Here is a 56,258-nt window from a genome sequence, read left to right as displayed (position 1 = left end):
CCCGCCGAGCCCCGTCGCCATGAGCAGCGCACCCGGTACGCACTCCGCGCGCTCCCGCAGCTCCTCCCCGCGCTCCGTCGCCGCGATGAGCACCGACCGCTCGTCTCGCGCCGACCGCTCACGCCGGACCAGGCCCGCCGCCTCCAGCCGTTTCAGCAGCGGCGAGACGGTGCCGTAGTCGAGCCGCAGGGCGGTCGCCAGCTCCTTGACCGGTGTCTCGCCGCGCTCCCACAGGACCAGCAGGACGAGGTACTGGGGGTAGGTCAGGCCGAGTTCGTCGAGCAGCGGGCGGTACGCGGCCGTCACCGCGCGATGGGCGGCGTACAGCGCGAAGCACAGCTGGTCGTCCAGCAGCAGCGAGCCGTCGCGCGTGCCTGTGGTCTCGTTGTTCGTCACGGCCCCATTGTCACTGTGATCCTCCACGCCCGACGTGCCGAGTCCCTCACCACTACGATGAAGTGCGGGAATTGACCGAGGGGGAGGCCGGTGACTGCGCTGAGCGAGGGGGCGGACGGTGGGACCACCGGCGCGCGCGTGCCGTTGGACGCGGACCGGATCAAGCATCTGGAATTCATCCAGGCGACGATCACGCGCATGGGGACCAACTCGTTCCTGGTGAAGGGCTGGTCCCTGACCCTGGCCGTGGGTCTGCTCGCGCTGGCCGGCAGCCGGTCGAGCTGGCAGATCGCGGCGGTCGGCGTGGTGCCGCTGTTCTGCTTCTGGTACTTGGACTGCTTCTTCCTGCGACAGGAGAGGGCCTTCCGGCGGCTCTACGACGATGTCCGGCGCCCAAACAGCACGGTCGAGGTGCTGTCCATGAACGTCGGGCCGTATCTCTCGAGCATGCCCTGGCCGGAGGTCTGGCTGACACCGACGCTGGCATTGTTCTACGCGCCGTTGCTGATCGCCGACCTCGCTGTCGTCGCCATCGCGCTGTGAAATCACCGTCTCAGGCGGCCGATGAAGTCACCGTCGCAGGCGGTCGGTGAACTCACCGTCTCTGGCGGTCGATCGCCTCGCGGAGGCGGGCCGCGAGCGCGTCCGACTCGGCTCCGTCCTCATCGCGCTCCCCCTGGTAACCCTCGCCTTCCGCCGGCCAGTTCAGCCCCATGGCGTCACCGGGTCGGCGTGGCACAAGGTGCACATGGGTGTGGAACACGGTCTGCGAGGCCGCGGTGCCCGCCGAGTTGATGACGTTCATGCCGTCGGGTTCGAGGGCCGTACGCAACGCCCGGCCCACCAACAGGACGGTGCGGAACAGGCGTTGGGCCGCAGTCTCGTCCATCGCCCACAGGTCGGTGCTGTGCGCCTTGGGTACGACGAGGGTGTGCCCCTGCGTCGCGGGCGTCAGCGGGAAGAAGGCCAGGGTGTGCGCGTCCGCGTAGAGCACGCGCGCCTTGCGGGGGTCGTCGACGATGTCACAGAAGGGGCAGAACTCGTCTCTCGCGTCCATGGTCCCGTCCTGTCGATCTAGGGTGTGCCGCGTGGGCGGCGTCTTCATCAACTACCGCAGAGGCGATCACGCGGACCTCGTGCGGGAACTGTACGGTCGGCTCGAACGCCACTTCGGTGAGGACCAGGTGTTCCGGGATGTCGCGTCGATCGTGCCGGGGCAGCGATATCCGGACGCGCTGCGGGACCGGGTCGCGGACTGCGAGGTCCTGCTCGTCGTCGTCCATGAGGGTTGGACCGAGGCGCGGGACGAGGCCGGCACCCGGCGGCTGGACCGAGAGGACGACTGGGTGCGCCTGGAGATCGAGCAGGCCCTGCGCGGCGGCAAGACCGTCATCCCCCTCCTGCTGGACGACGCCGCCCCACCCCTGTCGTCAGAACTCCCTGACGGTATACGGGACTTGGCCCACCGGCAGGCCCACCGTCTGCGCAGGGAGGAGATCCATGCCCAGCTGACGGAACTGATCGCCGTACTCGAGTCCCATGTGGCCCCGACGTGGCAGCCGATCCCGGCGCCACCGCCACACAGACCCCGTTCCGGGTGGTGGCTCGGAGCCGGTACGGCGGTACTCGCGGCCGTCATCCTGCTCGGGGTGCCCGCGATCCCCTGGGGCGACGACTGGGTGCGGACGGACGAACCTCCCTTCACGCTGTACGTCGTCGGGTGGTGCTGCCTGCTGATGTGCGCGCCGCTGGTGTCGATCGGCCTGGTCAGCGGCCCGTTCGGCCGCTCGGTCGACTCCTTGGAACGCGAGACGCACAGGGTCAAACAGCGCGCGTACGTCAGCAAGACGTGGCCGGTGGCACTGGCGCTGCTCCTCACCGTGCTGATCAGCGCCTTCTCCACGCAGGGCGACGCGGGTGTCCAGGGGTCCTTGTTCGTGGTGCTGTGCGCGTTCATCGGCGTCGGCCGCGCGGCTGCCACGTCCATCCGTATCGAGCGGCGGGAGAAGGACCTGTGGGCCAGGTGGCCGCAGGGCCTGCCCAGCCCCGTGCACCGGCGCGAGCTGCGCAGGGCGGTCACCCGGCTCGAACTCCGGATGAACGAATGGCTGCGGCCACTCTCGCGGGAGCAGCGGGAGAAGGCCGAGTGGGAACTCGCTGAGATCGGCCGCGCGTTGACCCGGGTGACCCAAGAGGCGAGGCGGTCCCGAGCGGCCTGGCTGGTCCAGGACCACCCCTGGCTTCTCAGCTTCTACGCGCTGTGGCTGACGCTCGTCGCGGCGTCGGCCCTGGAGACCGGCTTCGCCTACCGGGCGGCGGGTCTGGCCACGACGCGGATCCATGTCGCCCTCGCCGTCACGGTGCTGATCGCCGTGGCCCTCTCGCTGGCCACCATGGAGGTTTCCTACCGTGGCGGGCGGCGGGCGCGTACCGAGTTGGTGCATGAAGTTGCCGGGAATGCGGGCGCGTTGGCCGAGCGGGTGGCGTCCCTGAGCATGCCTGTTCGCACCAGGCCGTCGGCTCCCGCCCCTCGCCCAGAGGAACACGCCGAGCCCGACTAGGCGCCGGCGGCAGACCTGAGGAGCGTCACGCGCCCGTTGTCACGGAGGCCGGATCGAAGCCGAACGGCAGCTCCAGGCGATGCTCCCGCATGAGCTCCTCGTCCGAGAGCAGTTCGCCCGTCTTGCCGTCCGCGGCGATCACGCCCTCGCTGAGGATCAGGGAGCGGGGGCACAGTTCGAGGGCGTACGGCAGGTCGTGGGTGACCATGAGCACGGTGACGTCCAACGACCGCAGGATGTCGGCGAGTTCGCGCCGCGAGGCGGGGTCGAGGTTGGACGACGGCTCGTCGAGTACGAGGATCTCCGGTTCCATCGCGAGTACGGTCGCGACCGCCACCCTGCGCCGCTGCCCGAAGGAGAGATGGTGCGGGGGACGATCCGCGAAGGCCTCCATGCCGACCCGCTCCAGTGCCGTGCGCACCCGCGCCTCCAGTTCCGGCCCCTTCAGACCGGCCGCCGCGGGCCCGAAGGCCACGTCCTCGCGCACCGTCGGCATGAACAACTGGTCGTCCGGGTCCTGGAAGACGATGCCGACCTTCCGCCGGATCTCCGCCATGTGCTGCTTGCCGACGGGCAGCCCGGCGACCGTCACGGTGCCGGTACCGCCGCTGAGGATGCCGTTGAGGTGCAGTACGAGCGTGGTCTTCCCGGCGCCGTTCGGCCCGAGCAGCGCCACGCGTTCACCGCGCGCGACGGTGAAGTCGACGCCGAACAGCGCCTGGTGGCCGTCGGGGTACGCGAAGGCGAGGCCCGAGACCTCGAGAGAAGCAGTCACAAGGTCCATCCCAACACGCAGACGACGAGGGCGGCGACGGGCAGGGCCAGGGCGTACGACCACTGCGCCCGGGACGCGGTCACCTCGTCGATGACCGGCATGGAACCGGCGTAACCCCGGCTCACCATGGCGAGATGCACCCGCTCCCCGCGCTCGTACGACCGGATGAACAGCGCGCCCGCCGACTTGGCGAGGACGCCCCAGGACCGTACGCCACGGGCCTCGAAGCCGCGCGACTCGCGGGCGATCTTCATCCGCCGCATCTCGTCCGCGATGACGTCGCCGTACCGGATCATGAAGGAGGCGATCTGCACGAGAAGCGGCGGAAGCTTCAACCGCTGTAGTCCCAGGAGGAGTTCGCGCAGTTCGGTGGTCGAGGCGAGCAGTACGGAGGCGGCGACGCCGAGGGTGCCCTTGGCCAGTACGTTCCAGGCGCCCCACAGGCCGTTCACGCTCAGGGACATGCCGAGTACGTCCACACGCTCGCCCTGCGCCACGAACGGCATCAGTACCGCGAAGGCCACGAACGGCACCTCGATCAGCAGCCGCTTCAGCAGGAATCCGGCCGGTACGCGGGCCGCGTACGCCACGCTCGCCAGCAGCAGTGCGTACAGCGCGAAGGCCCACATCGCCTCGCGCGGGGTCGAGACGACGACGATGACGAAGGCGAAGACGGCCGCGAGTTTGGTGTGCGGCGGCAGGGCGTGCACGGGCGAGTGCCCGTGCCGGTAGAGCTTGTGCGCGTGGCCCGCACCCATGTCAGACGTTCTCGGGGACTGACGAGGGCGAGGTCTCGGTCGTACGGCGCTTGCGGACGGCCCAGAAGACGCCCGTGCCCGCGACCGCCGTGACTCCCACGCCGATCACGCCCGCGAGGCCGCCGGAGAGACGGGAGCTCATGATGCCCTCGATGCCGTAGTCGGCCAGCGGTGAGTCGGCGGCGGCGTGGTCCTCGACCTTGGCGTCGAAGCCCTTGTCGGCGGCGACCTTCTCCAGGCCGTCGGGGCTGGCGGAGGCGTAGAAGCTGACGAAACCGGCGAGGACGAGGGAGGCGGCGAGCCCTGCGAGCAGGACCTTGCGGGGGGAGCGGGCGGCGACGGGGACGGGGACGGGTTCGGCGGCCGGGGCGTCGACCAGCTCGCCGTTCACGCGGAGCTTGAGCGGGGCGGTCAGTCCGCGCGCGCCGTACACAAGGTCCGGTCGTACGGCGATGACGGCGCCGACCGTGAGCGCGGTGATCGCGGCCTCGCCGATGCCGATGAGGACGTGGACGCCGACCATCGCGGTCAGGACCTGCCCGATGGGTACGTCCGTGGTGCCGCCGATCGCGTAGACGAACGTGAAGGCCGCGGCGGCGGCCGGCACGGAGAGCACGGCGGCGATGAACGCGGAGACGGTAATGGAGCGGCGCTTCTTGGGCAGGAGCTTTACAAGGCCGCGGAAAACGGCGTACGCCACGACCGTCGTGACCACCGCCATGATCGTGATGTTCACGCCGAGCGCGGTGAGGCCGCCGTCCGCGAAGAGGATGCCCTGCATGAGGAGGACGACCGAGACGCAGAGGACCCCCGTGTAGGGGCCTACGAGTATCGCGGCCAGGGCGCCGCCCAGGAGGTGGCCGCTGGTGCCTGCGGCGACGGGGAAGTTCAGCATCTGCACGGCGAAGATGAACGCGGCGACCAGGCCCGCGAGCGGCGCGGTGCGCTCGTCGAGTTCGCGCCGGGCGCCGCGCAGGCTGATTGCTACGGCTCCCGCGGCGACGACTCCGGTGGCCAGGGAGACGGGGGCGTTGATGAATCCGTCGGGCACGTGCATGGAGGGGCTCCGCTTCCGGGGTCCGGCCGGCTGGCTAACCGTTTGATGATAGTGCCTTGTTGCGAACGGCTTGCAAGAGCGAGGTTTCCATCAATAGCTCCGCCGACATCTTGGGAGCGCAATCCAGAAAATATGCGACATTGGATAGAAATCACTACAAAGGGTTCTCACAGGGTTCCTCTGGGCCCCCGGCGAAGGAGCGACCGATGTCCGCCGTCGAGCAGTACGCGCGCGCCCACATCGTCACGGACTCGGCACAGGAAGCGCCCGCCGTACCGGTAGCCCTCCGCTACGACCCCGAGGCCGAGCCGGCCGAGGTGCGCGTCACGCTTCCCGGCCGGCACGAGTGGGTTGTCGCGCGCGACCTTCTCGAACGCGGGTTGCGCACGCCGGCCGCGTCCGGCGACGTACGCATATGGCCGTGCGGCCGGGTCCAGACGGTGATGGAGTTCCACTCGCCGGAGGGGGTGGCGGTGGTCCAGTTCGACGAGAAGGCGCTGATCCGCTTCTTGAGGCGGACGTATATGGCGGGGGCGCCGGTGGCTCACTGAGCCAGGCCCGGCGCCCCTAAAAGGAGGCCGCAGGCCTTCCTTTTAGGGGCGCGGGGAACTGCGCGACCAGCCACAACGGACCCGCAGTGGTGACCGTGCTTCCCAGCGGAGCGCCTAGCTCCCCGCTTTAAGCATCGCCGCCACAAGCGGCCCAGCGGCTTCGCCGCCATGCCCGCCCTGCTGCACCACGCCGGCGGCAGCCAAGTCGCCCTTCCACGCAGTGAACCAACCGTTCGGCTTCTTCTGGCCGTCGACCTCCGCGGAGCCGGTCTTCGCGCCGGAGTCGGAGCCGAGGCCGGCCATCGCCTCGGCGGCGGTTCCCGCCGCGGCCGTGTACTGCAGCATCTCCTGCAGCTGCGCCCGCGTGGACGAGGACAGCGAACGGGGCGCCTTGGCCAACTTGCGGTCGTCGACGTCCGGAGACACCAGGTAGGGCTGATGGAAGGTGCCCGTCTTCGCCGTCGCGACGACCGACGCCATGTTCAGCGGGTTCATCCGCACCGCGCCCTGACCGATCAGCGAGGCCGCCATCTGGGCGTCCGACTGCACCGGCACCGCGCCGTCGAAGCTGGACACCCCGATCGACCAGTCGTTCTTGCCGAGCCCGAAGACCTCCTGGGCCTGCTTCGTCAGATCGTCGTCGCTCAGCTTCTTGGCCTGGCTGATGAAGGCCGTGTTGCAGGAGCGCGCGAAGCTCGCCTTGAAGGTGCCGCCCTTGATCTCGAACTTGTCGTCGTTCTGGAACTTCCAGCCGCCGTACGTGGAGAACTTGGGGCACGGGTGCTGCTTGTCCATCGACGCGAGCCCCTTGTCGAGGAGCAGCGACGCCGAGATGATCTTCATCGTGGAACCGGGCGCCAGGGAGCCCTGGAAGGCGGTGTTGAAGCCGCGGCCGGAGTTCGCGACGGCGAGGATCTCGCCTGTCGACGCCTTGGTCATGACCAGTGAGGCCTTGGGCTTCTTGGAAACCTGCTCCTCGGCGGTCGCCTGGAGGCTCGGGTTGAGGGTCGTACGGAGCGTGCCGGGCGTTCCCTTGCTCAGTTCCAGCAGCGTCTTGTCGGGGGTTGCCTCGTCGCCCTCGGTCGCCTTGGCGGAGTCGGCCGTGGAGCCCTTGCGGACCACCCGCAGCTCGATGCCCGCCTTGCCGCCGGCCTTCTTGCCGTACTTCTCGCGCAGGCCGTCGAGGACCGTCCCCAGGGACGGGTACTTGGCCGCGGTCAGCTCCCCGCCGTCCCGGTCGAGCGCCTTGACCGGCGGTGTCCCGGCCTCCCCGGTGACCAGCCGGTCGCCGTCCTGAAGGTCCGGGTGGACGACGGCGGACTGCCAGTCGATCACCGGCTCTCCGTCCTCGGCCCCGCGGACGACGGTGAGCTGGGAGTCGTACGCGAGGGCCTTGGTCTGGCCCTTGTAGGAGACGGTGCCCTTCACGGAGAACGGCATCTTCGTGCCGGTTCTGGTGCCGGGGGTGAGCGTCACATCCTTGATGTGCGCCTCTTTGCCGAAGCCCGTCAGGAGCGTACGGGCCGCCGCCTTGCCGTTCGTGGCGGCGGCGGCCTCGGTGACGTTTCCGCTCTGCCAGGCCGTGAGGAACGTCGTGGCCGCCGACTTGACCTCGGCCGCCGACAGCGGGCCCTTCTTCACGGCCGCCGCCTTGCGCTCGGCGGCCGTCGACGCGCTGTCGTCGGCCGCCGCCCCACCGTCGTACACGGTGTAGACGCCGAACCCCGCCCCACCGACGACCACGGCGATCATCCCCCCGATGACGGCGGGCTTCGTCCTGCCGCGCTCTCCGGCGCGTCCCCTGTTCCCCACGGCTCCCGTTCCTCCGCTGTTGCCTCAGTACTCCCACGTTCCACTTAGAGAACGAGAGCCAACAGCCTAGGGTCCCCGTGTGACAGACGGGACCTCAGGCGGACGCTCGTAGCACGGCTGCGACAATCGGGCCCGCCACGTCGCCGCCCCGGCCGCCCTCCTGCGCCATGGCCGCCGCCGCGATGTCGTCGCGGTAGCCGGTGAACCAGCTGTCGGACGTCTTCCGCCCGTCGACCTCGGCTGAACCGGTCTTCGCGCCGATGTTTCCGCCGCCGAGGCCCTTCATCGCCTCGGCCGCGGTGCCGCTGACCGCGGTGCGGTTCATCATCTGGCGCAGCTGCGCGACCGTACCCGCGTCCAGGCCCTTCGCGATGGCCAGTTCACGATCGTCCAGACTCTGCGGCACGATCACCGGCTGCCGGAAGGTGCCCGTCATGGCGGTCGCGGTGACCGAGGCCATGTTGAGCGGGTTCATCTGGACCTCGCCCTGGCCGAGCATGTTGGCCGCCGTGTTGGGGCCCCCGGAGGCAGGGACGGAGCCGTCGAACGACGCGATGCCGGTCTTCCAGTCGTCCCGGCCGAGACCGAAGCGCTCCTGCGCCTCCTTCGTGAGCGAGTCGACCTGCACCGAGTCCGCGTACTTCACGAACGCCGTGTTGCAGGAGCGCGCGAAGCTCTCCGAGAGGGTCGCGTTCTCGTTGGGCTCCATGCCCTCGATGTTCTTGAACGTCTGGCTCTGCCAGGGCGCCGTGTCCGGGCAGGGCGCGGGTCCGGTCGCGTTGGTGATGCCGTTGTCGATCAGCGTCGCCGCGGAGACGATCTTCATCGTGGAGCCCGGCGCCAGCTGCCCCTGGAACGCCGCGTTGAACTCGCCGAACCCGTGGTTGGCGACCGCCAGCACCTCCCCGGTGCTCGGCTTCACGGCGACCACCGACGACTTGGAGTACTCCTTGACCGCCTTCTCCGCGGCGGCCTGCACGCCCGCGCTGAGCGTCGTACGCAGCTTGCCCGGCTCGCCCTTCGCGAGCGTGAGAAGCGTCTTGTCGGCCACCTCCTCGTCCGAGCTCCGGATCGCCAGCTCGACACCAGGGGTGCCGCCCGCGCTGTCGCCGTACTTCTTCCGCAGCTGGTCCAGGATCGGCCCCAGCGAGGGGTACTTCTCCTTGCTCAGCACGGTGCCGTTCCGGTCCACCGCCTCGATCGGCGGGCTCGCCGCCTCACCCGTGACCAGGGAGTCGCCCTCCGCCAGATCCGGGTGCAGCACGGTCGGCTGCCAATCGACGAGCGCCCGGCCCGTCGTGTCCCCGCGTACGACCGTCAGCTCGCTCTTGTACGACAAGGGCTTGCTCTTCCCCTCGTACGACACCGTCGCCGCGACCGAGAACGGGACCTTCCCGCCCGACGGCGTACCCGGCGTGATCTTCACGTCGGTCAGATGCGCCTCGGTGCGATAGCCGGCGAACAGGGGCTGGGCCACGCCCGCGTTGTTCGTGTACTCGGCGGCCTTGGCCGCCTTCCCCTGCTCCCAGGCCGCGAAGAACGTCGCGCTGGTCTCCTTGACCTCGTCACTCGACGGCGGACCGGTCTTCACCCTCTCGCCCGTGGCGTCCGAGCCCCCCGCGATCGCCGACACGATGTTGAAAGCGCCGTATCCGGCACCCCCGACCATCACCGCGAACACCCCGCCCACAATGGCGGTCTTAGCCCCCTTGCGCATAGCGCGATCCCCTCCCCATGGCCTTTCTGAACATGTTCAGAAAGGTGGTCATCTACCGCACTGTATGCGGGAGGAGGGGCCGGTGTGGCCGGTGTTCCCCGATTGTTAAGCCGAGGCCTCCTGTCCCGGGACCGCCCCCGGACCGCCTCAGATCGCCCTTCAAACCCAGGTGTCCAGCCACATTCGTGATCGCCAGGTGTCTATCGGGATGGCCTGGCCGGTGTAGATCGGCCAGAAATAGATGAAGTCACGGCTACTGCCCCTCCACTGACACTGACCAGGCGGTTTGTTCCTGCTCGTGAGCCGCGGGAGCTGTCCGGGCCGTCATGGGGCCGTCGCTGAGCCTGATCGCCTAGAACTGCAGCGCTTGCACAGCCGCACTAACAAAGGCAGCCCATGCCTCGGCGAAGGCCTCACTCGCGGCTTCGAAGTCTTGGGCACGATTTGAGACGTCGCCTGTCCGGTCCTCGCGGAGTGCGTCAGACCACCCGGCAAGCGCGACGTTCACATCTCCTGCCGCCCCGCGCAGTGCCTGCGCTTGGGCCTGCACGTCCCCAGGCCCCCATAGGTCGACGCGCGCGGTAGTCTCAACGAGGTCGAGCCAGTGTTCCCTAAAACGTTGGTGATCCTCACTGGGCTGCGGTCGGCCCTCGCGAAGCTCGATTACCCGATTGACCGTTGTCGCCAGGAACTTGGCATGCGATGCCATGACGTCGCCGTATACCTGCCTGCGATGCTCGCGTATCCAGTGAGTGTGTTCGGCCGTCGATTGACGCTCAACCTGTAGGTGCGTGGCCTCAATGGTCTTCTGCGCGCCGACGCGCGCCCCGTAGGCGGTAGCAAGGCCTCCAACACCGGCGCCGACGAGTCCAGCGATACCGGCGATTATTCCAGCGACTTCCTGATCCATTGCAGCATTCTCCCTACCCAATGTCCTATGGGCAGAGTGTTTGACGACGGGCTGGCTGCCGTTGCGGAGCGACAGCCAGCCACAACCGGAGTGGACTCACGCTGCCTCGTGCTCTTCCGGGCCATGCGTATTGGGTGTGGACGCCAGGTACAACCTGTCCATGGCCTTCCGCGTCCGCCCCTCACTGCTCGGCATCAGGTGCGTGTACGTCCGGAGCGTGAACCCCGGGTCGCCGTGACCCAGGTACTGACTCAGCGCCCGGATGTTCTCGCCCGCGTCCAGCAGCACGGACGCGTAGAAGTGCCTGAGAGCGTGCATGCCGTGTTCGCGCGCCGACGCATACCGCTGGCCTGCCTCCGCCTCGGGGATGATCCTTGCGGCGGCCAGAGCGGGCTTCCAATGGTGGGAGTTGAAATTGCTCACACGCACGTGCCTGCCCTCGGCTCCGCTGAACAGGAGCCGCTTCGTTACGAGGGGACCGTCCGGCGTACGCCAGGGAAGCGTCACGTCGACCGCCGGGAACTTCCTGGAGTGGTCCCGCAGCACGGTGGCCACGGCTTTAGGAAGGGGCACCTCCCTGACCTTGCCGCCCTTCGGCAGCGCGAACACGTACTTGCCGCGAATGCGCTTGAGTTGGTGCCCTACAGTCAGCCAACCGCCCTCGTAGTCGAGTTCGTCCACCGACAGGCCGAAGATCTCACCTTGCCTCAGGCCGCATCCGGCCCCGACGTCCACGGCGGCCCGGAAGCGGTGTTCGAGCGCGGCCCGGACATCAAAGACCTGTGCTGCCGTCCACGGGGTGACGCGCGGCTTGCCCGGCTTCGGCATCTGTACCGTCCGCGCGCGGCAGGGGTTCTTGCTCAGCAGACCGTCGTCGACCGCTGCGCTCAGTGCTGCCGAGACGGTCCCGACAATGATGCGGCGGTGCGATTCCGCCGGCACTGTGTCCTCCAGGGCCGCGATCCAGGCACGGATGTGCTCCGGCTTGAACGAGCCGAGCGGGCGTGAGCCGATGTGAGGGTAGGCGTGCAGCCGGAGCCGACGCTCCGCAGCTTCGCGGCTGTTGATCTCGCCGGTGTGTGTCTTCACCCAGCGTTCCGCGTACTGCCGGAACGTCGTCCGTGTGGCGCGCGGATCGACGTACTGACCGCGCGACATGTCGGCCTCGATGTGGGCGAGCCACTGCTCAGCGAGACGCTTCTGACGGTCGGGGAAGCTCTTGCTCTTCTCGGTGCCGTCCGGGCCGACGTAGCGGGCGCGGTAGCGCATGCCGGTGCCGTGGCGGTCGGTCTTGACGCGGACGGTCTTGCCGTCGGCGGTCGTCTCGGTCTTGAACCAGCGGTCTTGGATGTGGCCTGCCATGCGGCGGCGGTCCTCTCTCGAGACACAGCAGGGAGAGCCGCCGGGGCGGCTCTCCCTGCTGTGTCTGGTGGGTGTTCGGCTAGGCGGCGGCGTTGTCGGCCTTGCACTGGGCGACGTAGGCGCGCACGTCGGCGGGGTCGTAACGCAGGTGCTTGCCGATGCGGAAGCCGGGCGGGCCGGTCCGCTTCTTGCGCCACTGGTAGACGGTCTCGACAGGCACGCCGAAGACCTCGGCGATGTCGTCAGGGGTGAGGTACCGGTCAGGAAGACCGCCCCGCAGGGTGGCGCGGGAGTCGGTCTCCTCCAGGACAGCGGACCGTGGCACTGCGTCCTCCACGTGTTGGAGTCACATTGCTTTGAGTCGTGACTCATCGCGACTCAAAGCGGGTTGGCGAGGGTTTGAGCCGCGATGAGTCACGACTCAGGCAGATGTGGTTCGGACACGTTCAGCGCGATCCCGCTGTACGTCGCCACCTGTCGGCCGTAGGCGTCGCGTGGCCTGGTCCGGTTGAGTTGGGGAATGACGGAGAGCAGGTTGCGGCCGAAGACCTGCTTGGTGCCGGGGCGGACGCCGTTGTCCTCGGCCCACTCCCGCCAGACCGTCCACAGCGTGTCCACGGGCACGCTGCACGTGGGTCCGGTGGTGCAGCGTTCGCGGACGAATGCGCTGGTGGGTGAGGCGGTGTCGCGCATGGTGGTGACCGCGTCGCGGCTGGAGGCCGGTTCTGTGATCCGGCCCGTTTGCTGGAGTCGGGCGAGTCCGTCCAGTGCCCAGTTGAGGATGCCGGGCATCTCGGCGATGAGGCGGTCGGTGAGGGTGGGGTCTTCTCTGCCCAGCCACGACACCCGCATGCTGAGCAGGATGAACCGGTTGGCGATGACGCCTGAGGAGTCGCCGAAGTGTGGCAGTTCGTTGGACAGGATCATCAGCCGGGAGGGCAGCTTGCCGGTCCACTGCTCGCGGTACTTGCGGTCGACGTCGATGGTGTCGTCACCGGAGATGGTCAGCAGTCGCTCCACCACCTGGCTGTTGTCGCTGCCGGACAGCCGGGCGTCGGAGATGATGGCCAGCGACTTGCCGACCAGGGTCGACAGCCCGAAGTTGGTGCCCAGTCCGGCCAGCGTCGGGCCGGCGAGGTTCTTCTTGCCGACCAGCGCTTTCAGTACCCGCGCGATGGTGCCCTTGCCCGATCGGGAGGGACCCACCATGAGCAGGATCTTCTGGAGGTCGGTGCGGCCGGACAGGATGTAGCCGAACCACTCCTGTAGGGCGGTGATCGCGTCGGGGTCGTCGGGCCAGACCTCGGATAGGAAGTGCTCCCATTCTGGCGCCGTGGCGGCGGGGTTGTAGGGGAACGGGACGGACACGAGGTTGAAGAATTCGGGGGTGTGCGGCAGCAGTGCGCGGTCGCGGATTCTGAGCAGGCCGTTCTCGCACGCCACGATCGGACCGCCGTCCGGCTCGCTCGCGGCGGTGCTGTCGAGCCACGCGGGCGCGTCGGTGTCGGTGGGCAGGAGTGTGATGGAGCCGAGCGCGTCGAGAAGGTTGCTGATCTTCGGTTTTGTGGGTGCCCAGTCGCGTTCTTCGGTCTGGCCGTCTTTGGTGGGGGCCCGGTAGACGGCGTGCTCAAGCCGCTCGTACATGGCTTTGCGTACTTGGGCTTCGTCGATCTCGCGCCAGCAGGTGCCGTTCCAGCGCATCCAGGACGCGCGCCAGCGCCGGTAGATGAGCTGTCCGTCCTCGGTCTGCCAGTCGGGCAGCAGGCGGCGGGCCACGGCCATGGGGTTGGACGGCGCGGGCAGTTCCTCGGGGGTGGGGTGGTCGGTCATGCGGCGTCCCTCCCTTCCTGGGGAGTGCGGAGCGGGCATGCGTCGCGGTGGGCGGTGTGGTCGTCGATCAGGGCCAGCACCCGCTTGCGGCCAACCGCGGTTCGGTTTCTGCCACACAGGCACTTCGAAGTGGCCGTAGGCACGACACCGCGCGGCGCCACGATGTGCAGCCACGCCACGGGGTAGCGTCCGTCGCCGGTCTGCGGGTCAGGGCGAAGGGCACTTCGGACGCCTTCGGCGACGCCCTTCGGGGCGCCCAACGCCGCCTCGTGGCAAGCCTGTTGGGCGGCTTGCGGCCGGTTCGCGGGACTGTGGCCTTCCAAGGGGGGATGGGGTCGGGTGCTCATGCCGCATCCCGAGGGCGGGCTTTGCGGATGGAGCCGTCCAGAGCGCTGCGGATCGTGGCGCGGCACTCCGCAGCGGTGAGTCCCCGCGCCTCTCCAGCCGCTTGGAAGGCCTCCTCGACCACGTGCCGGGGGATGTCGCCCCATGCAACGAACCGCCCCACCTTGAAGGCGCACCGATTCAGCGTGATGTTGCGCTGCTTGTCCGGCGCCGCCGAGACCACGGCGCACTCCCGTTCCAGTGCGGCCACGGCCGCGCGGTCGCCGCTGACCGCCGGGAGCCTGAGCGGCCCGACAGGACGTGCGGGAGCCGGTTCCAGCAGCCGCAGCAGCCACGCGGGCAGCGGAGCCGCCACGGAGCCGCTGACGGGCTCGTAGGGTCCGGCGGGGGTGATGCTGCCTGCCGCGACGACGTAGCCGCCCCAGGCGCGGGTGTCGACCAACGGGGCGATGGTGCCTGCCGTGTTGGTCAGTCGCACCCCCGACTGCACCGTGAAGTACAGGTGTTGGCCGCTGCTCGCGGTCCGGGTCCGGTAGGTGTCGGGGACGGCGTGGCCGGTGCGCTCGCAGAGCGCTCGAAAGGTCGTCGCGCCGTCAGGCGCGTCCGAACTGCCCTTGTTGTTTGTGCTCTTGGGCTTGTCGAGGTCGACGACGAGCAGCCCGGAGGGGCCGGTGGCGATGCCGACGTTGAACGGGGCCCGCGACCAGGTGGTGCGGATGCGGTCCGGGTCGGTGGTGGTCCGCTGTTCCCACTTCTGGTGTCCGGCCGCGCAGGGGCCGGTGCCGGGGCAGGTGGCTTCGCCGTGCAGGGCGGGGCGCTTGGTGTCGGGGCGGAGGGGGAAGACGTGCCAGCCGCGTTCGGCGGCGTTCAGGGCGGCGGCCAGTAGGGCCTCTCGCCTGTTGTCGGTGGGTTGGGTCATGCTGGATGCCTCCAACAGGTCTGTTGCGGACTGGTTGGCAAGGGCGGCCCCGTTTCTTTGGCGAGAGGGGGGCCGCCCTTGGCGTAGCTATCGGTCGGTGTTGCGGTGCCAGGGCTCGCGCTGGCGCGAGCAGGCGGTGAGGCCTGCGGCGTGGAGGTCCTCGTAGTCGAGGCCGGTGCAGGGTCGCCGCTGCTCACTGCCGTCAGGCAGCAGCCACAGAGCCATGCCGTCTTCGAGGCAGGCGGTGCATTCGTCGTGGCTGCCGCGCTGCTCGGCGGTGATGTACAGCCGCGTCTTGGCGCGGTCGCGAGTGGGGAAGCGGCGTACGGAGGTGGCGTCGACTGCGCCGAGGATGGCTTGGGCGACGTGAGGCACGTCCGGGTGGTCGCAGATTATGCGGATCTCGAACATGGCGGTCCTCTCGGGGTTCAGAAGGGCGGTTCGTTGCTGTAGCCGCCGGGCGGGGTACGCCGCAGCCACCAGGGCAGGGGCAGCAGGGGCAGGCTCCACCCGGTCCAGCAGGAACACAGGTCCCAGTCGCTGCCCGCGTACTCGCCGGTGTCGTAGTCGCCATAGAAGGACTCGGTGCCGCCCGCTCCCTGGCAGTTGGGGCAGTCGGGGGCAGGGGTGTCGGTCAGGGCGAGCGCCCGGCGGGGGCAGCCGATGACCTTGATGCGGAGTCGGAGCACGGGTGTTGGCCTCCTGTCAGCCGTGGAAGTGGTTGCGTTTGAAGATCGCTTTGCGGATGTTGACCGTGGTCCCGCTCTTGTGGCCGCTCGCGCTGAAGACCTGCACGGCGATCCAGCCGCCGAAGATGACGGCGGCCAGGATGACCAGTTGGGTGATCAGCGCGGTCAGTGCGGCGATGAACGTGGTCAGCAGGAACAGCCCGCCGCACACGGCCCCGAAGCCGATCCCTCCGAGGGCGATGTTCACCGCCGTGCGGGAGACGGCCGGTTTGGCGGCGGGCGGTTCGGGCTTGGCGGGCTCGATGGCGTAGCCGGTGACGACGCGGCCGTCGGGCAGGACGACGCTCGCCACGGACGGGACGCTGCTCGGCTGCACGGGCACCATCGGCGCCGCCTGCACGGGCGTGATCGGGGTGGGCTGGTGGACTTCCACAGCCCGCTCAGCGGGCGCGTGGCGGGCGTGCTCGGGGTACATGCGGAATCCCTTCGAAGGGCCGGTCAGGGAGGCAGGGACACCCCTTTGCGGGAGGCGCGTGGAGGGGGTTTCAGGGGTGCTGACCTGCGGGCCTCCCTGCCTCCCTGATGGATCATTGATGCTGGTCAGGGCCAGGGAGGCGGGGCAGGGAGGCGTTCAGGGAGTTCTCCCTGCCTCCCTGCCCCGACGGGGCGCGCCTCCCTGTCACTCGGCGGCGGAAGCGGAATCCGTATCCGGCCGGTTGGCGAGAGCGCGCGCGATGCGGTCACGGCCGACGACCATGACGCCGTCGGACTTGTAGGGCTCGGCTCCGGTGCCGTCCAGGACGCGCTTGAGGTCGATGAACGACCACTTGCCGTAGGCGTCCTCGTTGAGCATCGCGAGCCGCTTGAGAACGTCCTGGGTGCGCAGGCGGGAGGCGTCCCCGAGCACGCTCGCGATGTCGGCGAGCGGGTCACGGTCGGCCCCGCGGTCGATGACGTGCAGGGTGGTGACGCCGTCGCGCATCGCCTTGGCGCGGGTGGCGATCACCTTCGCGTCATCGGTGCTGATGTAGTGCGTGCGTACCGTGATGGACGACTGCCCCTTGGGGATCTCGATGCCGTCCGAGGCGATGACGAGGGTTCCCTTGTCCAGTCCGGGACGCAGCAGGTTCGGGGCGGCGCCGCCGTCGACGGCCTTGTCCCCCAGCGCCATACGGGCCTGCGACTCGGTGCCCAGCGCGAGGGAGGCCCGCGTGTGCGCACCCTCCCGCACCAGCTTGGGAAGGTTCTGGTCGGTGGGGTCCTGAGTGCCCTGCCACAGCAGCACGTTCACCGCACGGCCCTGGTTGTGAATCTTCCGGGCGGCCATGAAGTACCGGGAGTTGGAGCTGGACCCGCCATAGGGCCGCTTGTCCTCGTCCTTGACCGGGCACATGAACGCGACCTGCGCCTCGTCCACGATGACGATCAGCGGCGGAAACATCGTGCCGGGCGGCGCTTGGAGACGGCGGTTCATCTCCTCCACCGCGTCCTCGGCCATCTCGGTGACCTGGATGACGTGGTCGTCTGTCGGGCCCTGGATGAGCCGGGTGGCGAGCCCATCGAACATGTTCCAGTCGCCGGCGCCCTTGAGGTCACCCATCCAGAACTCGACCGACCGATCCAAAGCGAGCCACAGAGCCAGCGAGCGCAGCGCGGCGGTCTTGCCCTGGTTGGACAGGCCGGTGATGAGCAGGTGGCGCTGATACAGGCTCAGGGCCGCCGCGTCGCCGCGCAGGTCCTGACCCCACGGGGCCGTGCCCTTGGCGTAGTCGGCGGTCAGCGTCTCGTCGGTGACCAGCGGAGACGGCCCGATCGGCTCATCCAGCGCGCCGGAGTCGGCGATCCACAGCCGCACGGTGCGGGCGGCCTCGGGGATCGTGATGAACACCTCGTGCTCGTGCCGGGTCAGGTTCTCCGCGAGCTTGCGGCGCCGGTTTTGCACCTCGTTCGTCGACACCCCGGACGGCAGCGTGACGTCCAGCTCGACACCACACCCGGCAATCTTGATCGGGGACAGCATCGAGGCGCCCGCGTCGCCCATCTCCTTGATGGCGTTGCGCATCGCCGGGATGCCCAGATCCCGCAGGGCCTTGACGACGATCGACGGGGTGATGGGCTCCCCCTCGCCGGAGCGGACGTTCGCGGGCAGCGCCCACTGCGGTGCGGCCTGCTGCTTGCTGCCGACCGCCCACAGCGCGAGCAGGGCCAGGAACGGGCCGATCGTGATGGCCGGACCCCACACCACCTGCACGATCCGAATCAGCGCGGCGATGAAGTCAACGGTCGCCTTCAACGGCGTGATGACATCACCGACTTCCTTGGAGTTCAGGGCCATCACGATGCCGAGCGCGACCAGGACCCCGATGCCCATCCCGGTGCCCACGGCCACGCCTTTGGCGGCGTCTGCCGGGGAGTGCAGTAGGTCCATGCGGCGGCGGTGGCGCGCCTCACGGAAGCGCTGAAGACGCTCTTCCCACTCCTCGGCGACCTCGTAGTTCCCGGCGGCCTCGGCGGCGCGGAGCATGCGTTCGTAGCGGGCGCCGGTGCGGCCGTCCCAGGTGCGGCGGGCCACGATCCGGCCCCCGTTGAGCGTGTAGAGGCCGTGGCGGGCCACCGCGCGCACGGTGGTGGTGGTCCGCTCGTGGGTGGCGATGCGCTTGACGGCGCGCCCGGAGCGCACCCACAACGGCACCCTCGGCATCGGCGCGGTGGGCGGGTCGGACACCACGGTCAGGGTGGTGACGGGCACCTCCGCAGCAGGGGGTTCGGGGCCCTTGTGGAGTCGTACGACGTTGTCGGACATGCTGGGAGTTCTCCTGACTGCCCCGAACGGGGTGGGAGTTGAAGGGGAAGGTGTCGGGGTGGCCGGGTCCGTGGCAGGGGCGGCCACCCCGACGGGTAGACGGTGCGGGTCAGCGGCCCTGACGGGCCTGGTTCTCGATGTCGCTGAGCTGCGACGGCTCGATGCGCGCGCCGTCGACCCAGCAGAACGGACGGAGCCCGGCGGCGGCCGTGAAGACCCGCACGGCAACGCCGGGCGGGGCGTCGGGGAGGGCGTAGACGCGTCCGCCGTCGAGGGAGGCCAGCAGCCGCGCGCCGTGGTGCTCGCACCCGTCGGCGCCGGCGTTGCCCGCGTCCAGCACGGTCACCACGACCGGGCCGACGCAGGGGGTGGGGTCTTGCGGCTGGGCAGCGGGGCAACGGCGGTCCACGCTCACCACCAGCTCGACTTCTTCTTGGGCACCAGGTAGGGGTGGCCGTTGATCATGTGGTCCACGCACTGCGGGCAGTCCTCGCGCGGGCCGAGGTGGCGGTGTGCGCGCCGGTCGTGGGCGTGCTGCCAGCACTGCGGGCACTCGCCTGGAGGCGTCTCCCGTGCGGGCATGGTCACCACCACCCCGAGGACTTCTTCGCGGCCTTGGCGCGGGCGGCCTCGGTGATCAGCCTCTGACGCTCGCCCTGAAGCGCGGCCAGTTCCGCAATCAGCCGGGTTTCGGCGGCGGTTGCCACCTGCTCCTCCTGGCGTTCGGCGCGGGCGGTGCTCTTGCCGCGCAGGACGCGGTACGAGCCGCCCGCCAGAGCCGTCAGCACCCGGCGCCGCTCGGCGCCGGTGAGCGGCCACATCTCGCCCTTGCGGACCGCTTCCAGCTTGCGGGTGGTGAGTTCGATTTCGCGGTCCAGGCGGCGGGTGTTGGGCTTGGCCATGGTCAGGCACTCCTCGGGGAGGCGGGGGTGGGGGTGGGGGTGTCGGGGTAGGCGCACAGCACGCACATGCCGAGCGAGGTCGGAATGCATTTGCTGTAGACCACCTGGCAGTTGGGGCAGGTGCGGCGGGCGAGCATGGCCAGCGCGAGGGCGCCCCACTTGCGCGACGTCATCGGCCGTACCGGCTTGGCCAGGTCGATGCGGTAGAGGTAGCCGACCAGCGGCGGGCGCCGGTAGCGCGGCAGCATGATCTGTGCTGCCACTGGCTGTCCTCCCGGACGCAGGCCGATTTTGCGCAGGTCACGGCGGGTGGCGTAGCCGTCCGGGGCGTACTTCCACGGGTAGGTGGGAATGCCGTAGCGGGTGCCGGTGGGGTCGAAGTACTTGGCGTACGCCCTGCCCATCACGGGGCCTGGACGGCGCGCTCAGCCTTCAGCGTGTCGCGCAGCATGCGCGCGTTGGCAGGCGAGGTGTGCACCTCACGGCGGATGCCCTCGGCGGTCACCTTCGCGTCCGGCCAACCGGCCGTCACGCGCCGCGCCTCATCGAGCAGTTGAGCCGCCGTACGCTTCGGCCGGGGCGAGCGGGCCGCATCCGGAACCCGACCGGTCGCCCGACGCGATCGGGGCGCCTCAGCGGGCACCGTGCGCCGCTCGATCGCCTTGACCGGAGTCGGGGCGATGGCAGGTACCGGCTTGAGCGGCAGTGCCGACTTCCCGAAGTCGACCGCCACCGGATCGGGCACCCGCAGCACCGTCGCCACGGCAGGCGCCGGGGCCGATACCGGGAGGTCAGCCGTAGACCGATTGCTTGTGGTCTCGGTGGATTCCTCCGGATTCGTGACCGGGGCGGGAATCGGGTCGGTGCCGCCGAACATCGACAGGAGCGCAGCGTTCGCACCGGCGGTGACGCGGTCGCGCTGGACTTCCAGCAGCCTCGATCCGAGCGCCGTGTCCCCGACGCCGACCTTGCGGGCCAGACGCCACGACTTGCGCTCCGACCATTTCTTGATCCGGTCACTGGGGTGGTGGGCGGCACGGGCCTGGTGGTAGGCGAGGGCCTGCACGATGTCGGCGGTGCGCCGCTCGTTCTCCGCGTCGCGGCCATCGGTGTGGACCACGATGCGGCGGGCGAGGAACGCCATGCCCTCCGCCGACACGGACATGCCCATCGGGGTCAGTGCGTAGATGACGGTGCGGCCCAGGTCAGGCGCGGCCATGGCGCCCATGACCGACGCGGCGGCCGGCAGCGCCCACAGCCCGACCCGTACGACGCGCGGGGAGGACTGGCCCAGCATGGTCAACCCCAGCAACACCAGGGCGAGCACAGCCGTGGCACCCTCACCGGCGGCAAGGGCCCCAAGCGCGGTGCCCTTGCCGTAGGCGTGCCCGATGTTGCTGTACGTGCCGATACCGCCAATCACGCCCGTGGCGAGCATCGGCACGAACACAGCTGTCAGCACACCGACCTGAACCTTCGTCAGAGGCTTGCGGGTTTCGCTCACGCCGCACCTCCCAGGGCGAACACGACGGACAGGATGAGCAGCGCGCCGCCCGCGCAGGTCAGGTCGACCGCGCGGCGCAGGCAGGTGAACTTGGCCACCGTCAGCCGGGACAGACCAGCGATGTCGGCGGCCAGATCGCGGGACACGGCGTCGCTGATCTCGTCCGCCGTGAGGGTGGCCCACAGCGGGAAGCCGTGCCGGCCACGCAGGTTGGGGCGCGTCGACCGCAGCAGCAGACCCGCAGCCGCGACCAGCACAGCCATGCCGAGCCCGCCCACCACACAAGCGGGCAGGTTCATCGGCAGGTCACGGGCGATCGTCCACGCACCGGCCAGCACCGCGCCGACGAACGCCAGCAGCAGGCCCGTCTTGGTGTCCGTCCGCGCGATCTCCGCCTTCACCTCAGCGTGCGCGGCCGTCAGGTTCTGGTCGGTGGCGCTCACGCTCCCACCTCCGGGAGGCCGACGCCGACGGTGCGGTTGGCCAGGTCCCGGCCCTCGGCCAGTACCCGGCGGCGGGCCCGGCGGATGCGGCGGGTGTCCAGCTCGGTCGGTGTGCGGTCGAGGGTGATGATCTGCGCATCGAGCAGGTCGACGGCCGCCAGGATCAGCGGCATCTCCTGCTCGATCGCGTCTAGCTCCGCATCCGTCGGCTCCATGAAGTCGGCGAACGCGGTAACAGCGTCCTGAACAGTGACGATGTGGTTCATTGGGTCGTGGTTCCTCTCAGGGTGGTACGGCCCGAAAGCGGCCCCGGAGTTGCACCTCCGGGGCCGCGCCGTTGATGGGGGAAATTGGTCAGCGCTGGCGGCGCTTGTGCTCCTGCGCCATCACCGCAGCGCGTGCGCTGCTGAGGGTGGATCGGCCCATGGCGCCGCATGAACACCTGAAGTGGTGCGCTGCGTTGCCGAGACTCCTGTAACTGACCCACGTGGTGTGGTTCTTCGCCATGGAGGTGTCCTCTCGGATGTGAGCTCGGGTCTTTCCCGGCTCCCCTCTGCCCCGCCCGTACGGCGCCGCGAGATGCGGCCCGGACGGGCGAAGGAGGCAACCGGCCGCAGCGATAGCCGCTGCGATGGTGGTAGAGAGTCGACCGGCTTGGCCGCGAGCACACGCTCCGCTCACGGACCGGAGGTGATGCACAGGCGCCGCCGGCCGGTCGACCACGACGACGCCCATTGCTGTCGTTGACTCACCGAAACCCCTCTCCGAATTGCGTACATGGACTTGCTGCAAGGGGGACCGCGTCCCCACCCTCCGGCCGTTGCTCGCGGTCACCGGGCCACCTCGCCAGTCGGGCCGAAGCCCTGTCCCCTGGCCTTTAGCGGGATTGCAGCGTCCCCGCCCTCTGCTTGCGCACCGCGAATCGGAAGCAACCCGTAATCTGGTGCGCACCAGAAGGATGCATCTGGTGCGCACCAGAGTCAAGAGGCTTCGCCGGTTCGAGTGGTGGTTGCCCGCCTCGGTGCATCTCCAGAAGACCGCTCCAGGTGGGGGGTCGGTAGCCAACAGGACTTAACTCCCGTCCTGTTAACCCCTGTTGACCTGCGGCGATGTGAGGCATGCTGAGAAGGTCAGTGAGTGGACCTATCGCCGGACGGTGGCCTGTGAGCACGGGACTTCGGAGTGCGCGAGCGGCGCGTGGCTGGTCTCAAGAGCGGTTAGTCCGCGAGATCGAGCAGTACGCCCGACAGCACCTCACCGACGTTGCGTCGACCGCGAGTTTGCGTGTGTACGTGTCCGAGTGGGAGAACGGCAAGCGCACCATCTCGGACCACTACGCGGCGATCCTGCGGCAGCTTCTCGGCGTCACGGACGCAGAGCTGAGGGGCGGCCCGCTCACGGTTGCTCCGTCGATGGCCGATGGGTACGACGAACTGCTGAGCCGGATCGATTCGGCCAGCAGCGTCAGCGAATCCATGGTGAAGGCGTTCAACGACCAGACTGAGCTACTGCGAACCATGGATCGCCAGAGGGGCGCGTCCGCTCTCGTAGACCAGATGACAGGGCACCTTGCAGCCCTGGAAGACGCGCTGAACTTCGCGGTACTCCCGAGTGCGCGCCAACCCGTGGCGCTTGCGCTCGCGGGGGCGTCAACCCTTGCCGCATGGCAGGCGATCGACTCGGGGGCGGTCGAACGAGCTTGGCGGCACTACGAACTTGCGAAGAGGGCAGCGCGCGACGCTGAGGAGCCGATGTACCTCGCGCACGCGATGGCAGAGCAGGCGTACGTGCTGTGCGAGGCTGGCCGGCCGTCTCTCGGTGTCGACCTGGTACGCGATGCGCAACGCACCCTCGGCCGCGCCGGATCTCCTCGTCTCCGAGCATGGCTGTACGCGGCCGAAGCCGAGATGTGCGCCCATGTCGACGGCATGTCGGACGACAGCCGGCGCGCGCTCGATGCGGCCATGGCGAGCATCCCGTCCGGCTCTGAGGCCCGAGACCCGGACATGCTGAGCATCTTCCTCAACGGCGCCCATCTGACCCGATGGCAGGGCAATGTCCTTGCCTTGCTGGGCGACGACGACGCGGTGACGAGCCTGTACGACGCCTTAGACGTGATGGACCCAACCTTTGTCCGAGCGCAAGCCGGACTACACGCTGACCTCGTACAGGCTCACATCACGCGAGCCGAGTATGACGACGCGAACACCCACCTCAGGCAGGCGCGGCTGTTGGCGAGCCGCACAGGTTCGGTGCGGCAGCGCCGCCGTGTCGACCAGCTCAGTGCGCGGCTGTAAGCCCCTGCTTGCCGCGGCTCGCCAGGATGTGGAGCAGGGCCACGAGGGTGCCGGAGCCCATCAGCTCACCGCGAGCCATCAGCCCAGGAATGTCGGCCAGGGGCACCCACTCGATGTGTCCTGCCTCTTCCAGGTCCGTCGGCGAACCAACCTGCTTGGCCCCGTGGCCCACGAAGATCTCGTGAGGCGAGTCGACCATGCCGACCATGGGCTGATACGTGACGACGTGCTCCACGGACTTCGGCCGCCAACCCGTCTCTTCCACGACTTCCCGTAGCGCCGTGTCCGCGGGGTCCTCCCCCTCGTCCACGATGCCGCCCGGGAGTTCCCAACCCCACTGCCGTGGGACGAAGCGGTACCGCCACATCATCAGGACGCGGTCCTGGTCGTCTAGAACTGCGGTGACGGCGACGTGGTGAAGCTTCACCACGTGATGCTCGAACCGCTCCACGCCGGGCGGTTCCACGTCCCACAGCTGGAGCTTGACCCAACGGTTGTCATAGACGTCCCGCTCACCGTGGATGCGCCAAGGCTCAAGTCCCTCGGGTGTCTTGACGCTCACCGCGCCAGGGACCCGGTACGAACTCCGGCCTCGAACTTCCAGGGCGCCTTCCGCCACGAGTCGCGTGAGCACTTGCCGCAGCGCAGTCCGGCCGATGCCGAGTTCTTCCACGAGGGTTCGTTCTGACGGCATCTTGTCGCCGGGGGCGTACTCGCCCGACGCGAGCCGTGCACGAATCGTCTCGTAGACCTTCGCTGTCTTCGGTCCCATTCGTGGGGCACTCTCCATCCTGAGGTGGTGCGTACCAGCGTAGCGGGGTAGAGAGACAAAGCGCCCGGTCACATCTCGGACTTGCAACGGGACGTTGGTGGCACGTCGGCTGCTAAGGCTCGCGCTCGTTCTTAGCCCTCGTGCTGACAGCCCTGGCGTCAGCCAGGGCAGGGCGCTCGCGTTGCGCGACGCACCGAGTGCGTGAAGAGTGGGTCTTGTAGCGCCTCGCACCGTCGAGCCATCGGCCTCCGGTGACGTAGGCCCTCGTGACTGGCAAGAGCTGAGTCCACAACGGCAACCCATCGCACTGCCAAGCGCACCTGGAAACATCGTGGCCAGAATCGCTCGACGACAAGCGTCCCGCCTTGTTGGCGCATCTTGCTTGGCTGCGGCGCTCGCGCTGCCAACTGGCGTGACCAGTGCTGTGGCAGCACCCCAAGCCGTCTCCGAAGCTGCAGCCGCAGCGCCGGATCAAACCCCGCCGCCCCCGCCGCCTCCTCCGGAGCCGCCTTCCCCGCCGCCCCCGCCGCCTCCTCCGGAGCCGCCTTCCCCTCCGGAGCCGCCTTCCCCGCCGCCCCCGCCGCCTCCTCCGGAGCCGTCTTCGCCGCCCCCGCCTCCGGAGCCGCCTTCCCCGCCGGAGCCGCCCCCGCCTCCTTCTCCGGAGCCGCCGACGTCGGATGAACCGAAGAAGGACGAGGAAAAGAAGGAAGAGGGCAAGGAAGAGAAGAAGGAAGAGAAGAAGGAAGAGAAGAAGGCCGAGGAACTGAAGAAGGAGGATGAGAAGAAGGTTGAGGCCTTGATAGAGGACAAGGATGTCCCAAAGGAGGTCAAGGAGGAGTTGAAGAAGGAACTGGACGAGTTGAAGCATCCCCAGGTGCCCGACGAGCTGAACGAACCTGTGAAAGAGTTGCAGGAACTTGCGGGCGGTAAATCCCATTTGCCGAAGGCGCTAAAGGGTGAATTGCGAGAGGTGATCAAGGGGCTGAAATATCTGAAGACGATTGAGGGATTGACCGAGATTGCGGAGAAGTTGGACCGTCTGCTGAAGGACCCGAAGGTGCCGCAGGAGGTGAAAGATGAAATAGAGGGAATTCTACACAAGCTTGAACGCCTAACGGAGAAATTGAAGAAGCAGCACAAGGAGGAATCCGTAAAGCAGAACAAAAAGTTGGTTGAACTGAAAGAAAGTTTCGAGCACCTTACGGTCAAGCTGGAAAAGCTGGCGACGGGCCCGCAGACACCGGAAAGTCTGAAGGAGACGCTGACGGAGCTGGCGAAGGACGGGAATGTGCCGAAGCCGTTGCGGCAGCAACTGGAGAAGTTGGCGAAAGATCCGAGTCCGCCGGGACATGTCCAGGAGAAGCTGAAGAAGCTGACGAAGGGCGGACTAGCCTTGGCCGCGATCAGTGCTCTGGCGCCAAAGCATAAAAATGAAGATTGGGCCCCACTTCCCCATGAAAAAGATTGCTCGAAAGGCTCGTATCTGATCGCTGCCCGTGGTTCCGGAGAGAAGAACGATCCGGGGGCTAACAACCTTGGAGGCACGAAAGAGCAGCCTTCGGCGATGACCAATATGTACAACAGCTTGAATGCCGCATCAAATGGTGACACGGGGGTGTACGGAATCCCCTATCCTGCTGATGACGCAACACGCTTCTGGCTCGACACCGACCCTAAGCTAGGGCGCAGTAATAAGCTGCCTATCAGTACGCAATTGGCTGCGTTGCAACTTGCTTCCGTGATCCGCGCTCAAGCTGAATGTCCTAACCAGAAGATTGTCCTGGCTGGATACTCGCAGGGGGCCGCTGTGGTCCGAGCGGCGCTTGCTTTGTTGCCGCCCGAGCTGCTAGATCGAATCAGCGGTATCGCCCTCTTCGGCGACCCCACATGGGTGCCCCCAGGCTGGGACGATCCAGCCTTGAAAAAGGCCCATAAGCTTCGGGAACGGACCCTCTCGCTGTGTGCGAAAAACGATCCTGTCTGTGACCAGAATCTCGACCCGGCCCGTCGGGTCGCCGAGCTGGCAAGCTGTCACAGCGTCGTGGCAAGCAAGGACCCGAGCGACGACTACCTATGCCCTCACTTCAACTATTCAGGAGGGTCGGCTGATCTCGCTACAGCGTTCTTGAGGAATAGGACGAAGTAAGGACCCCGGGCATCTGAACGGGCAGCGATGTGGACTGGGAATCTGTGCTGCTCTGGCGGCGCTCGTTCCGAGAACAGCTGAGGCGCTGTCGCGTAGTCCACTCTCTGGACGAGGAGTGGACGGCAAACGGGTTTTGCCTCCTCCGCTTGTCTATCTCTGCTGCTCAGGCAAGCGATGAGCAGGTGCCTCCCAGCAGACTGTAAATCTGCTGAATCGTGACGCCTATCAGAGGGCCGGGGAAGGCACCGCCGGGATTCGGAGGTGCCTTCGATAGAAGCCGGAACGAGGACCGACCCGTTACGGACGCTCCTTCGAGCGCAACGTCAACGCGTCGCGCTCCTCCTCCAGCTCGCGGATGCGCTGTGTCAGCTGGCGCATCTCTGACTGTTGCTCTTGTAGCAACTCCGTAAGCGCCTGTAGTCGGTACTCCGATCTGACAGCCCGCTGTTGGGCTTCCTCGATTGCGGCGACCAGACGATGGAGTTCCGTCACTGCCTCACCGACGTTCTCGGTGGCGCCAGCTGGCTGGTGAGCCTCGACCCACAACTGTCGGATGGCGCGAAGCCGTGAGTCGCGCTGTTGGGGAGTGACCTGCGTCAACATTGCTGCACTGAGGGCCTCAAGCCGCTCCCAACTTGTTGATGTTGGAGAGGTGAGTGCTCGCTGCAGGGTGCTTCGAGCCTGGCCCGTTTGGTTCGCCAACTCTCTGAGGCTGGGGCGTCCAGCTTGGTTGTAGAGCTCTGAGATGGCCGCGAGGAGTGACTCGGCCTGGTCTGTGGACGGGCTTTCCCGGTCGCTGCGCTCCTTCGCGGCCGTCCGCCACAAGTGGTCAAAGTGCTCCGTGTCACCTTGGCATGCCTCGACGATTCGTCTCACCAGGGCCGGACCGGGTAGAGCCTGCCCGCTGAACGCGCGAGACAGGGATGCGGGGCTGTAGCGGGTTGCTTCAGAGAGTTCGCGAAGCGACAGCGCGGCGTTCGAGCGCAACTCTCGCAGCTCGCTTGCGAGCTTGGCGAGAGCTGGTGGGCTGTCCGCCGCTACCGGCCTCATGCGCCGTGCCATCAGTTCGCGTTCCCTTCGTTCCATGTTTTTCGGTATTGTTCAGGACGCCTCGGGTCGGACCTCGGCTGGGGCTTCACTGCCATGCCTGCGTTCGCCCGCTAGGCAACTGTGCCTCAGGGAGTGCCTGTGAGCGATACATCATCGGCTATGCCTGCGCTCATCTGCGCGGTGACCTTCATTTCGTTGCTGGTAGGACTTGTCGCTTTCATGGTTGCTCGTGTGGATGGGCTGGCCCCCGCGCTTGCGTTGTTTCCGGCTGGTGGCGGCATCGTCGCCAGCGTTGTTACCTGCGGGAGCGTGATTGACGCGCTTGGTCTCCCTGCTGCGCCCGATACGGGTGCGGTACTCAACATCGTCGCCGCCATGGCCTTCTCCCTATTGGTGGCGGCTGGGGCGTACTCCGCTGCGCGGGCAGGGGGCCTGACGTGGCCAAGGTGCACGTTCGCGAGCGGCGGCGGGTTTGCTGGCTGCATGGTCATAGTCGCTGTGTTGTTCCACTTCACAGGGCTGTCTTGACTTGCAGCTACGGCCCTTTGTTGTGTGTGGTCGGGCCGTCTCCGGGCCGTCCGAGGGCGGCCCGCAACGGCCACTAGCGACCAACAATGACCACGATGGTCCGGCAAGGTGCCGGACCATCGTGGTGCGTCTGTCCAGCTAGACCCAGGTGTCCAGCCACATTCGTGATCGCCAGGTGTCTATCGGGATGGCCTGGCCGGTGTAGATCGGCCAGAAATAGATGAAGTTCCAGGCGATCAGCAGGACCAGGACGCCTGCCGTCGCCGCGCCCGCCACGCGGCGGCGTTCGCTCGAACCGGGCGGGCCCAGGATCGCGCCGATCATCATCGCCAGGGCCAGGCACAGGAACGGCAGGAAAACGATCGCGTAGAAGAAGAAGATCGTGCGCTCCTGGTACATGAACCAGGGCAGATAGCCGGCCGCGATACCGCAGGCGATCGCCCCCGCGCGCCAGTCGCGGCGGAAGAACCAGCGCCACAGTACGTAGAGAACCGCGAGGCCCGCGGCCCACCACAGCAGGGGCGTGCCGAGGGCGAGGACCTCGCGGGCGCACTTCTCGCCCGCGTCGACGGGGCAGCCGTCCTTGCCCGGCTGCGGGGACTCGTAGAAGTACGAGACCGGGCGGCCGGTGACGATCCAGCTCCACGGGTTCGACTGGTACGTGTGCGCCGAGGTGAGGCCGACATGGAACTCGTACACCTGATGCTCGTAGTGCCACAGGCTGCGCAGCCAGTCGGGCAGGAAGGTCCAGTTGCCACCCTTGCCCTCGGTGGCCGCCCAGTTGCGGAAGTACGCGCCGGTGCCGTCGGAGGGGGACAGGATCCAGCCGGTCCAGGAGGCCAGATACGTGACGATCGCCACCGGCACGGTCGCCACGAACGCCAGGCCCGTGTCGCGCTTGAGGACGGCCTTGTACGGGTGCCGGGCGCCCGCGACCCTGCGTGAGCCGACGTCCCACAGGACCGTCAGCAGGCAGAACGCGACCAGGACGTACAGGCCGTTCCACTTGGTGCCGATGGCGAGGCCCAGCATCAGGCCGGCCGCCCAGCGCCAGGGACGCAGGCCGAGCCGGGTGTGTTCCGCCGTGTACGCGTCCGGGCGTACGACTCCGTCCTCGTCCGGTGGCAGAGCGGCGGCGAGGCGTGCGCGCGTCCTGTCCCGGTCGATGAGCAGGCAGCCGAAGGCCGCGAGCACGAAGAACATCAGCACCTGGTCGAGCAGCGCCGTGCGGCTCATCACGAAGTGCAGCCCGTCGACGGCCATCAGGCCGCCCGCGAGGCAGCCGAGGAACGTCGAGCGGAACAGACGGCGGCCGATCCGGCACAGCATCAGCACGGACAGCGTGCCGAGCAGGGCCGTCATGAACCGCCAGCCGAAGGGCGTGAACCCGAACAGCCACTCGCCGAGCCCGATCATGTACTTGCCGACCGGCGGATGGACGACGTACGCGGCCTCCGAGGGGATCGAGACGTCGCCGTTCCTCTGCAGGATCAGCTCGTTGGCGTCCTTGGCCCAGTTGACCTCGTATCCGCGGTGGATCAGCGCCCACGCGTCCTTGGCGTAGTACGTCTCGTCGAATATCACCGCTTTCGGGCTGCCCAGGTTCCAGAACCGCGTCAGGCCCGCAAGGAGTGTGATCAGCAGCGGGCCCGCCCAGGCCGACCAGCGCACCACGAGCGCGGCGGTCGGCTTCGACAGCCCGAACGCCGCCCACACGCGCGGGCTGGGCTGCGCGTACGCGGGCACCAGACGGTCGCGGACGTCGCTTCTCGCCGGGCTCGTGTAGCCGAACCGGCGAAGCCGCAGCTGCCACGACGGCCGCTGCTCTTCGACGCCCTGTTCCTTCCGGATGTCCGTGTGGGACGCGGTACTGGTCACCGCGCCATCGTAGGGAACCCTTCTGTGCGAGGCCTCTTTATCGGCCCTGCGAGGATGGAACCGTGACAGGAACCCTTGTACTCGCAGGCACTCCCATCGGGGACGTCGCGGACGCGCCGCCCCGGCTGGCCCAGGAACTGACGGCCGCCGATGTGATCGCCGCCGAGGACACGCGGCGGCTGCGCCGGCTGACGCAGGCGCTGGGCGTGCAGCCGGGCGGGCGGGTCGTGTCGTACTTCGAGGGGAACGAGTCGGCTCGTACGCCCGAGCTGGTCGATGCCTTGGCCGGTGGGGCGCGTGTGTTGCTTGTCACGGACGCGGGGATGCCGTCGGTTTCCGACCCCGGCTATCGGCTGGTCGCGGCGGCCGTCGAGCGCGACATCCGGGTGACCGCTGTGCCCGGGCCGTCCGCCGTGCTCACCGCGCTCGCGTTGTCCGGGTTGCCGGTCGACCGGTTCTGCTTTGAGGGGTTTCTGCCTCGGAAGGCGGGGGAGCGGTTGTCGCGGCTGCGGGAGGTGGCGGGGGAGCGGCGGACGCTTGTGTACTTCGAGTCGCCGCATCGGGTGGACGACACGCTGGCCGCGATGGCTGAGGTATTTGGGGGTGACCGGCGGGCCGCCGTGTGCCGGGAGCTGACCAAGACGTACGAGGAGGTCAAGCGGGGGGCGTTGCGGGAGCTGGCCGCTTGGGCCGCGGAGGGGGTTCGGGGGGAGATCACGGTTGTTGTGGAGGGAGCGCCGGAGAAGGGGGCCGAGGAAGTGGACGCGGCGGAGCTTGTGCGGCGGGTGCGGGTGCGGGAGGAGGCGGGGGAGCGGCGTAAGGAGGCCATTGCCTCCGTTGCGGCCGAGGTTGGGCGGCCTAAGCGGGAGGTTTTTGATGCGGTGGTGGCCGCGAAGACCTCCGGTTAGCGCCGTTGTTTGTTGCTGATTGACCCGGGCTGCGGGTCCGTCGTGGTTGCTCGCGCAGTTCCCCGCGCCCCTTCGGGGGCGCGGTAAATGGTGGCCCCCGCGCAGGCAAAGCTCAGCCCTGCTATTCGTGCCCCCGGACAAAGAAGTGCCAAGGCGTCTCCAATAGTCGGCAGGTTCCGTGCACTTGACCCGCCCGGAGAGTCCACTGGGTGACGGGACGTACCCGTTCCCCGCCTCCGCTCCCCCGGAGGCGTCAGACCAGCGGACCCTAGGAGCTGGCATGAGTGAGATGGCTGTTGTGCACGAGTCGTATTCGTTCGCCTGTATGCGGTGCGGGCATGGCTGGGAGCAGTCGTACGAGATCGAGCACCACTTCGACGCCGAGGGCCACGAGTTCGTGACGTACGTGGCCGATGGAGACGTCGTGCCGTCGCCGCTCAGTCGGCCCACCTGCCAGAACTGCGACAACCATGTCGTACGCATCATGCGGGCCGGCCAGGTGTCCTCGGCGATGAACTCCCTGCACCCGCGCCGCTCCCGCTCGGTGCCGCGCCAGGCGGAGCGGCCCGAGGCCGAGTCCACGGAGGCGTCGGGGGCCGCGGAGCCCGAGGAGCGCCATCACTGGCACCTGTCCGATCTGCTCCACCCGTTCCACCACCGCAAGGCGGGGTGAGGGCCGCCGCGGCCCCTTCGTAGGATCGGGGCATGCCCTCCAACGCCGAAGCCCCGCCCCTCCCCGACCCCCTCCGCGTGCCCGTCGCCGACTCGCACACCCACCTCGACATGCAGTCGGGCACGGTCGCGGAGGGACTCGCGAAGGCCGCGGCGGTCGGTGTGACGACGGTCGTACAGGTCGGCTGCGACCTGAAGGGTTCGCGGTGGGCGGCGGAGACGGCCGCGGAGTACGAGGCCGTGCACGCGACCGTCGCCCTGCACCCCAACGAGGCGCCGCGCATCGTGCACGGCGACCCCGACGGATGGTCCCGGCAGGGCGCCCGCGAGCCCGGCGGCGACAGCGCGCTGGACGAGGCGCTCGCCGAGATCGACCGGCTCGCGGGACTTCCGCAGGTCAAGGGGGTCGGCGAGACCGGGCTCGACTACTTCCGTACGGGACCCGAGGGCAAGGCCGCGCAGGAGCGGTCGTTCCGGGCCCATATCGAGATCGCCAAGCGACACGGCAAGACGCTGGTCATCCACGATCGTGACGCCCACGCCGACGTGCTACGCGTTCTGAAGGAGGAGGGCGCCCCCGAACGCACCGTCTTCCACTGCTACTCCGGCGACGCGGAGATGGCCGAACTGTGCGCGGAGAACGGCTACTTCATGTCCTTCGCCGGGAACATGACCTTCAAGAACGCCCAGCCGTTGCGCGACGCCCTCGCCGTGGCGCCCCTCGAACTCGTCCTCGTCGAGACGGACGCACCGTTCCTGACACCCGCGCCGTACCGCGGACGGCCTAACGCCCCATATCTCATTCCGGTCACGGTCCGCGCGATGGCCGCCGTACGCGGTCTGGACGAGGACGCGCTGGCGACGGCCCTCGCGGCGAACACGAAGCGTGCCTTCGATTACTGACGCATAACGCCCAAGGGGGCGCATTCCCGGGTCGCGCGGCGACACAACGTAGTCGTGGCGCCTTGGAGAGTGACGGTCCCTCCGCTAGGTTCTCCGCGCCCGATCCGGAGGACCCCCTGGAGCGTGTCGTCGTGAGCACTTCGCAGTACGAGACGTATGGCCCGGCGTACGAGAACGATCAGCCGGACGATGAGCTGAACGATGAGCCGTACGCCGCTGATGATCCGCAGGGTTACGTGGATACGTATCGGCCTGCGTACGAGACCCAGTACGAGGTCAGCCATGAGGCCGACCATGACGTTGACCACGAGGCCGGTCACGAGCCCGACCCCGAGATCGACCACGAGGGCGGCTACGAGGCCGATCCCGAAGCGGCCACCGAGCCGCAGCTGCACTGCCCGTTGCCGCCCACGCTCGAGTTGCCCGGTGCCTTCGGTGGGCGGGCCGAGGCGCGGCGGGCGGCTCGGCGGCAGAAGGCCGCCGAGCGGCCGCAGGCGGTGCGGCGGTTGGTGCCGCGGGCGTTGGTCGTCGCCTTTCTGGCGGGCGGTACCTCGGCGTTCGTCGCCGATGACAAGGCGGTCGAGCTGACCGTCGACGGAAAGCCGCGCATGCTGCACACCTTCGCGGACGATGTGCACGAGCTGCTCGCCGAGGAGGGCGTCGAGGTGGGCGCCCATGACGTCGTGGCGCCCGCTCCCGGTACGCCGCTGACCAGCGGGGACGACGTCGCCATCCGCTACGGGCGCCCGCTGCACCTCACCCTCGACGGGCGGCGGAGCACCGTGTGGACTACGGCGCGCACCGTGGACGGGGCGCTGCGGGAGCTCGGGGTGCGGGCGGAGGGCGCGTACGTTTCGGCTCCGCGTTCCCGGCGGATCGGGTTGGAGGGGCTGACGCTCGACGTTCGTACCGAGCGGACCGTGACGGTCATGGCGGACGGGCGGGCGCGGACGGTCCGTACGAACGCCGCGACCGTTCGTGAGGCCGTGGAGGGGGCCGGGATCACGCTGCGGGGGCAGGACACCACGTCCGTTCCGCCGGGCAGTTTTCCGCGGGACGGGCAGACGGTGACGGTGTTGCGGATCACGCGGACGAAGGAGGTTCGGGAGGAGGCCATCGCGTTTGGGGTGCGGCGGACGTTGGATGCCTCGCTGTTTCGGGGCACCGAGGTTGTCGAGCGGGCGGGCCAGCCCGGGATGCGGCGGGTCACTTACGCCCACCGCACGGTCAACGGTGTCCGTTCCAAGCCGCGGCGGCTGGACTCCGAGGTGGTTCACGAACCTCGCACCCAGTTGGTGAAGATCGGCACCAAGCCTTTGCCGGGGGCTCCGGGGGATGTCGACGGGCTCAACTGGAGTGCGCTCGCGGCGTGCGAGTCCGGGGGCCGGCCGAACGCCGTGGATCCGTCCGGAACGTACGGCGGGCTCTACCAGTTCGATACGCGAACCTGGCAGAGCCTTGGTGGTACCGGGCGCCCCCAGGATGCGCCTGCGGCGGAGCAGACGTATCGGGCGAAGAAGCTGTATGTGCGGCGGGGGGCTAGTCCTTGGCCGCATTGCGGGGCTCGGCTTCACACGTGACCCCTGCGGGTGGGCTGGGGAGGGTTTCTTTCCCCAGTCCCGCCCCTTCCCGAAACGGGGGGCTGCGCCCCCGGGCCTCCGCCAGGGGGTGGTGGGTGACACTGCGTGTCGCGGCTGCGGGTTGTGTGTGGCTGGTCGCGCAGTTCCCCGCGCCCCTTGGGTGGTTGGTGGGTGCGGGGCCGCGGTCCGGTGCGTCAGCCCGTCGCCAACGGGGCATACGGCCCCTTGCTGGTACAGGGTTCTGGTGTGCCCAGACCGAAGCTAAGCGACGGGCATAGGACGCACCGGCCCACGTCCCCTCCCGCCGGAGGGAAGCTGCGGGTAGTAGGGGGCCCGGGCTTTCCCGCCCAGGCTGGTACCGGGCGCGGGCCCCTTCCGGGGCGCGGGCTTTTGCGGGCGCGGGCTTCTTCGGTTCGCTTGCTCTTCCGGGTGCGGGCAGCCGCAGGCTCTTTAGGGGCGCGGGGAACTGCGCGACCAGCCACGATGGTCCTGTAGTCGCGACACGACTGTCACCCACCTCCCCCTGGCGGGGGCCTGGGGCGAAGCCCCAGTTTCGGGAAGGGGCGGGGCTGGGGAAAGAACCCCCGCCCACCGCGCCGTACGCTGGCCACCGTGAGCAACACCCCCGACCCCCTCCTGGGCCCCGCCGACATCCGCGAACTCGCCGCGGCCCTCGGCGTACGCCCCACCAAGCAACGCGGCCAGAACTTCGTCATCGACGCGAACACAGTCCGCCGCATCGTCCGTACAGCGGACGTCCGCTCGGAGGACGTGGTCGTCGAGGTGGGCCCGGGGCTCGGGTCCCTCACGCTGGCCCTCCTGGAGGTGGCGGACCGCGTCGTCGCCGTAGAGATCGACGACGTACTGGCCGGCGCGCTGCCTGCCACCGTCGCGGCACGCATGCCGGAGCGGGCGGACCGGTTCGCGCTGGTGCACACCGACGCCATGCACGTGACCGAACTCCCCGGCCCCCCACCCACCGCCCTCGTCGCGAACCTCCCTTACAACGTCGCCGTCCCCGTACTGCTGCACATGCTCGAGACCTTCCCCACCATCGAGCGCACCCTCGTGATGGTGCAGGCGGAGGTCGCCGACCGGCTGGCCGCGGCGCCCGGTTCGAAGGTGTACGGCGTGCCGTCGGTGAAGGCCAACTGGTACGCCGACGTCAAGCGGGCCGGTGCCATCGGCCGGAAGGTCTTCTGGCCCGCCCCGAACGTGGACAGCGGGCTGGTATCCCTCGTCCGCCGCGCCGAGCCGGTCAAGACGACGGCGTCGAGGCGCGAGGTCTTCGCCGTGGTCGACGCCGCCTTCGCCCAGCGCCGCAAGACTCTGCGGGCCGCGCTCGCCGGCTGGGCGGGTTCCGCGGCGGCAGCGGAGTCGGCCCTGGTCGCGGCGGGCGTCTCGCCGCAGGCGAGGGGCGAGGCCCTGACGGTGGAGGAGTTCGCCCGCATCGCCGAGAACAAGGAGCACGGACAGCAGTGAGCGTGACGGTACGCGTCCCGGCGAAGGTCAACGTCCAACTGGCCGTGGGCGCAGCCCGCCCCGACGGCTTCCACGACCTGGCGAACGTCTTCCTGGCGGTCGGCCTGTACGACGAGGTCACGGCGACGACGGCGGACGAGCTGCGCATCACCTGCGAAGGCCCGGACGCCGCTCAAGTCCCCCTGGACCACACGAACTTGGCGGCCAGAGCAGCCCAGAAGCTGGCCGCCCGCCACGGCCTCGCCCCCGACGTACACCTCCACATCACCAAAGACATCCCGGTAGCCGGAGGCATGGCAGGCGGCTCCGCCGACGCCGCCGGCGCACTCCTCGCCTGCGACGCCCTCTGGGGTACGAACACCCCCCAGGCCGAACTCCTCGACATCTGCGCCGAGTTGGGCAGCGACGTACCGTTCAGCCTGATCGGCGGCGCCGCCCTCGGCACGGGCCGCGGCGAGAAACTACGCCCGCTGGAGGTCGGCGGCACCTTCCACTGGGTCTTCGCGGTGGCCGACGGCGGCCTCTCCACCCCGGCGGTCTACGCGGAGTTCGACCGCCTGAACGAAGACGTCGAGGTCCCGGAACCCCTCGCGTCCGAGCCCCTCCTGGACGCCCTGGCAAAGGGCGACCCGAAGGCCTTGGCGACCACCCTCTCCAACGACCTCCAGCCCGCAGCCCTGTCCCTGCGCCCATCCCTGGCGGACACCCTCGCTGCAGGCACAGCCGCCGGCGCCCTCGCCGCCCTGGTCTCCGGCTCGGGCCCGACAACGGCGTTCCTTGCAGTGGACAGGAACTCGGCGACCACGGTCTCGGAGGCGCTCCTGGCCTCGGGGACTTGTCGGGCGACCCGCGTGACGACGGCTCCTGCACCGGGGGCGACGGTGGTCTGAGGCCCGGGCGGGCCTCAGAGTTGGTCGATCGCCGTCAGGTCGATGTCGATGGGGTAGGGCTTGTCCACCGCGATCCGGTCGCGGTGCATTCCCATGTGCACGTACGCGTTGGTGAGCGCGTCCAGTTCGTAGACGTGGACGACCGGGCTGCTGTCGGCTCCGTCGCGCTCGACGCGCCAGAAGTTGGGGATCCCGGAAGCGGCGTACTTCTGCGGCTTGGTCGTACGGTCGCGGGACTCCGAGTCCGGTGACACGACCTCGACGGCCAGGAACACGTCCTTCGCGTGGTAGCTCGTCTGGTCCGGCCCGGTGACCGCGTCGGCGCGGATCACGCTGACATCGGGCTCGGGACCGTTGCGGTTGTCGAGAATCACGGTCATCTCCCGACTGACCCTGAACTCGGAGGGCAGCCCCATACGCAGGCCGCTGACCAGCAGGTCGATCACATTGGCGTGGAAGCGGCGCTGCGGACTCACGAAAACCAGACTCCCGTCGATCAACTCTGTGTGCGGCGGGAGATCAGGCAGCGTGAACAGGTCGTCCACTGTGTAGCCGTCCTCTGGTGGCAGCGGCCACTGGCAGCGCTGCTCTACGGACTCGGCGGTCATGGTTCCTCCCATGGACGGGATCCTGCTGCCTGCCGTCCACGGTAGCGGCCCGTTCCCGATCACGTCATCACAAAGAGTGACAACACCCGCACCCCCGGCCCCCCGCCCGGAGGGCCTACGCTTGAAGGCTGATCGATCCCCGCGTCAGGAGAGAAATGGCCGTCAACCTCGTCAATGTCGAGAACGTCAGCAAGGTGTACGGCACCCGTGCCCTGCTTGACGGTGTCTCGCTCGGAGTGTCCGAGGGAGACAGGATCGGCGTCGTCGGGCGCAACGGTGACGGCAAGACCACGCTGATCCGGATGCTCGCCAAGCTGGAGGAGGCCGACACCGGGCGTGTCACGCACTCCGGCGGGCTGAACGTCGGGGTGCTCACCCAGCACGACTCGCTCGACCCCGCCGCCACCGTCCGGCACGAGGTCATCCGGGACATGGCCGACCATGAGTGGGCCGGTAACGCCAAGATCAGGGACGTACTGACGGGACTGTTCGGCGGGCTCGATCTGCCCGGGTTCCCGCAGGGGCTCGACACCGTCATCGGGCCGCTGTCCGGTGGCGAGCGGCGGCGTATCGCGCTCGCCAAGCTGCTGATCGCCGAGCAGGACCTGATCATTCTCGATGAGCCGACGAACCACCTGGACGTGGAGGGCATCGCCTGGCTGGCGAAGCATCTGCGGGAGCGGCGGTCGGCGCTCGTCTGCGTGACGCACGACCGGTGGTTCCTCGACCAGGTATGTACGCGGATGTGGGACGTGCAGAAGGGCGATGTGTACGAGTACGAGGGCGGTTACTCCGACTACGTCTTCGCGCGCGCCGAGCGTGAGCGCATCGCGGCCACCGAGGAGGTCAAGCGGCAGAACCTGGTCAGGAAGGAGCTGGCCTGGCTGCGTCGCGGGGCTCCGGCCCGTACGTCCAAGCCGCGCTTCCGTGTCGAGGCCGCGAACGAGCTGATCGCGGACGTACCGCCGCCGCGGGACAGCAGCGAGCTGATGAAGTTCGCCTCCACCCGGCTCGGCAAGACCGTCTTCGACCTCGAGAACGTGACCGTGCAGGCCGGCCCGAAGGTGCTGCTGAAGCATGTGACGTGGCAGCTCGGCCCGGGTGACCGTATCGGCCTCGTCGGGGTGAACGGCGCGGGCAAGACCTCCCTGCTCCGGGCGATGGCCGACGCCGCGTACAGCGAGGGCGAGCGGCAGCCCGCGGGCGGACGGGTCGTGGTCGGCAAGACCGTGAAGCTCGCCTATCTCTCGCAGGAGGTGTCCGAACTCGACCCGGCCCTCAGGGTGTTGCAGGCCGTGCAGCAGGTCCGCGACCGCGTCGACCTCGGCAAGGGACGCGAGATGACGGCCGGTCAGCTCTGCGAGACCTTCGGCTTCAACAAGGAGAAGCAGTGGACGCCGGTCGGCGATCTGAGCGGTGGTGAGCGGCGTCGGCTGCAGCTCCTGCGGCTGCTCATGGACGAGCCGAACGTCCTCTTCCTCGACGAGCCCACCAACGACCTCGACATCGAGACCCTCACCCAGCTCGAAGACGTCCTCGACGGCTGGCCCGGCTCCATGGTCGTGATCTCCCACGACCGCTTCTTCATCGAGCGGACCACGGACCGGGTGTTCGCGCTGCTCGGCGACGCGACGCTGCGGATGCTGCCGCGCGGGATCGACGAGTACCTGGAGCGGCGGCACAAGATGGAGGAGGCCGTGGCCGCCCGTACCCCCGTGGCGCCCCCCGCCGAAAAGCCCGGAATCTCCGCCGCGGACGCCCGCGCCGCGAAGAAGGAACTCCAGAAGATCGAGCGGCAGTTGGACAAGCTCTCCGAGAACGAGAAGAAACTGCACGACCAAATCGCCGCGAACGCCACAGACTTCGAGAAGGTGGCCGAACTGGACGCCGACCTGCGCGAACTGGCCACCGAACGCGAGCAGTTGGAGACCCGCTGGCTGGAGCTCGCAGACGACGCGTGAAGAGTGCGTGAAGGAGCGTAACGACGGCATCACGGGCCGGTCCTCCCTTGGGAACAGGGGATGGACCGGCCCTGAGTTCGATCTGGACATGGTGATAGAAAGGGCCGTCTGAGAACCGTCTGAGAACTGTCTGAACTGTCTGAGTACGACGCTGAGTACAACTCCGTATTCACTACGTACTTCTAGGCGTGGCTAAAAATCAGTGATGAAGGGGGAACGCGCTGATGTCCCAGCCGCCCAACCAGCCGCCACAGGGCGGGTTCGGAGCTCCACAGGATCCTGCGGGTGGACAGCACCCGGGGCAGGGAGCGCCTCCGCCGCCCGCGCAGCCGCCGCAAGCGCCGCCGCCTCCGCAGGGCGCGCCCCAGGGCGGCGCTCCGGGAACGCCGCCCGCGCCGCAGCCTGGTTACGGCTACCCCCAGCAGCCCGGCCCGTACAACCAGCCGGGTCCGTACGGTCAGCAGCCTGGCCCGTACGCCCAGCCGGGACCGTATGCCCCGCAGCCAGGACCGTACGGACAGCCTCAGCAGTCCGGCCCCTACGGCCAGCCCGGCTACGGCTACCCGCAGCAGCCCCAGTTCCCCGGCCCGCCCGGCACCCCGCCGGGCGGCGGCTCGAGCAACCCCTTCAAGGGCAAGCCCGCCATCATCATCGGAGCCGCGCTGGCCGCCGCCCTCATCATCGGCGGCACCGTGTGGGCTGTGTCCGGCGACGGCGACAAGAAGCCCGAAGCCAAGGAGAGTGCTGGCGCCAAGCCCTCCGCGGGCGAGGACCCGATCAACCCCGGCGACGGTGACGGCGACGGTGGTGAGGACCCCGAGGACCTCAACGCGGGCCGTCAGGCGGGCGAATCGAAGGTGCTCTGGTACAAGGAGGGGCCGGACGCGCCCGGTTCCGGTGCCGACGCCCCCGGTATGTGGATCACCGAGAAGACCGCGGTGAAGGCCGCGTACAAGCAGGTCTTCGCGTACAACGTCAGCGACGGCAAGCCCGCCTGGCCCGAGATCACGCTGCCGCAGGAGATCTGCTCGGTCACTCCGGAGAAGACGGCCGACGACAAGATCGTCGTCGCGTACAAGGAGGGCGCCAAGGACGCCGCCGACTGCAACCAGCTGATGGAGATCGACCTCAACACCGGCAAGAAGGGCTGGACCGAGGAGATCCCGGCGGGCGAACTCTTCGACAGCATGCTCCAGCTCGGACTGACCGTCACCGACGGCACGTTGGTGGTCGGCCGCGGGCAGTCGGGCGTCGGTTACGACGTCAAGACCGGCGACAAGCTGTGGGAAAAGAAGCGGTACGGCGCGGCCTGCTTCCCGGCCGCGTTCGCGGGCGGCAGCAAGCTGGTCGCCGTCTCGTCCTGCGCGGCCGGCAGCGACAACGAGCACGACGAGGTGCAGGAACTCGACCCGGCCACCGGAAAGGCCAAGTGGACCTGGAAGGTCCCCAAGGGCTGGCAGGCCGCGCGTACTTACTCCACCGATCCCGTCGTCATGTACCTCACCAACGAGGACAAGAAGCAGTGGAACATCTCCACGCTGAACAACGGCAACGTGACCGCGCAGGTCGACATCGACGAGTCCTTCGCACCGGAGTGCGGCTGGGCGATCCTCTCGCGTGATCTGCAGGGCTGCCAGGGCGTCGCGGCCGACAAGGACACCCTCTACCTGCCGACCGACGCGAAGACCGGCGCCAACGAGGTTGTCGCGATCAACCTGGCCACCGGCAAGGAGAAGTGGCGCACCAAGTCCCCGGTGGAAGAGCGCATGCTGCCGATGAAGATGGACGGCACGAATCTCCTCGCGTACATCGAGCCGTCGTACGACTCGGGCGGCCGGGTCGTGTCCATCCCGACGGGCGGCAGCTCCCACACACCGAAGAAGCTGCTGCAGAACCCGCAGGGCACCGCGGACATCGAGAGCGGCTTCTACTCGAAGGACGTGGACTACGTGGACGGGCGCTTCTACATCTCCACGACCCGGCTGTCGGGCCGTGACGAGACCAAGGAAAAGCTGATGCTGGCCTACGGCAAGTGACCCGCCGGCCCTCGTCCCGCTCCTCCCTTCTCCTTCTTCTTCTCCGAGTTTTCCGAGGTAACCCGTCATGAGTCAGCCGCCGCCCCCGCCGCCCAACCAGCCGCCGCAGGAAGGCGGTTCGGGCGCACCCCAGGACCCGCAGCCGGGTGGTTTCGGGGCTCCGCAGAGCCCCCCGCCCGGTGGTTTCGGCGCCCCGCAGGACCCGCCGCCGAACGGATTCGGGGCTCCCCAGGACCCGCCTCCGGGTGGGTTCGGCGCCCCGCAGAGCCCGCCGCCTGGCGGTTTCGGTGCGCCGACCCCGCCGCAGGGCCATCCGCAGCAGGGCACTCCGCCGAACCCCGGCTACGGCTACCCGCAGGCACCGCAGGCCCCCGGGACTCCACCCCCGACGGCCCCGCCCCAGCCGTACGGCTATCCGCAGACGCAGCCCCCGGGCCAGCCCGGTTACGGCTACCCGGGCCAGCAGCCCCAGTACGGCTACCCGCAGCCCTCGACGATGCCGCTCCAGCCGCAGGCGCCGGGCGGCGGACGCAAGCTCAACGCCCAGCTGATGATCATCGTCGCGGCTGTCCTGGCCATCGGCCTCATCGTGGGTGGCGGAATCTGGTACACGACCACGAGCGGCGACGACAAGCCCGACGCCTCCGGTTCGTCCGGCGGCACCGGTGGCGAGGACGGCAAGGGCGACTCCGGCAAGGAGGCTCCCGACGGGGGCGGCTCGGAGAAGGTGCCGTCCAGCACCAGCGCCAAGGTCCTCTTCCAGGTGCCCCAGGCCGAGGTGCCCGACGACGAGGTCTGGAGCGTGGGGGGCTCCTGGCTGACGGACAAGGTGTACGCCAAGGCCGGCCTCAACGAGGTCATCGGCTACGACCCGGCCTCCGGCAAGGAGACCTGGACGATGCCGCTGAAGGGTCTCAGCTGCGCGGCCTCGCCCGAGATCACCGAGGACGGTGTGACCGTGGTGATCTCCGAGGGATCCAAGCGCAGCAAGACCAACAAGTACCCGGGCTGCACCGAGGTCACGGCCTTCAACCTCAACACCGGCAAACCGCTGTGGACCAAGTCCGTGGGCGACGGCAGCGAGAAGGCCAAGTTCGAGGAAGCCAGCATCACCGGCACCACGGTCGCGGTGGGCGCGGGCCTCGACGGCGGCGCGGGCTTCGACCTCACGACCGGCAAGATCCTGTGGCAGCCGAAGGTCGAGGAGTGCGAGGACCTGGGCTACCGCGGAGGCGAGCAGCTGGTCGCCGTGCGCAAGTGCGGTGACTTCGGCGAGGAGAAGATCGAGGTCCAGCTGCTCAACCCCAAGGACGGCAGCGTCCAGTGGACGTACAAGCTGCCCGCGGGCATCGACAACGCCAAGGTGATCTCCACCAAGCCGGTCGTGTTCGGTGTGGAATCCGACCCCGACAACCCCACCGGGACCGGCACCTCGGACATCTTCTCGCTGGATGAGAGCGGCAAGCTCCGTACCAAGATCGCGATGGAGGACGAGAAGTACGACCACGACTGCGGCGTCGGCAAGATCCACGACTGCAAGGGCATCCTCGTCGGCAACGACAAGCTCTACGTCCCGACCAGGCAGCACGACGGGACGAAGGAGTACAGCCGCACCAACGAGGTGATCTCCTTCTCGCTGGCCACCGGCAAGACCGCGGGCGACCGCGCCGACGCCGGTGACGGCTACGAGATCTTCCCGATCCGGATGGACGGCGGCAACATCATCGCGTACAAGCAGGGCCCCTACGACAAGGGCTCCGAGGTCGTCTCGATCAACGGCGGCAGCTTCGAGCAGACCAAGCTCCTGGTCACCCCGGCCTCCGAGCAGGTCCGCAACGCGATCAGCAGCATGGTCCCGAAGTCGTCCGAGATGCTCTACACCGACGGCCGCCTCTTCATGGGCCAGGACCTGATCAGCAAGCCCACGTCCTCCACGGGCGAGAAGTACACGGCGATCGGATTCGGCGCGCAGTAGGGCGTACGGCGATCGAGAGGCGGCCCTTTCCGGTCGTACGACGATCAAGGCGTCCCTACGTGGATCAAGGCCCCGTCCCTGCTCAGGGGCGGGGCCTACGCTTGTCCTCGATCGTTTCCTCGCTCGCTCGCGAATGCGAGGAATTTTGGCAATCCGGGCACTTCTCACCGGTAGGGGAAGCGCAACGTCGAACAAGCGTGTAGCTTCCGGGGGATGGAGAGCCGGGGGGGGCTCCTGTCCATGGGGGACCAGTTGGGGACCTGGGGGAACTGGGGGGTTGGGCTCGATGGGTGTGCGGCTCATGGTGGTCGATGACCACCGTCTGCTCGCCGAGGCGTTGGCCTCGGCTCTGAAGCTGCGCGGACACCGCGTGCTCGCCGCGGCGGCGCCCGCCGCGGGGGCGGCGGAACTGGTGATCACGAGGGCACCCGAGGTGTGCCTGATCGGTACGGCGACACCCGCCGAACCGGGCATCTTCGACCCGGTGGTGAAGATCAAACGCGAACGCCCGCAGGTGGCGGTACTGGTCCTCGGCCCGGTGCCGAACCCACGGGGAATCGCGGCCGCCTTCGCCGCCGGCGCCTCGGGCTACGTACGACACGACGAACGCATCGAGGGCGTCGAGCGCGCCATCATGAAGGCCCGCGCGGGGGAGGCGGCGGTCGCCCCGCAACTGCTCCAGGGCGCCTTCAGCGAACTCCTCAACCCGGCCGTCCAGCCGGACGACGAGGGCCAGCGTCTGCTGCAGATGCTCACACCGCGGGAGGTCGAGGTCCTGGTCCGGGTCGCGGAGGGCGAGGACACGCGGCTGATCGCGGCCGGGATGGGGATCGCGCCGAGCACGGCCCGTACGCACGTACAGCGAGTACTGATGAAGTTGGGCGTGGGCTCGCGCCTGGAGGCGGCGGCGCTGGCGGCGCGGACGGGGCTGCTGGACCGGGCGGGCCCGGTCAGCGAACGGTTTCCGGAGCCGCCGGACTGAGGACGCCGGAGCGTATGCCTTGGCAGTCGTTGCCTTCTCCGCCGCCGGGGAAGGCGGCACCTGCCACGAGGTCCCGGCCCAAGGTAGATCGCCTACCAGCGGGCCGGGACTCTTGGGATGTGTACTGCTAAATGGCTGTCTCCTTCAGCGGCCTCAGGAGACGGTGAACGTCTGGTGGCCGGCGCCGTACGGGCGTTGCTCCAGTCGGTCGCCCTGGGCGTTGCCCGCGGTGAGGTAGAGACCGCTGTGGCGGTTGAGGAGCCGGATCCGGCCGTTGCCCGCGTCTTCCGCCAGCCATTCGTCGTTGGTGTTCGCGTTGGCTTCGTACGGGTACTGGACGGCCTTCGCGCCCGCGTCGCGGGAGGCCACCTGGATGACGACGTCCTTGCCGCTCGCCTGGTTGACGATCCGCGTGTATCCGTTGCCGAGGGGCACGAACGCGAAGCGCTGGTTGGCGCCGCCGGCGCTGGGCCAGCGGATGATCTCGGCGTCGTTCGCGAGGCTCCCGCTCTTCACGTCGAGTACGTGGCTGCTGCCGGCGATGGCCACCGTGCGGTTCCCGGTCGGGACGGCCGGGACCTTGGTCAGCTTGACCACATGGCCGCCGTTGGCGACCACCGGGACGCTCAGCGTGTCACCGGCCTTGATGACCTTGCTGGTGCGGCTCAGGCCGTTGGAGCCGTCGGTGGTGATCTCCGCGTGCCAGGTACCGGAGCCGAGGAACGTGGTCGGGTAGCTGCTGGTGGTGGCGCCGCCGCTCCTGAACCCTCCGACGAACCAGCGGTCGCCGCTGCGGCGAGCGATGACCCCGCCGGCGAGCGGGTCGCCCGAGACGTACTTCGTCTCGTCCCACAGGGCCGGCAGCATGCGCATCCACCGCTGTGCCTCGGGCCGGGCCTGGTAGTCCGAGACGCGGCCGCCGGGCAGCATGATGCCGCTGTCCAGGAGCACGGTGAGGGCGAGTTCGGCGGCGTCGCTGTTCGGGTTGCGCTGCTGGAAGCTCATCGGCGAGTAGTCGGCCGGGCCGAGCAGGCCGCGAGTGAACGGGAGCGCGGCCACGTGCCCGATGTTCCGCCCACCGGGGTATTCCTCGCCCCGGACGGCCTCATTGGTCAGCACGTGCGGCCAGGTGCGGTGGACACCGACGGACAGGCGCGAGCCGTGCAGGTCGACCATCAGCTTGTGCCGGGCTGTGTCGGCCAGGGCCGCGTCGTACCACTGGTGACGGGCCTGGGCCTCGGAACCCATGAAGTCTATTTTGACGCCGACGACTCCCCATCCGGTGATCTTGGTGAACTCGGCGTCCCGCTCAGCGGCGGTGTCCAGATCGTTCCAGTGGTACCAGAGCATGACCTGCACGCCGCGGGCCCGGGCGTGCTTGACGAGCTCGGGAATGATCGACTGGTTGCTCTTCCAGCCGGCGTCCACCAGGAGGTAGGGCCAGCCCTGCGAGGAGGCGTAGTCGGCCCACTGCTTGAGCTTGGGCAGGTCGCGCTGGGTGGGCTCCATGCCGTCCAGCCACGGCCACGCGGCGACACCCGGCTTGATCCACGAGGTGTCGGAGATCTTTGACGCGGGCGCGACGTCGTCGACCAGCGTGGACTCCACGATCGTCGCCGTGCTGCCGATGGCGGCGGTGCGCCACGCTGTGGTGAACGCGCCGGATCGCGCGATCTGCGCGTCGGCCAGCGCGACGGTGAACCGGCCGGTGCCCTGGGTGTGGGCGAACCGGCCGCCCGAATAGCCTCCGTCCACACCGGACTCGGCGAGGAGCACGCGCGCGCCGTTGGCCTGTTGGGTGAACATGCCCATGTCATACGAGCCCGTCGGGACGTCGGCGACCGGAGAGGTGACGTAACCCTTCTCGTGGTCGGGAGTGAACTCCTGCCGGGACAGCTGGGCGTTGGTCGGCAGTTCGAACGAGGTCGCCTCGCGCAGCACCGTCGCACCCGACGGCAGCTCGTAGCGCAGCGCCACACCGTCCGCGGACGTGCGGACGTGCACGGTCATCTGCGCGGAGCCCTTCGCGAACACCAGTCGCGTCTCGGTCGCGGACCGCGTCCGGTCCTGGGACTTCCCCGCCTTGACCTTGTAGTTGTACGAGACGGGCGTATCCGTACGTCTGACGAAGTCCAGTCCGGTGGTGAAGTCGGCCTGGCTGGTCACCAGCCCGATCGGAGCGGGTATCAGAGCTTGGCGGCAGTTCCAGCTCGCGCCGAGCGAGAGGGCGCCGTTCGCGTCCAGCGCCACAGTGGCGCGTACGCCGTCACAGCCTGTCTGCGGAGCACCGGGCTGGACCGAGGTCCAGCTCCCCGGCTCGGCGGCGGATGCGGGCACCGCGGTGATCGAACCGATGCCGGCGAGAACGGCAGCGGCCGTACCGGCGACGCTTCGTTGGAGGAGTCTCATGTGGCCTTCCGGGGGGTTGCGGGTGAGGTCCGCCGCGCATCGCACGCGCCGGGAGTGGGAGGGGGATCTCGACGGTCGACTGGAGCAAACCGTTCGCAGGCTGCGTGGGCGGTTGGCGGGTGGGGGGGTGGGGGTCGCCGTGAAGGCGCCGGCATCCCGGTCGGCGTCGGGTCAGTTCGTCGCGCGGGAGGTGGCATCCTGTGGTGTGTTCGATAAATCGAACGGCGTTCGTAAGGTCGGGCAGACGCTAAGTGTGGGAAGGGAGACGCGTCAATGCCTACGCAGCAGTAGCCCGCGTGACCGGAAAAGTCAGGCGGGGAGTCGCCATACATGCGATGTCTGGCGACGGGCGAATCGCAGTAACACTTCCTTTAACGGGCAAAGTGGCTTCCTGCGGATGGCAATTCATCCCTGCACGCCCGTTGACACGGACAGGTCACATGGCCGAACTTCATACGTGACATCCGGTGCCCGACACCCAGAAGTGAGGTCGAGGTCCTGGTCCGCGTCGCGGAGGGCGAGGACCACGCGGCTCATCGCGGCCGGGACGGGGGTTCCCTACGGTGCCCTTGCGGCCGTCCTGCGGTAGGTGGCGGGGCTGGTGCCGAAGCGGGACTTGAACGCCCGGGAGAAGTGGGAAGCGTCCTTGAACCCGACGCGCAGCGCGATGCTGCTGATGCTCTGAGCGTCGTGTCCGTCTCCCGACAGCATCGCGCGGGCGCGGTCGAGCCGCTGGACGTAGAGCCATGCGCGCGGTGTGGTGTCGGCCTCGCGGAACAACTCGTGCAGATAACGCAGTGAGAAGCCCAGGTCCTGGCTGGCGGCGAGCAGCGTAAGCCCGGGGTCGTGGAGCCGGTCGGCGAGGTAGGCCTTGGCCCGCCGAAGATCACGGCGGTGAACGGCCGCACTCGCTTTCCCGGAGACGTCCGAGCCGAGGGCGTCGCACGCGGTGGCCAGGAGGTCGAGAAGGTTCCTCATGAACGCTGCGGCGGTCGCCTCGTCAAGGTCATGGCGTTGTTCGGCCAGGGCGCACAGGACGGGGCTGACGAAGGCGCCCATGCCGCGTGCGGTCCGGAACGGTACGGCGGTGACGTGCTCGGCGACGGCGCAGCGGGAGGTGAGCATCGCGCGGGGTATCTGCAGGACCACCGAGCGGAACGGGCGGTCGAAGCGGAACACGTAGGGATGGGCGCTGTCCACGAGGGCGAAGTCGCCGGGACCCACCTCGGCGGCGCGGTCGCCTTGCCGGAGCCTGCCCGACCCCTCGGTGAGCAGCGTCAGGAAGAAGTCCTCGCCTGCCGCTCTCCTGACCAGGTCAGGCGTACGGGCGGCCTCGTGCGGATCCGCCCGCACGGTGCTGACCAGCAGCCCGCCCGTCACCCGGGCGACAGCGGAAGCGGCGAAGCCGTGCTGCGCGGAGACGGGGACCGCGCCGGGCAGCGCGGCCGCGCGCATGGCGACGAACGCCGTACGGGTCACCTCGCTCCAGTAGTCCCACTGGCCATGGTCCAGGCCGAGCGTGGTGAAGCGCCGCTCGACGTCCGCGCCGGCGTCGTCGCTGCGCTGTGGTGCCGGAAACGGCGCGCTCCCAGTCATGTCACGGATTCCCAGGTTTCCTTAGCGTTACCGCACGGCTCAGAGGATGCCACGCACCGAGTGGAACGAAAAGGGCCGGTCAGAGAGGAATGACCCATGCTCACCACTATCTTCTCGGAGCAGCGAGGCGGGCTTCGGTTCGATGTGTTCGCGGGATCCGAACCGGCTCTGTCGCCGAACTGCGTCCTCATCAGCGGCGAGCACGACGCGATCCTGATCGACGTGCAGTTCGTCCTCGACGAGGCACGCGAACTCGCCGACCGCGTCCGTGACAGCGGTAAGCGGCTCAAGGCGGCGTTCATCACGCACGCGCACCCGGACCACTACGGCGGCATGGGTGAGATCGCCTCCGCCTTCCCCGACGTCCCGATCCTGGCCCGGCAGGGCGTCATCGACGGGATCCTGGAGTGGCCGGCCAAACGCCTGCACTGGCAGGAAGCCTTCGGCGACCAGATCCCCGACGAGATGCCGGTGCCCGAACCACTGACCGGGGACAGCTATTCCCTGGAGGGGCACGCCGTGGTCTTCGTGGACCTCCCGGTGGCCGAGACGGTGCACGCGACTGCCTTCCACGTGCCCGACGCGCAAGCCCTGATCGCCGGGGACCTGCTGAACCACCACTCGCACTGCTACATGGCGGACACCAACAACCCCGCGTCATGGCTCACCGCCCTGGAGCAGGTCCGGGCGCTGGGAGAACACCGGATCGTGGTCCCGGGCCATGGCCCGGTGGGCGGGGAAGAGGTGATCGACGACACCCGCGCCTGGCTGGAGGACTACCAGGAGGTAGCCAAGCCACGGGTACCCATCGCGGACATCGCCCGCGAAATGAGCCGCCGATACCCCGACCGGTCCTTGCCCATGGTGCTCTGGCTCACCCGAGGCCCCTCGTTCGGGCTTGTCGGACCCAAGGAACTGGGCGTGCCACCGGAGGTGTTCGGAGGCTGAGCCGGAACGTACGTTGCCGGTCAAGCGGCCCGCCGGTCGGCAGGTACCACCCTGCCGACCGGCGGAGTCACCGGCTGCTCGACCGCGGACTGGCTACTGAACTCCGGCCCCAGACGCGGTGGTTACTGGGTTTCGCGGTGCTCCGTATCGTCCGGCAGGGGTACGTCCGGTGGGGGCGGTGTGGGGTTCAGCTTCAGCCACACCAGGAAGAACAGGCCCAGGGCGAGCATCCCCAGCCCCGTCCACAGGTTGATGTTCACACCCTCCGCCTTGTCCAGGTCCGCGTCCGAGACCGTGAGGCCGGCGATCGTGACGATGACGCCGTAGATCATGAAGAGGCCGCCGATGATGCGGCGGATGTCGAAGAGCCGGGCGGCGGTCGCGGACTTGCGCTCCAACTCCTCGACCTCGTGCTGGTACTCGTAGTCGCTCATGGTGGTACCTCAGCTCCGCTGGTCAGAAGGAGAAGGGGATGTAGCAGGCCGCGGCCAGGGCGATCGCTCCCCAGCCCAGCAGGGCGGGCTTGCGGTACCAGGCCTCGTCGCCCGCCGCGGGCGGCTCGTCCATGCCGGGGGAGCGGGTGCCGTACACCAGCCCCTGGAGCTCGGCCTCCGGCTTCGGTGCCGTGAAGAGCGAGACCGCGAACATCACCACCGCTCCGGCGACGAAGCCGGCTATCGCCGAGACGAAGTTGGCGCCCTGGTCGGAGGGGATGTCGATGACGCCCTGTTTGTAGATCACGAAGTAGTTCACCATCGCTGCCGTCGTGCCCACGAGCAGGCCCCAGAAGCCGGATTTCATGGACGCTCGCTTCCAGAACAGACCGATGATGAAGACGACGAACATCGGCACGTTGAAGAAGGAGAACAGCGTCTGCAGGTAGCTCATGATGTTCGAGAACGACGACGCCAGGAACGCGGTGCCGATCGAGGCCAGTACACCGATCGCGGTGATCAACCGGCCGAAGCGCAGGTAGTACGCGTCGTCGCGGCCCTTGACCACGTACTTCGCCCAGATGTCGGACGTGAAGACCGTGTTGAAGGAGGAGATGTTGGCCGCCATGCCCGCCATGAACGCGGCGAGGAGACCGGTCACCGCGATCCCGAGCACACCGTTCGGCAGTAACTGCTCCATCAGATAGGGGATCGCGTCGTTGTAGGTGAGGTCCGAGTCCGGCGTGCCGATGTTCGGGACGAGGGCGGCGGCGATCAGGCCCGGAGTCATCACCACGAAGACGATGAAGATCTTCGGGAACGCGGCGATCAGCGGAGTCCGCTTGCCCGCGCTGAGGTTCTTCGCCGACAGGGCGCGCTGCACCTCGGCGAAGTTGGTCGTCCAGTAGCCGAAGGAGAGGACGAAGCCGAGGCCGAGGACGATGGTCAGCCAGTTGGCGCCGAGCGGGTTGTCGTTGCCGATGCCGGTTCCGCCCCACGCCGTGACGAAGTCCGCGCTGTGACTCTGCGTCAGCGAGTCGGTCAAGCCGTCCCAGCCGCCGACCTTCTTCAGGCCGAGGAGGGTGAGCGGGATGAGCGCGGCGAGGATGACGAAGAACTGGAGCACCTCGTTGTAGATCGCCGAGGACAGACCGCCGACGGTGATGTACGCGAGGACGAAGAAGCCGGCGACCACGATGGACACCCACTCCGGCCAGCCGAGCAGCGCCTCGACGACGATCGCGAGGGCGTAGAGGTTGACGCCCGCGATGAGGATCGCGGCGAAGGCGAACAGGACCGAGCTGAGCAGATGCGCCGACTTGTCGAAGCGCAGCAGCAGGAACTCCGGTACGGAGCGCACCTTCGACCCGTAGTAGAAGGGCATCATCACCAGGCCGAGGAAGACCATGGCGGGGATGGCGCCGACCCAGTACCAGTGCACGGTGTACGCGCCGTATTGTGCGCCGTTCGCGGCCATGCCCAGGATCTCGGTGGCGCCCAGGTTGGCCGCGACGAACGCGAGACCGGTGACCCAGGCGGGCAGGGAGCGCCCGGAGAGGAAGAAGTCGAGGCTGGTCTTGACCGAGCGGCGGGCGGCGAAACCGATGCCGAGGACGACGACGAAGTAGATCGCCAGGATCGTGTAGTCGAGCCAGTTGGTGGGGAGTCGGAGTTCTTGAGCGAGATGGGTGGGGGGCAGATTTGTGGGGGTCTGCATATGAACTCGCTTCGTTGCGTGCACAGATCAGGGCGGAAGTTACGCCTCCCGCTTCAAGAATTGAACAGCCGCGATGGGGATCTTTGTTTGATTGTGATGTTGACTGGCGTGAGGAATTGTGGTTTATTGTGTTCAGTTCTGTTGGATGAGTGCGCCTAGAGAGCGCGGCGCAGGAGGAAGGGCTCGGTTCCGTGAAGAAGACCTCGACCCGGCTGGCCGACGGTCGTGAGCTCATCTACTACGACGCGCGCGATGACGCGGTCCGCGACGCGGTCGACCGCAGACCGCTCGACCCGACCGTCACCACGTCTGAGGTGCGCCGCGATCCGCTGCTCGGCGACTCGGTCGCGATCGCCTCGCACCGCCAGGGCCGCACCTACCACCCGCCGGCGAACGAGTGCCCCCTGTGCCCGTCCGAGGGTGACCGGCTCAGCGAGATACCGGACTCCTCGTACGACGTCGCCGTCTTCGAGAACCGCTTCCCCTCCCTCGCCGGCGACTCCGGCCGCTGCGAGGTCGTCTGCTTCACCTCCGACCACGACGCGTCCTTCGCGGATCTGACGGAGGAACAGGCAGGCCTCGTCCTGGAGGCCTGGACCGACCGCACCGCCGAGCTGTCCCATCTCCCCTCCGTGGAGCAGGTCTTCTGCTTCGAGAACCGCGGCGCCGAGATCGGCGTGACGCTCGGACATCCGCACGGGCAGATCTATGCGTACCCCTTCACCACCCCTCGTACGGCCCTGATGCTGCGCTCACTTGCCGCGCACAAGGAGGCGACCGGCGGGGAGAACCTCTTCGACGACGTGGTCGCCCGCGAACTGTCCGACGGCGACCGGATCGTGCTGGACGCCGAGCACTGGGTGGCCTTCGTGCCGTACGCGGCGCACTGGCCGTACGAGGTGCACCTCTACCCGAAGCGGCGGGTGCCCGACCTTCTGGGACTCGATGAGGACGCCCGCACAGAGTTCGCCCGGGTGTATCTGGAACTGTTGAGGCGCTTCGACCGGATCTTCGGCGAGGGTGAGCCTCCGACGCCGTACATCTCCGCCTGGCATCAGGCGCCGTTCGGCACGCTGGAGGAGTTCGAGGGAGTCAGCCGTGACGACTTCGCGCTCCACCTGGAGCTTTTCACCATTCGCCGCACTTCCGGCAAGCTGAAGTTCCTCGCGGGTTCCGAATCCGGCATGAGCGTGTTCATCAACGACGTGCCGCCGGAGACCGCGGCCCAGCGACTGCGAGAGGTAGCGAGTTCATGAGTGGGAAGTACCTGGTCACCGGCGGTGCGGGCTATGTCGGCAGTGTGGTCGCACAGCATCTGCTGGAGGCGGGCCACGAGGTCGTCGTCCTCGACAACCTCTCGACCGGCTTCCGCGAGGGTGTGCCCACCGGTGCTTCCTTCATCGAGGGCGACATCCGTGATGCCGCCAAGTGGCTGGACTCCTCCTTCGACGCCGTGCTGCACTTCGCCGCGTTCTCGCAGGTCGGCGAGTCGGTCGTGAAGCCCGAGAAGTACTGGGAGAACAACGTCGGCGGCACAATGGCCCTCCTTGAGGCCATGCGCACCACGGGCGTCCGCAAGCTCGTCTTCTCCTCCACCGCCGCCACGTACGGCGAGCCGGAGGAAACCCCCATCGTCGAGTCCGCGCCAACGGCACCGACGAACCCGTACGGCGCCTCGAAGCTCGCCGTCGACCACATGATCAGCGGCGAGGCGGCCGCCCACGGCCTGGGCGCGGTGTCGCTGCGCTACTTCAACGTGGCGGGCGCGTACGGCAGTTGCGGCGAGCGCCACGACCCCGAGTCGCACCTCATCCCACTCGTCCTCCAGGTCGCCCAGGGCAGGCGCGAGGCCATCTCCGTCTTCGGCGACGACTACCCGACGCCGGACGGCACCTGCATCCGCGACTACATCCACGTCGCGGATCTGGCGGAGGCCCACCTGCTGGCGCTGGACGCGGCCGTCGCGGGCGAGCACCTGATCTGCAACCTCGGCAACGGCAACGGCTTCTCGGTCCGCGAGGTCATCGAAACCGTCCGCCAGGTGACCGGGCACCCGATTCCCGAGGTGGCTGCCCCCCGCCGGGGCGGCGACCCCGCGGTGCTGGTGGCCTCCGCGCAGACGGCCCGCGAACGGCTCGGCTGGAACCCGTCCCGCGCGGATCTCGCGGGGATCGTGGCGGACGCGTGGGCGTTCGCACAGAACGTGTCGAAGGAGCAGTAGGTGGGCGTACGGGAAGGCTTCGAGGAGCTGTACGGGACGGCTCCCGAGGGAGTCTGGGCAGCCCCCGGCCGGGTCAACCTGATCGGCGAGTACACGGACTTCAACGAAGGTTTCGTGATGCCCCTCGCGTTGCCGCACACCGCGGTGGCGGCCGTCTCGCGCCGCGACGACGGCGTGCTGCGGCTGCATTCGGCCGACATCGAGGGCCCGGTCGTCGAGCTGCACGTCGACGAGCTGGCACCGCTGACGAACACCAGCTGGGCGGCGTACCCGGCGGGCGTCGTGTGGGTCCTGCGCGAGGCGGGCCACACGGTGACCGGCGCGGACATCCACCTCAGCTCGACGGTGCCGACGGGTGCCGGCCTGTCCTCCTCGGCCGCGCTGGAGGTCGTGACGGCGTTGGCGTTGAACGACCTCTTCGAACTCGGCCTTACGGGACCGGAGTTGGCCCGCGTCTCCCAGCGTGCGGAGAACGATTTCGTCGGCGTCCCCTGCGGCATCATGGACCAGACGGCGTCCGCCTGCTGCACCGAGGGCCACGCCCTCCACCTCGACTGCCGCGACCTCTCCATCCGCCAGGTCCCCTTCGACCTGCCCGCCCACGGTCTGCAACTCCTGGTCGTCGACACCCGCGTCAAGCACGCCCTGGGCGACGGCGAGTACGCGGAACGCCGGGAGGGCTGCGAGGAGGGCGCGCGCATCCTGGGCGTCTCCCACCTGCGGGACGTGGCGTACGCCGACCTGGACGCCGCGCTGTCCCGCCTGTCCGACGAACGCGTACGCCGCTATGTACGCCACGTCGTCTCGGACGACCACCGCGTGGAACAGGTCATCGCCCTGCTGGACGCGGGCGACGTACGAGCGATCGGCCCCGTACTGACGGACGGCCACGCGTCGCTCCGGGACGACCTCCGCATCTCCTGCCCGGAGCTGGACCTGGTCGTCTCGACGGCGAACGAGGCCGGCGCGCTGGGCGCCCGCATGACGGGCGGCGGTTTCGGCGGCTCGGCGATCGTGTTGGTCGAGGCCTCGGATGCGGGCACGGTCGCGAAGGCGGTGGAAGAGGCGTTCGCGTCGGCGGGGTTCACGGCACCACGGGTGTTCGCGGCGGTGCCTTCGGCGGGGGCGCGGCGGGTGGCTTGAGCTCGGGGTTTCTTCGCCCCCGCCGCCCCTACCCGTCCCATACCAAGGGGCTCCGCCCCTGGACCCCGCTGGGGCTGCGCCCCAGGCCCCGCTATCGGCCTGGCGGCCTCGTCCTCAATCGCCGGACGGGCTGAAATTCAGCCCGTCCGGCGATTGAGGACCGGGGGTCCGGGGGCTGGCCCCCGAATCGGGGTCCGGGGCGGAGCCCCGAGCGGGGTCCAGGGGCGGAGCCCCTGGTGGGGTTCAGGGCCTAGCCCCGGGGATGGGACGGGTAGGGGCGGCGGGGGCGAAAACCCCTCGTCAGCCCAACCGCTTCGTCAGCGTGTACTCCGTAACCCCCGGCGGATAGTCGGGGATCACGCACACCACCTCGTAGCCCCGCTTCTTGTAGAACTCCGGCGCCTGGAAGTCCCACGTCTCCAGGCGGGCGGCGTGGCAGCCACGCTCCGTGCGGGCCAGGGTTTCGGCGCGGGACAGCAGATGGGTGCCGAGGCCCGTGCCGCGGTGCGGGGCGTCGACCCAGAGGTACGTGACGTGCAGCCACGTCGCCCAGGTGTGGCCGACCAGGCCGCCCGCGAGCTCGCCCTGCTCGTCCAGCGCCCAGAGGTGGAGCGGAAGCTCGCGTTCGTCGGGGGTTCCGCGGAGAGCACGGAGTACGGGAGAAGCCGCCGTGTTGGCGTCCCGGAGTCGGGAACGCAGCAACTTGCTGAACTCTTTGTCGACTCCTGTCTCAATACGAAACATAAGCCTCACCATAAACGTGCTGGACAATCAGTTCTGCAAATCCTCTTCCGCTCCCGCCCCCCGGCCTTACCCTGATGAGCAGCACCGGTGGGGGCCGGTGTTGATCAGGGGGCGAGAGAAGTCGGGTACGACGCCCGGAGTGGGGGTAGCAGTTCCAGCACGGCGGCGGCCGTGTGGCTGCGGCTCCCCCGTCCCGGGGTCCTCGGGGTCCCGGAACACTCCGGGCGCCGTACCTGCGTCGGTCGTCCCCCGACCAGTGGGGGTTTCAGTGGTTCGCATCCGTGTCCTGGTCGTCGACGACCACCGCATCTTCGCCGAGTCTCTCGCCGCGGCCCTGGCCGCCGAGCCCGACGTCGACGTGTCCGCGGCCGGCAGCGGCCCCGCCGCGCTGCGCTCCATGGAGCGCGCGGCGGCGGAAGGCCGCAGATTCGACGTGCTGCTCGTCGACGCCGACCTGGGCGGCAATGTGCCGGGCGTCCGCCCGGCCGTCTCCGTGCACGACAACAACGAAGAAGGCCTGGTCGACGGCATATCCCTGGTCGCGGGCGTCCGTTCGGGCCACCCCGGCGTCCGTACCGTCGTCCTCGCCGAGAAGGACGACTCGCGCCGCGCGGCCCTCGCCCTGCAGGCCGGAGCCTCGGGCTGGGTCGCCAAGGACTGCTCGCTGTCGAGGCTTCTGACCGTCATACGAGGCGTGCTGCGGGACGAGACGCATCTCCCGCCCGCCCTGCTCACGGGCGTCCTGCGCGAGCTGACCGCCGCCCGCAAGCACCGCACCGAGAGCGAGCAGCTCGTCGAGTCCCTCACACCGCGCGAGCGCGAGGTATTGCGGTGCATGGTCGCGGGCCTGGGGCGCAAGGCCGTCGCCGAGCGCCTCTTCCTGTCCCCGCACACCGTCCGCACCCATATGCAGAACGTGCTGGGGAAACTGGGCGTCCACTCCACCCTCGCCGCCGTGGCGCTTGCCCGCCGCGCCGGAGTCGGTCCCGTCGACCTAGCCGGGGATGTTGTCGAACGGGGCGGTCAACTGGCGTAGCAGCCCGG

The 56,258-nt window shown here is 68.7% G+C and carries 54 protein-coding genes (2 of these 54 running past the window's edge); 21 read left to right on the top strand and 33 right to left on the bottom strand.

Annotation, left to right across the window (positions count from 1 at the left end; all coding sequences use genetic code 11):
* Positions 1-396, bottom strand: partial view of a MarR family winged helix-turn-helix transcriptional regulator gene (locus tag ACQEVY_RS18345; protein ID WP_432949779.1) — the 5' portion only. Its footprint begins 81 nt before the window's first position; only the first 396 of its 477 coding nucleotides appear in the window; the start codon lies at positions 394-396; the stop codon falls past the left edge of the window.
* Positions 397-486: 90 nt separating this feature from the next.
* Here ACQEVY_RS18345 and ACQEVY_RS18340 point away from each other — a divergent pair, with 90 nt between their 5' ends.
* Complete coding sequence (locus ACQEVY_RS18340; RefSeq protein ID WP_432949777.1) at positions 487-939, top strand: hypothetical protein; 453 nt, start codon at positions 487-489, stop codon at positions 937-939.
* Positions 940-991: 52 nt separating this feature from the next.
* On the opposite strand, the gene ACQEVY_RS18335 is transcribed toward ACQEVY_RS18340, so the two are convergent.
* Positions 992-1,453: an HIT family protein gene (locus ACQEVY_RS18335; protein ID WP_432949775.1), complete on the bottom strand. Its 462-nt coding sequence runs from the start codon at positions 1,451-1,453 to the stop codon at positions 992-994.
* A 31-nt stretch (positions 1,454-1,484) separates the two neighbouring features.
* Between ACQEVY_RS18335 and ACQEVY_RS18330 the strand changes: the two genes are divergently transcribed.
* The gene (locus ACQEVY_RS18330; RefSeq protein WP_432949773.1) at positions 1,485-2,957 is read left to right on the top strand and encodes a toll/interleukin-1 receptor domain-containing protein; all 1,473 of its coding nucleotides are present in this window, start codon (positions 1,485-1,487) and stop codon (positions 2,955-2,957) included.
* A 25-nt stretch (positions 2,958-2,982) separates the two neighbouring features.
* On the opposite strand, the gene ACQEVY_RS18325 is transcribed toward ACQEVY_RS18330, so the two are convergent.
* Genes ACQEVY_RS18325 through ACQEVY_RS18315 form a run of 3 tightly spaced genes read right to left on the bottom strand, consistent with a single transcriptional unit; the run spans position 2,983 to position 5,547 of the window.
* Positions 2,983-3,741, bottom strand: coding sequence for an energy-coupling factor ABC transporter ATP-binding protein (locus ACQEVY_RS18325; RefSeq protein WP_432949771.1), 759 nt, complete (start codon positions 3,739-3,741; stop codon positions 2,983-2,985).
* Entirely contained in the window at positions 3,729-4,490 is a 762-nt protein-coding gene (cbiQ, locus tag ACQEVY_RS18320; protein WP_432949769.1) for a cobalt ECF transporter T component CbiQ, read from the bottom strand. The genes ACQEVY_RS18325 and cbiQ overlap by 13 nt, the downstream gene beginning before the upstream one ends.
* Position 4,491: 1 nt before the next feature.
* Positions 4,492-5,547: an energy-coupling factor ABC transporter permease gene (locus ACQEVY_RS18315; protein ID WP_432949767.1), complete on the bottom strand. Its 1,056-nt coding sequence runs from the start codon at positions 5,545-5,547 to the stop codon at positions 4,492-4,494.
* Positions 5,548-5,753: 206 nt separating this feature from the next.
* On the opposite strand from ACQEVY_RS18315, the gene ACQEVY_RS18310 reads away from it, so the two are divergent.
* Complete coding sequence (locus ACQEVY_RS18310) at positions 5,754-6,098, top strand: SsgA family sporulation/cell division regulator (RefSeq protein WP_432949765.1); 345 nt, start codon at positions 5,754-5,756, stop codon at positions 6,096-6,098.
* Between the two features lie 114 nt (positions 6,099-6,212).
* Here ACQEVY_RS18310 and ACQEVY_RS18305 read toward each other — a convergent pair whose 3' ends face one another.
* The 18 genes from ACQEVY_RS18305 to ACQEVY_RS18220 all read right to left on the bottom strand — a co-directional run bounded on the left by ACQEVY_RS18305 (position 6,213) and on the right by ACQEVY_RS18220 (position 21,600).
* Positions 6,213-7,910, bottom strand: coding sequence for a penicillin-binding transpeptidase domain-containing protein (locus ACQEVY_RS18305; RefSeq protein WP_432949763.1), 1,698 nt, complete (start codon positions 7,908-7,910; stop codon positions 6,213-6,215).
* A 94-nt stretch (positions 7,911-8,004) separates the two neighbouring features.
* Positions 8,005-9,627, bottom strand: coding sequence for a penicillin-binding transpeptidase domain-containing protein (locus tag ACQEVY_RS18300; protein WP_432949761.1), 1,623 nt, complete (start codon positions 9,625-9,627; stop codon positions 8,005-8,007).
* A gap of 352 nt (positions 9,628-9,979) precedes the next feature.
* Positions 9,980-10,537 (bottom strand): hypothetical protein, encoded by a 558-nt coding sequence (locus ACQEVY_RS18295; RefSeq protein WP_432949759.1) that lies wholly within the window; start codon positions 10,535-10,537, stop codon positions 9,980-9,982.
* 96 nt (positions 10,538-10,633) lie between these two features.
* Positions 10,634-11,899 carry a tyrosine-type recombinase/integrase gene (locus ACQEVY_RS18290; protein WP_432949757.1) on the bottom strand — a complete coding sequence of 422 codons (1,266 nt, stop codon included), beginning with the start codon at positions 11,897-11,899 and terminating at the stop codon, positions 10,634-10,636.
* A gap of 79 nt (positions 11,900-11,978) precedes the next feature.
* The gene (locus tag ACQEVY_RS18285) at positions 11,979-12,224 is read right to left on the bottom strand and encodes a helix-turn-helix transcriptional regulator (protein WP_432949755.1); all 246 of its coding nucleotides are present in this window, start codon (positions 12,222-12,224) and stop codon (positions 11,979-11,981) included.
* A gap of 89 nt (positions 12,225-12,313) precedes the next feature.
* Positions 12,314-13,729, bottom strand: a complete 1,416-nt coding sequence (locus ACQEVY_RS18280; protein ID WP_432949753.1) for a DNA primase family protein — start codon at positions 13,727-13,729, stop codon at positions 12,314-12,316.
* A gap of 343 nt (positions 13,730-14,072) precedes the next feature.
* Positions 14,073-14,993 carry a bifunctional DNA primase/polymerase gene (locus ACQEVY_RS18275; RefSeq protein ID WP_432949751.1) on the bottom strand — a complete coding sequence of 307 codons (921 nt, stop codon included), beginning with the start codon at positions 14,991-14,993 and terminating at the stop codon, positions 14,073-14,075.
* 87 nt (positions 14,994-15,080) lie between these two features.
* Entirely contained in the window at positions 15,081-15,404 is a 324-nt protein-coding gene (locus ACQEVY_RS18270; protein ID WP_432949749.1) for a hypothetical protein, read from the bottom strand.
* Between the two features lie 17 nt (positions 15,405-15,421).
* A complete protein-coding gene (locus tag ACQEVY_RS18265; protein ID WP_432949747.1) occupies positions 15,422-15,682 on the bottom strand; it encodes a hypothetical protein in 261 nt (86 codons plus the stop codon).
* A 16-nt stretch (positions 15,683-15,698) separates the two neighbouring features.
* Positions 15,699-16,157 (bottom strand): hypothetical protein, encoded by a 459-nt coding sequence (locus ACQEVY_RS18260; protein WP_432949745.1) that lies wholly within the window; start codon positions 16,155-16,157, stop codon positions 15,699-15,701.
* Positions 16,158-16,361: 204 nt separating this feature from the next.
* Positions 16,362-18,485, bottom strand: a complete 2,124-nt coding sequence (locus ACQEVY_RS18255) for an ATP-binding protein (protein ID WP_432949743.1) — start codon at positions 18,483-18,485, stop codon at positions 16,362-16,364.
* A 109-nt stretch (positions 18,486-18,594) separates the two neighbouring features.
* Positions 18,595-18,903, bottom strand: a complete 309-nt coding sequence (locus tag ACQEVY_RS18250; RefSeq protein ID WP_432949741.1) for a hypothetical protein — start codon at positions 18,901-18,903, stop codon at positions 18,595-18,597.
* Entirely contained in the window at positions 18,897-19,067 is a 171-nt protein-coding gene (locus tag ACQEVY_RS18245; RefSeq protein WP_432949739.1) for a pRL2-8, read from the bottom strand. The genes ACQEVY_RS18250 and ACQEVY_RS18245 overlap by 7 nt, the downstream gene beginning before the upstream one ends.
* Before the next feature lie 2 nt (positions 19,068-19,069).
* Positions 19,070-19,387 (bottom strand): hypothetical protein, encoded by a 318-nt coding sequence (locus ACQEVY_RS18240; protein ID WP_432949737.1) that lies wholly within the window; start codon positions 19,385-19,387, stop codon positions 19,070-19,072.
* Positions 19,388-19,389: 2 nt separating this feature from the next.
* On the bottom strand, positions 19,390-19,791 hold the full coding sequence (locus ACQEVY_RS18235) for an RRQRL motif-containing zinc-binding protein (protein ID WP_432949735.1): 402 nt from the start codon (positions 19,789-19,791) through the stop codon (positions 19,390-19,392).
* On the bottom strand, positions 19,791-20,891 hold the full coding sequence (locus tag ACQEVY_RS18230) for a conjugal transfer protein (RefSeq protein ID WP_432949733.1): 1,101 nt from the start codon (positions 20,889-20,891) through the stop codon (positions 19,791-19,793). The genes ACQEVY_RS18235 and ACQEVY_RS18230 overlap by 1 nt, the downstream gene beginning before the upstream one ends.
* Positions 20,888-21,334: a Pycsar system effector family protein gene (locus ACQEVY_RS18225; RefSeq protein WP_432949731.1), complete on the bottom strand. Its 447-nt coding sequence runs from the start codon at positions 21,332-21,334 to the stop codon at positions 20,888-20,890. Before ACQEVY_RS18225 ends, ACQEVY_RS18230 begins: the two co-directional genes overlap by 4 nt.
* A complete protein-coding gene (locus ACQEVY_RS18220; RefSeq protein WP_432949729.1) occupies positions 21,331-21,600 on the bottom strand; it encodes a DUF6284 family protein in 270 nt (89 codons plus the stop codon). The genes ACQEVY_RS18225 and ACQEVY_RS18220 overlap by 4 nt, the downstream gene beginning before the upstream one ends.
* A gap of 1,020 nt (positions 21,601-22,620) precedes the next feature.
* Between ACQEVY_RS18220 and ACQEVY_RS18215 the strand changes: the two genes are divergently transcribed.
* On the top strand, positions 22,621-23,631 hold the full coding sequence (locus ACQEVY_RS18215; RefSeq protein ID WP_432949727.1) for an XRE family transcriptional regulator: 1,011 nt from the start codon (positions 22,621-22,623) through the stop codon (positions 23,629-23,631).
* Here the strand turns inward: ACQEVY_RS18215 and ACQEVY_RS18210 are convergent.
* Positions 23,615-24,403, bottom strand: a complete 789-nt coding sequence (locus ACQEVY_RS18210) for an NUDIX domain-containing protein (protein WP_432949725.1) — start codon at positions 24,401-24,403, stop codon at positions 23,615-23,617. The two genes, ACQEVY_RS18215 and ACQEVY_RS18210, sit on opposite strands and share 17 nt — an antisense overlap.
* A gap of 331 nt (positions 24,404-24,734) precedes the next feature.
* Here ACQEVY_RS18210 and ACQEVY_RS18205 point away from each other — a divergent pair, with 331 nt between their 5' ends.
* Positions 24,735-26,549 carry a cutinase family protein gene (locus ACQEVY_RS18205; protein WP_432949723.1) on the top strand — a complete coding sequence of 605 codons (1,815 nt, stop codon included), beginning with the start codon at positions 24,735-24,737 and terminating at the stop codon, positions 26,547-26,549.
* Positions 26,550-26,846: 297 nt separating this feature from the next.
* Here the strand turns inward: ACQEVY_RS18205 and ACQEVY_RS18200 are convergent, their stop codons facing one another.
* Positions 26,847-27,611, bottom strand: a complete 765-nt coding sequence (locus tag ACQEVY_RS18200) for a helix-turn-helix domain-containing protein (RefSeq protein WP_432949721.1) — start codon at positions 27,609-27,611, stop codon at positions 26,847-26,849.
* Positions 27,612-27,758: 147 nt separating this feature from the next.
* Between ACQEVY_RS18200 and ACQEVY_RS18195 the strand changes: the two genes are divergently transcribed.
* Positions 27,759-28,127 (top strand): hypothetical protein, encoded by a 369-nt coding sequence (locus ACQEVY_RS18195; RefSeq protein WP_432949719.1) that lies wholly within the window; start codon positions 27,759-27,761, stop codon positions 28,125-28,127.
* A gap of 138 nt (positions 28,128-28,265) precedes the next feature.
* On the opposite strand, the gene ACQEVY_RS18190 is transcribed toward ACQEVY_RS18195, so the two are convergent.
* Positions 28,266-30,005 (bottom strand): dolichyl-phosphate-mannose--protein mannosyltransferase, encoded by a 1,740-nt coding sequence (locus ACQEVY_RS18190; RefSeq protein ID WP_432949718.1) that lies wholly within the window; start codon positions 30,003-30,005, stop codon positions 28,266-28,268.
* Between the two features lie 62 nt (positions 30,006-30,067).
* Between ACQEVY_RS18190 and rsmI the strand changes: the two genes are divergently transcribed.
* The 6 genes from rsmI (at position 30,068) to ACQEVY_RS18160 (ending at position 36,440) form a co-directional block, all read left to right on the top strand.
* Positions 30,068-30,913 carry a 16S rRNA (cytidine(1402)-2'-O)-methyltransferase gene (gene rsmI, locus ACQEVY_RS18185; protein ID WP_432949716.1) on the top strand — a complete coding sequence of 282 codons (846 nt, stop codon included), beginning with the start codon at positions 30,068-30,070 and terminating at the stop codon, positions 30,911-30,913.
* A gap of 280 nt (positions 30,914-31,193) precedes the next feature.
* Positions 31,194-31,586, top strand: a complete 393-nt coding sequence (locus tag ACQEVY_RS18180; RefSeq protein ID WP_432949714.1) for a hypothetical protein — start codon at positions 31,194-31,196, stop codon at positions 31,584-31,586.
* 32 nt (positions 31,587-31,618) lie between these two features.
* Complete coding sequence (locus ACQEVY_RS18175; RefSeq protein ID WP_432949712.1) at positions 31,619-32,488, top strand: TatD family hydrolase; 870 nt, start codon at positions 31,619-31,621, stop codon at positions 32,486-32,488.
* A 131-nt stretch (positions 32,489-32,619) separates the two neighbouring features.
* Complete coding sequence (locus ACQEVY_RS18170; RefSeq protein ID WP_432949710.1) at positions 32,620-34,068, top strand: ubiquitin-like domain-containing protein; 1,449 nt, start codon at positions 32,620-32,622, stop codon at positions 34,066-34,068.
* Positions 34,069-34,680: 612 nt separating this feature from the next.
* The gene (rsmA, locus tag ACQEVY_RS18165; protein WP_432949708.1) at positions 34,681-35,550 is read left to right on the top strand and encodes a 16S rRNA (adenine(1518)-N(6)/adenine(1519)-N(6))-dimethyltransferase RsmA; all 870 of its coding nucleotides are present in this window, start codon (positions 34,681-34,683) and stop codon (positions 35,548-35,550) included.
* Entirely contained in the window at positions 35,547-36,440 is an 894-nt protein-coding gene (locus tag ACQEVY_RS18160; RefSeq protein WP_432949706.1) for a 4-(cytidine 5'-diphospho)-2-C-methyl-D-erythritol kinase, read from the top strand. Before rsmA ends, ACQEVY_RS18160 begins: the two co-directional genes overlap by 4 nt.
* 14 nt (positions 36,441-36,454) lie before the next feature.
* Here ACQEVY_RS18160 and ACQEVY_RS18155 read toward each other — a convergent pair whose 3' ends face one another.
* The gene (locus ACQEVY_RS18155; protein WP_432949704.1) at positions 36,455-37,060 is read right to left on the bottom strand and encodes a Uma2 family endonuclease; all 606 of its coding nucleotides are present in this window, start codon (positions 37,058-37,060) and stop codon (positions 36,455-36,457) included.
* 143 nt (positions 37,061-37,203) lie between these two features.
* On the opposite strand from ACQEVY_RS18155, the gene ACQEVY_RS18150 reads away from it, so the two are divergent.
* The 4 genes from ACQEVY_RS18150 to ACQEVY_RS18135 all read left to right on the top strand — a co-directional run bounded on the left by ACQEVY_RS18150 (position 37,204) and on the right by ACQEVY_RS18135 (position 44,002).
* On the top strand, positions 37,204-39,009 hold the full coding sequence (locus tag ACQEVY_RS18150) for an ABC-F family ATP-binding cassette domain-containing protein (protein WP_432949702.1): 1,806 nt from the start codon (positions 37,204-37,206) through the stop codon (positions 39,007-39,009).
* Positions 39,010-39,233: 224 nt separating this feature from the next.
* On the top strand, positions 39,234-41,045 hold the full coding sequence (locus ACQEVY_RS18145) for a PQQ-binding-like beta-propeller repeat protein (protein WP_432949700.1): 1,812 nt from the start codon (positions 39,234-39,236) through the stop codon (positions 41,043-41,045).
* Positions 41,046-41,112: 67 nt separating this feature from the next.
* On the top strand, positions 41,113-43,020 hold the full coding sequence (locus ACQEVY_RS18140; RefSeq protein WP_432949698.1) for a PQQ-binding-like beta-propeller repeat protein: 1,908 nt from the start codon (positions 41,113-41,115) through the stop codon (positions 43,018-43,020).
* Positions 43,021-43,306: 286 nt separating this feature from the next.
* Positions 43,307-44,002: a helix-turn-helix transcriptional regulator gene (locus ACQEVY_RS18135; protein WP_328769314.1), complete on the top strand. Its 696-nt coding sequence runs from the start codon at positions 43,307-43,309 to the stop codon at positions 44,000-44,002.
* A 153-nt stretch (positions 44,003-44,155) separates the two neighbouring features.
* Here the strand turns inward: ACQEVY_RS18135 and ACQEVY_RS18130 are convergent, their stop codons facing one another.
* On the bottom strand, positions 44,156-46,411 hold the full coding sequence (locus ACQEVY_RS18130; RefSeq protein WP_432949696.1) for a glycoside hydrolase family 97 catalytic domain-containing protein: 2,256 nt from the start codon (positions 46,409-46,411) through the stop codon (positions 44,156-44,158).
* 558 nt (positions 46,412-46,969) lie between these two features.
* Positions 46,970-48,007, bottom strand: coding sequence for a helix-turn-helix domain-containing protein (locus ACQEVY_RS18125; RefSeq protein ID WP_432949694.1), 1,038 nt, complete (start codon positions 48,005-48,007; stop codon positions 46,970-46,972).
* A 96-nt stretch (positions 48,008-48,103) separates the two neighbouring features.
* On the opposite strand from ACQEVY_RS18125, the gene ACQEVY_RS18120 reads away from it, so the two are divergent.
* The gene (locus ACQEVY_RS18120) at positions 48,104-48,955 is read left to right on the top strand and encodes an MBL fold metallo-hydrolase (RefSeq protein WP_432949692.1); all 852 of its coding nucleotides are present in this window, start codon (positions 48,104-48,106) and stop codon (positions 48,953-48,955) included.
* 122 nt (positions 48,956-49,077) lie between these two features.
* Here the strand turns inward: ACQEVY_RS18120 and ACQEVY_RS18115 are convergent, their stop codons facing one another.
* A complete protein-coding gene (locus ACQEVY_RS18115) occupies positions 49,078-49,389 on the bottom strand; it encodes a hypothetical protein (protein WP_432949690.1) in 312 nt (103 codons plus the stop codon).
* A 22-nt stretch (positions 49,390-49,411) separates the two neighbouring features.
* Complete coding sequence (locus ACQEVY_RS18110) at positions 49,412-51,106, bottom strand: sodium:solute symporter family protein (protein ID WP_432949688.1); 1,695 nt, start codon at positions 51,104-51,106, stop codon at positions 49,412-49,414.
* 191 nt (positions 51,107-51,297) lie between these two features.
* Here ACQEVY_RS18110 and galT point away from each other — a divergent pair, with 191 nt between their 5' ends.
* The 3 genes from galT to galK are packed head-to-tail and all read left to right on the top strand — an operon-like array spanning position 51,298 to position 54,470.
* The gene (gene galT / locus ACQEVY_RS18105) at positions 51,298-52,362 is read left to right on the top strand and encodes a galactose-1-phosphate uridylyltransferase (protein WP_432955287.1); all 1,065 of its coding nucleotides are present in this window, start codon (positions 51,298-51,300) and stop codon (positions 52,360-52,362) included.
* Positions 52,359-53,327 carry a UDP-glucose 4-epimerase GalE gene (gene galE / locus ACQEVY_RS18100; RefSeq protein WP_432949686.1) on the top strand — a complete coding sequence of 323 codons (969 nt, stop codon included), beginning with the start codon at positions 52,359-52,361 and terminating at the stop codon, positions 53,325-53,327. Before galT ends, galE begins: the two co-directional genes overlap by 4 nt.
* Positions 53,328-54,470, top strand: a complete 1,143-nt coding sequence (gene galK / locus ACQEVY_RS18095) for a galactokinase (protein WP_432949684.1) — start codon at positions 53,328-53,330, stop codon at positions 54,468-54,470.
* Between the two features lie 300 nt (positions 54,471-54,770).
* On the opposite strand, the gene ACQEVY_RS18090 is transcribed toward galK, so the two are convergent.
* Complete coding sequence (locus ACQEVY_RS18090; protein WP_432955285.1) at positions 54,771-55,226, bottom strand: GNAT family N-acetyltransferase; 456 nt, start codon at positions 55,224-55,226, stop codon at positions 54,771-54,773.
* Positions 55,227-55,482: 256 nt separating this feature from the next.
* Between ACQEVY_RS18090 and ACQEVY_RS18085 the strand changes: the two genes are divergently transcribed.
* Positions 55,483-56,250: a LuxR C-terminal-related transcriptional regulator gene (locus ACQEVY_RS18085; RefSeq protein WP_432949682.1), complete on the top strand. Its 768-nt coding sequence runs from the start codon at positions 55,483-55,485 to the stop codon at positions 56,248-56,250.
* Here ACQEVY_RS18085 and ACQEVY_RS18080 read toward each other — a convergent pair.
* Positions 56,209-56,258: the 3' portion of a MarR family winged helix-turn-helix transcriptional regulator gene (locus ACQEVY_RS18080; protein WP_432949680.1), read on the bottom strand. It continues 448 nt past the right edge of the window; the window shows 50 of its 498 coding nt (coding positions 449-498); its start codon lies off the right edge, out of view; it ends in the stop codon at positions 56,209-56,211. The genes ACQEVY_RS18085 and ACQEVY_RS18080 overlap by 42 nt on opposite strands.

It is taken from the genome of Streptomyces sp. CA-288835 (assembly GCF_050936385.1).
GTDB lineage: Bacteria > Actinomycetota > Actinomycetes > Streptomycetales > Streptomycetaceae > Streptomyces.
This window is presented reverse-complemented; position numbering and strand designations above follow the sequence as displayed.

Coding starts and splice junctions, on each gene's coding strand:
- ACQEVY_RS18335 (WP_432949775.1), bottom strand. CDS start 1,453: ATGGACGCGAGAGACGAGTTCTGCCCCTTCTGTGACATCGTCGACGAC.
- ACQEVY_RS18325 (WP_432949771.1), bottom strand. CDS start 3,741: ATGGACCTTGTGACTGCTTCTCTCGAGGTCTCGGGCCTCGCCTTCGCG.
- cbiQ (WP_432949769.1), bottom strand. CDS start 4,490: ATGGGTGCGGGCCACGCGCACAAGCTCTACCGGCACGGGCACTCGCCC.
- ACQEVY_RS18315 (WP_432949767.1), bottom strand. CDS start 5,547: ATGCACGTGCCCGACGGATTCATCAACGCCCCCGTCTCCCTGGCCACC.
- ACQEVY_RS18310 (WP_432949765.1), top strand. CDS start 5,754: ATGTCCGCCGTCGAGCAGTACGCGCGCGCCCACATCGTCACGGACTCG.
- ACQEVY_RS18300 (WP_432949761.1), bottom strand. CDS start 9,627: ATGCGCAAGGGGGCTAAGACCGCCATTGTGGGCGGGGTGTTCGCGGTG.
- ACQEVY_RS18295 (WP_432949759.1), bottom strand. CDS start 10,537: ATGGATCAGGAAGTCGCTGGAATAATCGCCGGTATCGCTGGACTCGTC.
- ACQEVY_RS18290 (WP_432949757.1), bottom strand. CDS start 11,899: ATGGCAGGCCACATCCAAGACCGCTGGTTCAAGACCGAGACGACCGCC.
- ACQEVY_RS18280 (WP_432949753.1), bottom strand. CDS start 13,729: ATGACCGACCACCCCACCCCCGAGGAACTGCCCGCGCCGTCCAACCCC.
- ACQEVY_RS18275 (WP_432949751.1), bottom strand. CDS start 14,993: ATGACCCAACCCACCGACAACAGGCGAGAGGCCCTACTGGCCGCCGCC.
- ACQEVY_RS18270 (WP_432949749.1), bottom strand. CDS start 15,404: ATGTTCGAGATCCGCATAATCTGCGACCACCCGGACGTGCCTCACGTC.
- ACQEVY_RS18260 (WP_432949745.1), bottom strand. CDS start 16,157: ATGTACCCCGAGCACGCCCGCCACGCGCCCGCTGAGCGGGCTGTGGAA.
- ACQEVY_RS18255 (WP_432949743.1), bottom strand. CDS start 18,485: ATGTCCGACAACGTCGTACGACTCCACAAGGGCCCCGAACCCCCTGCT.
- ACQEVY_RS18245 (WP_432949739.1), bottom strand. CDS start 19,067: ATGCCCGCACGGGAGACGCCTCCAGGCGAGTGCCCGCAGTGCTGGCAG.
- ACQEVY_RS18240 (WP_432949737.1), bottom strand. CDS start 19,387: ATGGCCAAGCCCAACACCCGCCGCCTGGACCGCGAAATCGAACTCACC.
- ACQEVY_RS18235 (WP_432949735.1), bottom strand. CDS start 19,791: ATGGGCAGGGCGTACGCCAAGTACTTCGACCCCACCGGCACCCGCTAC.
- ACQEVY_RS18220 (WP_432949729.1), bottom strand. CDS start 21,600: ATGAACCACATCGTCACTGTTCAGGACGCTGTTACCGCGTTCGCCGAC.
- ACQEVY_RS18210 (WP_432949725.1), bottom strand. CDS start 24,403: ATGGGACCGAAGACAGCGAAGGTCTACGAGACGATTCGTGCACGGCTC.
- ACQEVY_RS18200 (WP_432949721.1), bottom strand. CDS start 27,611: ATGGCACGGCGCATGAGGCCGGTAGCGGCGGACAGCCCACCAGCTCTC.
- ACQEVY_RS18195 (WP_432949719.1), top strand. CDS start 27,759: ATGCCTGCGCTCATCTGCGCGGTGACCTTCATTTCGTTGCTGGTAGGA.
- ACQEVY_RS18180 (WP_432949714.1), top strand. CDS start 31,194: ATGAGTGAGATGGCTGTTGTGCACGAGTCGTATTCGTTCGCCTGTATG.
- ACQEVY_RS18175 (WP_432949712.1), top strand. CDS start 31,619: ATGCCCTCCAACGCCGAAGCCCCGCCCCTCCCCGACCCCCTCCGCGTG.
- ACQEVY_RS18155 (WP_432949704.1), bottom strand. CDS start 37,060: ATGGGAGGAACCATGACCGCCGAGTCCGTAGAGCAGCGCTGCCAGTGG.
- ACQEVY_RS18150 (WP_432949702.1), top strand. CDS start 37,204: ATGGCCGTCAACCTCGTCAATGTCGAGAACGTCAGCAAGGTGTACGGC.
- ACQEVY_RS18145 (WP_432949700.1), top strand. CDS start 39,234: ATGTCCCAGCCGCCCAACCAGCCGCCACAGGGCGGGTTCGGAGCTCCA.
- ACQEVY_RS18140 (WP_432949698.1), top strand. CDS start 41,113: ATGAGTCAGCCGCCGCCCCCGCCGCCCAACCAGCCGCCGCAGGAAGGC.
- ACQEVY_RS18135 (WP_328769314.1), top strand. CDS start 43,307: ATGGGTGTGCGGCTCATGGTGGTCGATGACCACCGTCTGCTCGCCGAG.
- ACQEVY_RS18130 (WP_432949696.1), bottom strand. CDS start 46,411: ATGAGACTCCTCCAACGAAGCGTCGCCGGTACGGCCGCTGCCGTTCTC.
- ACQEVY_RS18125 (WP_432949694.1), bottom strand. CDS start 48,007: ATGACTGGGAGCGCGCCGTTTCCGGCACCACAGCGCAGCGACGACGCC.
- ACQEVY_RS18120 (WP_432949692.1), top strand. CDS start 48,104: ATGCTCACCACTATCTTCTCGGAGCAGCGAGGCGGGCTTCGGTTCGAT.
- ACQEVY_RS18115 (WP_432949690.1), bottom strand. CDS start 49,389: ATGAGCGACTACGAGTACCAGCACGAGGTCGAGGAGTTGGAGCGCAAG.
- ACQEVY_RS18110 (WP_432949688.1), bottom strand. CDS start 51,106: ATGCAGACCCCCACAAATCTGCCCCCCACCCATCTCGCTCAAGAACTC.
- galE (WP_432949686.1), top strand. CDS start 52,359: ATGAGTGGGAAGTACCTGGTCACCGGCGGTGCGGGCTATGTCGGCAGT.
- ACQEVY_RS18090 (WP_432955285.1), bottom strand. CDS start 55,226: ATGGTGAGGCTTATGTTTCGTATTGAGACAGGAGTCGACAAAGAGTTC.